The 57671-nt window shown below is 32.4% G+C and carries 47 protein-coding genes and 1 tRNA gene (2 of these 48 only partly in view); 17 read left to right on the top strand and 31 right to left on the bottom strand.

Annotated elements, in window-relative coordinates; genetic code table 11:
• Positions 1-201, top strand: partial view of a carbohydrate-binding protein gene (locus BMY33_RS10135; protein WP_091408003.1) — the 3' portion only. Its footprint begins 654 nt before the window's first position; only the last 201 of its 855 coding nucleotides appear in the window; its start codon lies beyond the left edge, outside the window; the stop codon is at positions 199-201.
• Positions 202-264: 63 nt separating this feature from the next.
• Here BMY33_RS10135 and BMY33_RS10130 read toward each other — a convergent pair whose 3' ends face one another.
• Positions 265-741, bottom strand: coding sequence for a GNAT family N-acetyltransferase (locus tag BMY33_RS10130; protein WP_091408001.1), 477 nt, complete (start codon positions 739-741; stop codon positions 265-267).
• 2 nt (positions 742-743) lie between these two features.
• On the bottom strand, positions 744-1226 hold the full coding sequence (locus BMY33_RS10125; protein ID WP_091408000.1) for a MarR family winged helix-turn-helix transcriptional regulator: 483 nt from the start codon (positions 1224-1226) through the stop codon (positions 744-746).
• A 300-nt stretch (positions 1227-1526) separates the two neighbouring features.
• Between BMY33_RS10125 and BMY33_RS10120 the strand changes: the two genes are divergently transcribed.
• The gene (locus BMY33_RS10120) at positions 1527-4709 is read left to right on the top strand and encodes a DUF5060 domain-containing protein (protein WP_091407998.1); all 3183 of its coding nucleotides are present in this window, start codon (positions 1527-1529) and stop codon (positions 4707-4709) included.
• 64 nt (positions 4710-4773) lie between these two features.
• Here BMY33_RS10120 and BMY33_RS10115 read toward each other — a convergent pair whose 3' ends face one another.
• The 15 genes from BMY33_RS10115 to BMY33_RS10045 form a co-directional block, all read right to left on the bottom strand.
• Positions 4774-5796 (bottom strand): hypothetical protein, encoded by a 1023-nt coding sequence (locus tag BMY33_RS10115; protein WP_091407997.1) that lies wholly within the window; start codon positions 5794-5796, stop codon positions 4774-4776.
• Positions 5786-6418 (bottom strand): hypothetical protein, encoded by a 633-nt coding sequence (locus tag BMY33_RS10110; protein ID WP_091407996.1) that lies wholly within the window; start codon positions 6416-6418, stop codon positions 5786-5788. The genes BMY33_RS10115 and BMY33_RS10110 overlap by 11 nt, the downstream gene beginning before the upstream one ends.
• 28 nt (positions 6419-6446) lie before the next feature.
• Positions 6447-6932, bottom strand: coding sequence for a hypothetical protein (locus BMY33_RS10105; protein ID WP_091407995.1), 486 nt, complete (start codon positions 6930-6932; stop codon positions 6447-6449).
• Between the two features lie 109 nt (positions 6933-7041).
• Positions 7042-8400, bottom strand: a complete 1359-nt coding sequence (locus BMY33_RS10100) for a right-handed parallel beta-helix repeat-containing protein (RefSeq protein WP_170837055.1) — start codon at positions 8398-8400, stop codon at positions 7042-7044.
• A 289-nt stretch (positions 8401-8689) separates the two neighbouring features.
• Positions 8690-13558: a DNA repair ATPase gene (locus tag BMY33_RS10095; RefSeq protein WP_091408190.1), complete on the bottom strand. Its 4869-nt coding sequence runs from the start codon at positions 13556-13558 to the stop codon at positions 8690-8692.
• 31 nt (positions 13559-13589) lie between these two features.
• Positions 13590-14069 (bottom strand): hypothetical protein, encoded by a 480-nt coding sequence (locus BMY33_RS23775; RefSeq protein ID WP_091407993.1) that lies wholly within the window; start codon positions 14067-14069, stop codon positions 13590-13592.
• Between the two features lie 69 nt (positions 14070-14138).
• Positions 14139-14498, bottom strand: coding sequence for a DUF3592 domain-containing protein (locus BMY33_RS10085; protein WP_091407992.1), 360 nt, complete (start codon positions 14496-14498; stop codon positions 14139-14141).
• 12 nt (positions 14499-14510) lie between these two features.
• Positions 14511-14810: a hypothetical protein gene (locus tag BMY33_RS10080; RefSeq protein ID WP_091407991.1), complete on the bottom strand. Its 300-nt coding sequence runs from the start codon at positions 14808-14810 to the stop codon at positions 14511-14513.
• Positions 14811-14847: 37 nt separating this feature from the next.
• Positions 14848-15099 (bottom strand): hypothetical protein, encoded by a 252-nt coding sequence (locus tag BMY33_RS10075; protein ID WP_091407989.1) that lies wholly within the window; start codon positions 15097-15099, stop codon positions 14848-14850.
• A 211-nt stretch (positions 15100-15310) separates the two neighbouring features.
• Entirely contained in the window at positions 15311-17410 is a 2100-nt protein-coding gene (locus tag BMY33_RS10070; RefSeq protein WP_091407988.1) for a flotillin family protein, read from the bottom strand.
• Positions 17411-17426: 16 nt separating this feature from the next.
• The gene (locus tag BMY33_RS10065; protein WP_091407986.1) at positions 17427-18071 is read right to left on the bottom strand and encodes an SPFH domain-containing protein; all 645 of its coding nucleotides are present in this window, start codon (positions 18069-18071) and stop codon (positions 17427-17429) included.
• A gap of 12 nt (positions 18072-18083) precedes the next feature.
• Positions 18084-18755 (bottom strand): hypothetical protein, encoded by a 672-nt coding sequence (locus BMY33_RS10060; RefSeq protein WP_170837054.1) that lies wholly within the window; start codon positions 18753-18755, stop codon positions 18084-18086.
• Positions 18756-18968: 213 nt separating this feature from the next.
• Positions 18969-19283 (bottom strand): YbjQ family protein, encoded by a 315-nt coding sequence (locus BMY33_RS10055; RefSeq protein WP_091407983.1) that lies wholly within the window; start codon positions 19281-19283, stop codon positions 18969-18971.
• Positions 19284-19348: 65 nt separating this feature from the next.
• Positions 19349-20062: a PspA/IM30 family protein gene (locus tag BMY33_RS10050; RefSeq protein ID WP_091407982.1), complete on the bottom strand. Its 714-nt coding sequence runs from the start codon at positions 20060-20062 to the stop codon at positions 19349-19351.
• A gap of 4 nt (positions 20063-20066) precedes the next feature.
• Positions 20067-20462 (bottom strand): type III secretion system chaperone family protein, encoded by a 396-nt coding sequence (locus BMY33_RS10045; RefSeq protein ID WP_027393404.1) that lies wholly within the window; start codon positions 20460-20462, stop codon positions 20067-20069.
• A 326-nt stretch (positions 20463-20788) separates the two neighbouring features.
• Here BMY33_RS10045 and BMY33_RS10040 point away from each other — a divergent pair, with 326 nt between their 5' ends.
• The 7 genes from BMY33_RS10040 (at position 20789) to BMY33_RS10010 (ending at position 28294) form a co-directional block, all read left to right on the top strand.
• Positions 20789-21547: a helix-turn-helix domain-containing protein gene (locus tag BMY33_RS10040; protein WP_091407980.1), complete on the top strand. Its 759-nt coding sequence runs from the start codon at positions 20789-20791 to the stop codon at positions 21545-21547.
• A 179-nt stretch (positions 21548-21726) separates the two neighbouring features.
• Positions 21727-24093 carry an outer membrane beta-barrel protein gene (locus BMY33_RS10035; protein ID WP_091407979.1) on the top strand — a complete coding sequence of 789 codons (2367 nt, stop codon included), beginning with the start codon at positions 21727-21729 and terminating at the stop codon, positions 24091-24093.
• 11 nt (positions 24094-24104) lie between these two features.
• Positions 24105-25316 carry a serine hydrolase domain-containing protein gene (locus BMY33_RS10030; RefSeq protein ID WP_091407977.1) on the top strand — a complete coding sequence of 404 codons (1212 nt, stop codon included), beginning with the start codon at positions 24105-24107 and terminating at the stop codon, positions 25314-25316.
• A 3-nt stretch (positions 25317-25319) separates the two neighbouring features.
• Positions 25320-26333 carry a sensor histidine kinase gene (locus tag BMY33_RS10025; RefSeq protein WP_091407976.1) on the top strand — a complete coding sequence of 338 codons (1014 nt, stop codon included), beginning with the start codon at positions 25320-25322 and terminating at the stop codon, positions 26331-26333.
• Between the two features lie 4 nt (positions 26334-26337).
• A complete protein-coding gene (locus BMY33_RS10020; protein ID WP_170837053.1) occupies positions 26338-27102 on the top strand; it encodes a LytR/AlgR family response regulator transcription factor in 765 nt (254 codons plus the stop codon).
• Between the two features lie 146 nt (positions 27103-27248).
• Complete coding sequence (locus BMY33_RS10015) at positions 27249-27713, top strand: ankyrin repeat domain-containing protein (RefSeq protein WP_091407973.1); 465 nt, start codon at positions 27249-27251, stop codon at positions 27711-27713.
• Between the two features lie 74 nt (positions 27714-27787).
• Complete coding sequence (locus BMY33_RS10010) at positions 27788-28294, top strand: hypothetical protein (protein ID WP_091407971.1); 507 nt, start codon at positions 27788-27790, stop codon at positions 28292-28294.
• 6 nt (positions 28295-28300) lie between these two features.
• Here the strand turns inward: BMY33_RS10010 and asnS are convergent, their stop codons facing one another.
• From asnS to rplM, 9 genes are all read right to left on the bottom strand, one after another.
• Positions 28301-29743, bottom strand: a complete 1443-nt coding sequence (gene asnS / locus BMY33_RS10005; protein WP_091407970.1) for an asparagine--tRNA ligase — start codon at positions 29741-29743, stop codon at positions 28301-28303.
• A gap of 684 nt (positions 29744-30427) precedes the next feature.
• Positions 30428-32845, bottom strand: coding sequence for an efflux RND transporter permease subunit (locus BMY33_RS10000; protein WP_091407968.1), 2418 nt, complete (start codon positions 32843-32845; stop codon positions 30428-30430).
• Between the two features lie 85 nt (positions 32846-32930).
• Entirely contained in the window at positions 32931-35372 is a 2442-nt protein-coding gene (locus BMY33_RS09995; protein ID WP_091407966.1) for a DUF5686 and carboxypeptidase-like regulatory domain-containing protein, read from the bottom strand.
• A gap of 88 nt (positions 35373-35460) precedes the next feature.
• Positions 35461-36024 carry a ribosome recycling factor gene (gene frr, locus BMY33_RS09990; RefSeq protein ID WP_091407965.1) on the bottom strand — a complete coding sequence of 188 codons (564 nt, stop codon included), beginning with the start codon at positions 36022-36024 and terminating at the stop codon, positions 35461-35463.
• A gap of 57 nt (positions 36025-36081) precedes the next feature.
• Complete coding sequence (pyrH, locus tag BMY33_RS09985) at positions 36082-36789, bottom strand: UMP kinase (RefSeq protein ID WP_091407963.1); 708 nt, start codon at positions 36787-36789, stop codon at positions 36082-36084.
• Positions 36790-37243: 454 nt separating this feature from the next.
• Positions 37244-38206, bottom strand: coding sequence for a translation elongation factor Ts (gene tsf, locus BMY33_RS09980; RefSeq protein WP_091407961.1), 963 nt, complete (start codon positions 38204-38206; stop codon positions 37244-37246).
• A 164-nt stretch (positions 38207-38370) separates the two neighbouring features.
• On the bottom strand, positions 38371-39228 hold the full coding sequence (gene rpsB / locus BMY33_RS09975) for a 30S ribosomal protein S2 (RefSeq protein ID WP_091407960.1): 858 nt from the start codon (positions 39226-39228) through the stop codon (positions 38371-38373).
• Between the two features lie 135 nt (positions 39229-39363).
• Positions 39364-39750 carry a 30S ribosomal protein S9 gene (rpsI, locus tag BMY33_RS09970; protein WP_091407958.1) on the bottom strand — a complete coding sequence of 129 codons (387 nt, stop codon included), beginning with the start codon at positions 39748-39750 and terminating at the stop codon, positions 39364-39366.
• Entirely contained in the window at positions 39750-40205 is a 456-nt protein-coding gene (gene rplM, locus BMY33_RS09965; protein ID WP_091407957.1) for a 50S ribosomal protein L13, read from the bottom strand. The genes rpsI and rplM overlap by 1 nt, the downstream gene beginning before the upstream one ends.
• A 273-nt stretch (positions 40206-40478) precedes the next feature.
• On the opposite strand from rplM, the gene BMY33_RS09960 reads away from it, so the two are divergent.
• The 3 genes from BMY33_RS09960 to BMY33_RS09950 all read left to right on the top strand — a co-directional run bounded on the left by BMY33_RS09960 (position 40479) and on the right by BMY33_RS09950 (position 45038).
• A complete protein-coding gene (locus tag BMY33_RS09960; RefSeq protein WP_091407955.1) occupies positions 40479-43175 on the top strand; it encodes a DUF5916 domain-containing protein in 2697 nt (898 codons plus the stop codon).
• Positions 43176-43254: 79 nt separating this feature from the next.
• On the top strand, positions 43255-44457 hold the full coding sequence (locus BMY33_RS09955) for a serine hydrolase domain-containing protein (protein ID WP_091407953.1): 1203 nt from the start codon (positions 43255-43257) through the stop codon (positions 44455-44457).
• A gap of 95 nt (positions 44458-44552) precedes the next feature.
• Positions 44553-45038: a lipocalin family protein gene (locus BMY33_RS09950; protein ID WP_091407952.1), complete on the top strand. Its 486-nt coding sequence runs from the start codon at positions 44553-44555 to the stop codon at positions 45036-45038.
• Positions 45039-45121: 83 nt separating this feature from the next.
• Here BMY33_RS09950 and BMY33_RS09945 read toward each other — a convergent pair whose 3' ends face one another.
• Both BMY33_RS09945 and polA read right to left on the bottom strand, forming a co-directional pair.
• Positions 45122-45952, bottom strand: coding sequence for a TerC family protein (locus tag BMY33_RS09945; RefSeq protein ID WP_091407950.1), 831 nt, complete (start codon positions 45950-45952; stop codon positions 45122-45124).
• Between the two features lie 64 nt (positions 45953-46016).
• Positions 46017-48842: a DNA polymerase I gene (polA, locus tag BMY33_RS09940; protein WP_091407949.1), complete on the bottom strand. Its 2826-nt coding sequence runs from the start codon at positions 48840-48842 to the stop codon at positions 46017-46019.
• Between the two features lie 402 nt (positions 48843-49244).
• Between polA and BMY33_RS09935 the strand changes: the two genes are divergently transcribed.
• The gene (locus BMY33_RS09935) at positions 49245-50483 is read left to right on the top strand and encodes a metallophosphoesterase (RefSeq protein ID WP_091408188.1); all 1239 of its coding nucleotides are present in this window, start codon (positions 49245-49247) and stop codon (positions 50481-50483) included.
• A gap of 82 nt (positions 50484-50565) precedes the next feature.
• The gene (locus BMY33_RS09930) at positions 50566-50862 is read left to right on the top strand and encodes a thioredoxin family protein (RefSeq protein ID WP_091407947.1); all 297 of its coding nucleotides are present in this window, start codon (positions 50566-50568) and stop codon (positions 50860-50862) included.
• Positions 50863-50887: 25 nt separating this feature from the next.
• Here the strand turns inward: BMY33_RS09930 and BMY33_RS09925 are convergent, their stop codons facing one another.
• Together BMY33_RS09925 and BMY33_RS09920 are read right to left on the bottom strand one after the other, a co-directional pair.
• Positions 50888-51526, bottom strand: coding sequence for a polysaccharide deacetylase family protein (locus tag BMY33_RS09925; protein WP_091407945.1), 639 nt, complete (start codon positions 51524-51526; stop codon positions 50888-50890).
• Between the two features lie 47 nt (positions 51527-51573).
• Positions 51574-54876 (bottom strand): glycosyltransferase family 117 protein, encoded by a 3303-nt coding sequence (locus tag BMY33_RS09920; protein WP_091407944.1) that lies wholly within the window; start codon positions 54874-54876, stop codon positions 51574-51576.
• 216 nt (positions 54877-55092) lie between these two features.
• On the opposite strand from BMY33_RS09920, the gene BMY33_RS09915 reads away from it, so the two are divergent.
• Positions 55093-55165: transfer RNA gene (locus tag BMY33_RS09915), tRNA-Gln, on the top strand.
• Positions 55166-55223: 58 nt separating this feature from the next.
• Here the strand turns inward: BMY33_RS09915 and BMY33_RS09910 are convergent.
• Complete coding sequence (locus BMY33_RS09910; protein ID WP_342028425.1) at positions 55224-56057, bottom strand: universal stress protein; 834 nt, start codon at positions 56055-56057, stop codon at positions 55224-55226.
• A 273-nt stretch (positions 56058-56330) separates the two neighbouring features.
• Here BMY33_RS09910 and rimP point away from each other — a divergent pair, with 273 nt between their 5' ends.
• Together rimP and nusA are read left to right on the top strand one after the other, a co-directional pair.
• Complete coding sequence (gene rimP / locus BMY33_RS09905) at positions 56331-56798, top strand: ribosome assembly cofactor RimP (protein WP_091407942.1); 468 nt, start codon at positions 56331-56333, stop codon at positions 56796-56798.
• 12 nt (positions 56799-56810) lie between these two features.
• Positions 56811-57671, top strand: the 5' portion of a protein-coding gene (gene nusA, locus BMY33_RS09900; protein WP_091407940.1) for a transcription termination factor NusA. 372 nt of this gene lie beyond the right edge of the window; only the first 861 of its 1233 coding nucleotides appear in the window; the start codon lies at positions 56811-56813; the stop codon falls past the right edge of the window.

Genomic DNA, 57671 nt, shown 5'->3' with positions numbered 1-57671 from the left:
AGACAGTTTTGGTCAAATGGACCATTCTATACAATTCAAAGCCCTAACAATTTTGGTATAGAAAGATGGCAAGGGTATACATTGCTTAGTGCATCAGACGATCAACTAGAATATGCTATAGTTTATAGAGTAAACGGTAAGGAATATTGGGATAATAATTATGGAGAAAATTATATGGTAAATGTAAATTCTAACAATTAAATAAAGACGTTTATTTAATCAAAGAGTCCGCCTAACATGTGTGTTTGTGAGGCGGACTTTATTTTACTTAAGTATTAGTTCCATTTTTATATTGCTTCGAAGGTATGGTGAATCTTTTTCGAGATCAACTTCAATAAAGCCAAATTTTTTATATATGTGGATCGCATTTACAAGAATAGTATTTGAGTATAAAATTATTTTTGTCCATTGCTGATCTTTTGCAAAATCGATGCAGAATGACATTAATTGTTGCCCTATTCTTTGTCCTTGAAAGTTTGGAGAGACTGCCATTTTTCCTAATTCATATATTCTTTCTTGCTTTTTGATGAGCGAGAATGTACCTGCAATTTCAGGGCCCGATTTGGCAAAGAAAATATGCCCGCCTTTTTTTATAATGGTTTCTTCACATCTTTCTAAAAGTTCTACGTCATGAGGCTCTACTACGAAATACTTTTCTAGCCAAGCAACGTTAAGATCAGCAAAATCTTTTGCATATTTAGGGTTAAATGATATGATTTCTATTGGTTTTTTGGCGGTCATAATTATCTTTTTAGGTTTTCTAGAATACGCTTGCTTAATGCTTTCTCATTAAACTGATTTTCCATATATGTTAAATGGCGGGTTAAACTTGTTGAAGAACCTTCTGTAAGCCATTTGACTTGTTTATCAATAGCATCCCAAACCGGGACCAGTTGGATATGTATTTTCTTGCCTTTAGGAGATAGTTTAAAAAGTTTTTTCCTTTTATCCGTTTTGTCTACTCGAAACTTAATAAGCCCTTTGGTTAAGAGTTTTTTTATTGCCTGTGTAATTGCAGGTTGAGTGTATTGTAGTTGCTCTTGAATCTCAGAAGTAGTACTGGTTTCTTGATCAACTATAATTCTGAAGATAGGAAATAAATACGGGTCAAATTCTATGTTCAATGTATCGTATACTATTTGGGTTTCTTTCATTAAGTATTCACTAAGACGTTTAAATCTAGATCCTAATCCTAATTCTCCTAATTCCTGTAACGAATCTTTCATAAGTAATTATATAAGCACTTATGTAAAAATATTGAATTTATGTTAATTTACCAAAGGTATATCATTGAGTACTTCCTTTTAATAGTGTTTAAATTAATAATCGAATACTAACATTTTGGTTACGAATACTTTGTGACACCCAGCAAATACTATTTTGATATATGGAGTAGTACTATCACATAATTTTTTTCGTTTGCATGCAAATACACTTTTTTTTGAACTGAACTCCTTCAAGGATCTACGAATTAAAATTCTTAGGAGCTGATTAGAAGAAAAACAAACAATTAAAATTAACCACACATGACCAAATTAACTCAATTTAAACACATATTAATACTAATGTTGATTACCTGCTTTGCAGAGGCTCAAACTCCAGAAGGAGAATTACAGAGATGGCACAAGATTACACTTTCTTTTGCAGGGCCTAATACTTCAGAAACAGCAGATCCTAATCCTTTTTCGGATTACAGGTTAGAAGTTACTTTTACTAATGGAAACCTTTCTTATGTAGTTCCTGGGTTTTATGCTGGCTGTAATGATGCTGCAGATTCTAGCTGTGATTCTGGTAATATATGGCAGGTCAATTTTAGTCCTGAACAAATAGGAATTTGGAATTGGTCTGCAGAATTTACGACAGGATCTGATGTGGCAATTAATGGTGGAGGATCTAGTGCAGGATTTATGGATGGAGATTCAGGATCCTTTGATATAGAAGAATCTGATAAGTCAGGAAGAGATTTTAGAAGTAAAAACCTCGGGAGATTAAAATATGTTGGAGAGCATTACTTAAGGCATATAGGAACTAGTCCAGAAAATCCTAATGGCCCTTGGTTTATTAAAGCAGGAGCTGACTCTCCAGAAAATGCATTGAATTATATTGATTTTGATGCTACACCTAGTTATAATAATAATTTAAATAAAATAGGAAGTAAAACTTGGCAACCACACCAACAAGATTACATTGCTGCAGATGCAAGTTCTTATACTTGGAGTAATGGGAAAGGGACTGAGATCTTAGGAATGTTGAACTACTTATCAGAAGAAGGTGCTAATGTAATATCTTTTTTAACTTGGAATTCTAGTGGAGATGGTGGAGCAGTTTTTCCACATACATTAAAAGTATCCTTACAAGAATATGGTGAAACTGCTCGTAATCAGCAATGGAGTAAAGTGAACAAAGATCGTTTTGATGTTTCTAAAATGGCGCAATGGGAAAAAGTAATGGAATATGCAGATAAGAAGGGAGTTTATTTACATTTTAAAACCATGGAAACAGAAAATGACAATTTGATGGATGGAAATGATTTCGGTCGAGAAAGAAAATTATATTATAGAGAATTAATAGCTCGTTTTGGACATCATCTAGCACTTAATTGGAATCTTACAGAAGAAACAACACTTACTGATAATGTTGTAAAAAGTACTGCTAGTTACATAAAAGCATTAGACCCTTATGATCATAATATAGTAATACATACGTATCCAAACCAACAAGATCAACGTTATGATCCATTACTTGGATCTAGCTCTGAGCTTACAGGCGCATCAATTCAAACAAATAAAAGTAATGTTCATAATGATGTAAGAAGATGGCTTGAAAAATCAAAAAATGCCGGTAAAAAGTGGATAGTAGCTAATGATGAACAAGGCAGTGCTGGAGAGGGTATAAGAGTTTCTGATAAAGAAGTAAGAGAAGATGTTTTATGGGCCACTTTAATGGCTGGTGGAACAGGAGTAGAGTATTATAGTGGTTACACGGATGACGATGGAGATATTAATGGAAATGACCACAGAAAACGCGGTAATAAATATAAAGAAGGAGGATATGCTCTTAGTTTCTTTAATAATTATTTACAGTCCTATATGACGGAAATGGTAAGCTCCGATGAAGTTACTTCTGATAATGATGATTATGTTTTTGCCAAGGCTGGAGAAGTATATGCAGTATATCTTCCGGATGGAGGATCTACAAACATTGACTTGCCATCGGGAACTTGGCAAGTGCAATGGTATAATCCACGATCAGGTGGAAATTTAAGTAGTGCAACAGCGGTGTCAAATGTAATATCAGCGCCAGATACTAATGATTGGGTAGCTTTGATAAAAGGAGAATCTGATGGAACAGATTGTAACAATTTACAAAATGTTTCTGTTTCGCAAGATGCATACTTACAGGGAACTACTTCGTTTAATACTTCGGATTTGAGAGTAGAAAGTGGTAATAGAGTTTCCTATTTACAATTTATTGTGCCAACGCCATCAGAAGCAATAGCTGGAGTGAAATTACAAATGTCCGTAAGTACAGATGGAGGTAATGGACTTGTTGAAATTTATAAAGGAACTTCAAATGATTGGACAGAAAGTAATTTGTCTAATACTAATAAACCAGAAGAAGGTGCTCTTCTAGGATCATTAAATACTACATATAGTGAAGGTCAATCATATGAATGGAATTTATCAGGGATTAGTGCAGGAGAAACTGTTTCTTTACTAGTGAAGCAAACAGGCGGGAATGATGTCTCTTTTTCATCTAAAGAAGGCTCGAATGCTCCAAGACTTGTTTTAGAGTTGGATTGTAATGATGATGGCGGAGGAGGAGATGAAAGTAATACTTGTGTTGCATTAGAAGAAAATGGAATTGTTGCTGTTGAAGCTGAGCATTTCGAGAATCAATCAAAAACAGATAAAAGACAATGGTATTTACAGGATGGAACAGTTTCTACTCCAACCCCAGATCCAGATCCGAGTCATCATGCTTCTGCCAGTGGTAATGGATACCTGGAAATATTGCCAGATACGAGAGTTACACACGATGATCCATTGGTAAATGGAGAAAGCTTTTCGAATACACCTGGTGTAGTTGGTATTTTGGATTATAAAGTGAAGTTTACCACTCCTGGAAGGTATTTTGTATGGGTGCGATTATATTCTACAGGATCTGAAGATAATGGAATTCATGTTGGAATTAACGGTACTTGGCCAGCATCAGGACAACGAATGCAATGGTGTGCAGGAAAAAACCAATGGACCTGGGAAAGTAAACAAAGAACTAATGAAAATCATTGCGGAGAAGCAGAGTTAATATATATAGATGTTCCTTCGGCTGGAGTACATACTATTTCTTTTTCTATGAGAGAAGATGGTGTTGAAATGGACAAGTTTGTATTATCTCAATCCTACACTAAGCCAAGTGGAACGGGACCAGGTGAAGTATTGGTAGATTGTGCACTTTCTGTAGGTGATTTTGATATTGAAAAGTCTAGTATATATCCTAATCCTGCACAAAACTTAATCAATGTTCAAGGTGTTACTAAAGGAAAAATTTCTATTTATGATGTTACAGGAAGAAAAGTAATATCTTCTATAGCTATTTCGGAATCCGAGAACAACGCTATTGATATATCTAGAATTCCTTCGGGTGTTTATTTTATGGTTATTCGTGATGGAGGAAATCAAAACACCTTAAAATTTATAAAACAGTAGAAGTAACTAACTACCTAACTATTTTTCTGAAAGGGTTGAGATTATGATTAATTTCAGCCCTTTTTTATGAAATTTTAGTCAAAGGAAAAACTTGTTTTATAACTCCGCTAGTGTTGTTTTTAAATTGAAAACTAACTTCAATCTGGCTATAAAAACGAACATTTGTTCTTGAAAAATCTATAGGGATATTCCTTGAAGGATATCGTAACTCAGTGCTTAAAACTTTAGCTACTGGATGATTGATTGTTTTGGTTTCTGAGTTGTAAATATTTTCCTTATACGTAGTAGATGTAGTTCCTCTGTCATCAATTACTTCTTCTATTGTCTTATAACGAATTTTTGCTGAAGATATCTTCTTTTCATTTTTAAGTATAGCGATTTCTAAATTAAATTTTTCGTTATCAATATGAGTTCCTTTAAATCTAATTTCTTTAAGTAATCCAATGCTGTTTATTTTGTATTGACCATACCCAGCAATACCTATTCCTGCAATTGCTGGTATCCAGAAATATTTTTTAAGGATATCACCAAAATAAAGTACCATTGTAATGATCATTATGAAAATCCCTATAATAAAATATAAGTAGGGATCAATTTTATATACTTTATCAAAATCATTAATAGCATATTCGTAGTTGGGATTAGTAAGAGAGATTACGTTTTTATTTTGATGTTTTCCATCAAACGATTTAATGAGGCTAAAAATGAAAACATCTTTTAAGAGTAAGTTTTGGATTCTAGATTTTGATTCTTCATTAAATTCTACATCCAAATATAACCACCAAATTATTTGCAGATTTCTTCCATCATATGATGGAGGTAGGTCTCCTAATTCAAATTTTCCGGTATAATTATAATTATTCTTTTTTTTCCATGAACCATTTTGATCAATAGTTAAAGACGATATTTTACTTTTATTACTAATTGCTTTACCTACAATTTGATATTGTAAGCTACATATAACACGATTAAATGTCATATCTAGTTGGGGATTGATACTAATATCAAAACTATTCATAGCGTTTATGGAGAAGCCATTATTATTTCCAAATGAATAGAATACATTAATATAATCTTTAATAGCCATAGGATTCTATTTTAAAACGATCGTAAAGAAAATTTAGAATAGCTCTTATATTATCACCAAATTTTTGAATTAATTGATTTAAAATGGTTTGGTTTAATAAGATATCTTGATACTTTATATATGAGAATTGTGAAATTCTTTTTTTGATAATAATTTCTAGTTTCTCAGGAGTTATTCCATTAAAATAAAAAGTCTTGTATTTTCTTTTACAAAAAAGAAACTCTAAATCTCTAGGAATATGGGTAGTTATAACATAAGAAAGACTGTAGTTTCTCCAGAGTTGTAATCGCTTCCTCCAAGAGATATGATGAACACTGTCAATGAATGTGTATTTGTTTGTGTTGTCTACAATCCATTTGTAAGTACTTCTATTCAAAAAATGCATTTCTGCTTCAGGAATTAATTGATGAAGTGCTCTGAGATGCGTAGTCTTACCTCTACCTTTTCTACCTACAAATTGAATGATAATGGGACTATCCTGATTTAATGTTTGGATTAATTTTTCAAAAGAATGTTTAGGGTCAATAATATCTAATAATTCTTCGTCATCAATACCACCAAAAGGATTGTGAGAATATTGAATGTTTTTATTTAACACCAAATCATTATAATTTATCTTCATTTATGATTTGTTTTAATTAACTATTTCTTTAATTCTTGTATTCCTTATATAATGCTATTGCTTTTAAGTAATTTTCAGCACCTGTCTTGGTCTGATCATTTATAAAACCATCTAATTGAGGATGATTTTTTTTGATCCAAGGGACCATTTCATTTTTCTTAGTGTTCCAAAGCTTAAAATCAGAGTCCATTTCTACATTCCTTATTTTGTAAATTTTTTGGTTTTTGATTTCAATTACTTCTTTGGAGATAATAGGTTTTTGATTTAGAAATTTAATCCTAGAGCATATTTTAGAAACTTTAATTTCTACTTTGTTATCAGTTTCTTTAATTGCTAATATTTCATACTTCGGAGTGAATACAGAGTCCCATTGAAAGAATTTATAATAATCGTTTTTAGAATAATTCATTGTATAATCACCTTCGATCATCTTTATACTATCTCCAATAAATTCTGACAATTCAGAATAGTTACTATGGTTTAATTGGTTGTAAAACCCCTCAACTAATTGCAAGTTTTGATTTTTTCTTGAACAACTGCTGAAAGAAAAAATGTAAATAAATAAAATTATGGAACCGACTATTGTTTTTACTTTTATCATATTATTATTTCTTTAATATCCTTTACCAACCATCAATTACGCATTGTAAAGAGTATGGTTCAATATCTGATAAAGGAATTTCTTCTAAAGTATCTTCTAAGTAATTTCCTTCGGCTACTCCCGTAACATTTTCAAAACGGTATGACCAACAAAACCTAAGATTAGGATGAGCTTCAGAATACGTTACTAAATTGTCAATTAATATCGCGTTTTCAAAATCGCTAAAGGCTAAAAAATACCCTAAAAATTTATTACGACGCACATCTGCTTGAGAACTTTTGTACATGTACATACCACAACTATTACATACATTATCATGTACGAAAGTTGCCCTGTTATGTCCTTTATCGCCTCCACCAGAATATTGAATATATCCTAACCTGCCATTAGCAGAACCTGAAAGCATCGTAATAGTGTTTCTGGCAATAATATTATGGGTTTTATGCCAACTAACAATAGGACCATCTAGATATGTACTACCTTCACCTTGCTCCATGATATTGTCAAGAATATATACATTTTCACCACTAGTATTAACTATGTCACCACCTGAATTATGATGAAAATAATTATTCTGAATTAGTATATCTTCATCTATACGACCAGGCCCCTCTATATCAATACCAAACTGCGGAGCAGTTCCGTTAATATGATGTATTTCATTATTTCTTATTTCAATACGTTTACCGCCTACTATCGAAATACCTTGACGTCTATTGTTGTAGATATTGTTATTCACAAAAGTCACATCATTAGAATCCAATATTAAAGAGCCATCACCAGTTAGGTCTTGGATTTCCATGTTTTCGATAAGTACTTTATTATTTGTATTCCAAACGCAGATTCCGTGACCTTCATCATGAGCTGTCTTTCCATCAGAATCACGAGGTGTGAAAATATGCGTATTTCGATCCCCTTTAATTATGCCATCGCGAATGATTATGTTATCTCCATTTAGACTAATTACACAATAATTCCATTTGTTATTAGTAGCCATTTCCAGAATTGCTCCCGGCCTAAATACAAATTCAGTATCTCCGTGTATTTCAATACCTCCTTGATAAATATCATTTATACTTTCGCCTATTAGATAGGTGCCCTCTGGCAGTATCACTCTTCTATATCCTTCTTGATGAGCCCAATCAATTGCAGCCTGTAAATTGGTAGTTGTTTTAATAGCATCAGTGCGATTATTAGGAATGTCCCATTGATCTAAATCAATAATGTATTCTGAATTATCAAGTATTGTAGGTAATTCAATATCAAAAACAATTATAGGTAATCCATTATCATCCAAATCTTCTGGATCCGCTTCATATGCTGAGGGCTGATCATTAGAGTTTAAGCTTTCATTACTACAAGATGTAATAAAAATAAGCATGAAAATAAATGTGCAATTCGAGAGGTGTTTTATTTTTATATTCATCACGATGAATTAATTATAAGTAATTTGTTATTTGTAAATAGCATAAACGATTTATCTAATAACTCTTTTTTTAAACCATTGTTTTGTTCAAATTAAAAAGAACACTCTGTTTTAGAAATTTACAAAAGGTGTTTTGTTTTTGAAAATCTAATTATTTACTAGGTTATATGAACAAGTAATTTTTGAAAAATACTTTTATAACTGTATGTTGAAATTATTACTCGATATTATATCACCTTAATTTTTAACCTTTCTCTAGTCCTTTCTTCAAAACTTCTTGGATTCCAGATAAATGTTCGCTGAATTGCATCATCTGCGCCAACACTTGTGCCATTTCGTTTTTATCACCAAAACCTTTTAGCTTATTATTTTTCATAAAGGTTTCTTTAATAGCTGTCCATCGTACAGCTTCTTCTTGCGCAATAGTATCTGTTAATTCTTTGTATTTAAGAAGGTTTGCTTCTGCGGCACTGGTTAACGTCTGCGACTCATTTTCATAATGAGATAGGAGTAGGGTCTGTAATTCTTTCTCATTCATAATTGGTACCACTTTAGCAACTAATTTACTCATATCCCGATAAGAACCTTGTAGCTTAAACGAAGGTTCAGTTCGATAAGAATCTTCCATTGCTGCGGATTGTATGTACGTGGCGTTCACTCGCATTACGGTATTACGAATCGTAACTACTTTTTCTAATACTGCTAGATAATCCTGTACTTCTTGCTTGGTGTGATTTCCTTTTAGTTCTACACCTTCTTGAGTATTGGTTTCAACCATCTCAATTAATCCATATATATCTTCGAAATACTTGCTGCTCAACTGGTGCAAAACAGGATTGGAGGTCAATGCATTTTCGATCAAGCTTAACTTAAATAAATCTGCCGTATCGCCAATAATATCTCCAAGATTATAAATATCAGCTCTATTGGCTAACATATCTGGAATTTGGAATTTATCTCCGCTTTCTGTGTATGGGTTTCCTGCCATAATTACGCAGAATTTTTTGCTACGTAAGTCGTATGTTTTAGGGTTTCCGTTGTACACACCTTCGATCTTACGAGTACCATCCGCTAATGAAATGAATTTTTGTAAAAACTCGGGATTACAATGCTGAATATCATCTAGATATAGCATAACATTATTTCCCATTTCAAAAGCAAGATTTAATTTTTTGAGTTCTTCTTTTGCTGCAGAATTATTTGCAGCCATTGGATCTACAGAAGTAACTTCATGACCAATTGCGGGTCCATTGATTTTCATAAATACCAGTCCTAATCGATTAGCCATGTATTCCATCAATGTTGTCTTACCATAACCAGGAGGAGAAATTAACAATAGCATTCCCATTCTATCTGTTCGTTTGTTATCCCCTACACTTCCTAACTGTTTAGCAAGATTATCACCAAACAATGGCAGATATACCTGATCAATTAACTTGTTTCTGACAAAAGATGATAAAACTCTAGGTTTAAACTCCTCAAGTTTAAGATCTGATTTTAGGTTTTCGGTTACTGTATGTTTTGCTTCACGATACCTTTCGAATGCAGGAACTTCTATATTAGAAAAGTCTGATAATTGAGTTATAAATTGATGATAATTAAAATTAAAATTACTCTCATTGATAGTAAGATGACTGCCTTTTAACCCTTCTATAGTTTGTGAAGGGTTTACATGCACTACCTCCGAAATGGATTCTTTTTTATATAATAGAACACAAACAACTTCATGTGCATATTCAATTTTCTTAGAATAATTTGTTTTTAGAAAAGCAGTTACCCATTGTAGTGTTAAGCGTATTAGATCTTTCTGATTTTTTTCATTTGTTAATTTTAACGATTTCTTAAACTTAGTCAATACCTTTTTCTTTTCTAATTCAGTTAGAAATGAATCGTGTAATTCATTTGCAGTTTGACTAATGCAGAACATATCATCTCTTTGTAATTCGTCAAAAAGATAACTGCTAATAGCGTTACTATATTTTTTGTCAAACAAATTTTGCTCATCAGAGAAAACGGCAACTTCTTTTTCTAAATCAGAAAGTACAGATTGATACTCGGTAGAGTCAGAAAAAATTTCTAAAACTTCTCCAGAAGCTTTGATGGTACCATTCCAATACGTTTTCTTTTCGTTGTCTAAACTATTCCAAAAATATTGTGCGTAGGATCTGGATAATGAATTGTATCTTAATAATCCAAGATCATGATCTTTGCTTACTAAAGTTTTTAAAATTTTTGCAGCATCTACATCATGAACTCCTTTTACGTATCCTTCTGCATAGTTTTTACTGCTTTCAGATTTGATAAGCTCTAATAATTCTGTTTCTCCTAAACTAGTTAATTCTTCCCTTTTAGTAATAAATAGCTTATAGGCTAAATAAGCAGAACGATATATCTCAGAGTTTTCTGAGATTAGTTCTTGATCCCAGTATTTTTTAGATTGTAATAAAACTTCGTTTCTTATTTCTTGATAGAAATCAGTTCCTGTAAGGTGATATTGTAATGTTTTATCTTTATAAATTATGGTGAGATCCAGCGGTTGTTTGTTAACACCAAACTTGTGTTTTCCTAGCTTGATAATGTTTTCACCATCTTCATAAAGATCTTGTTTGTCTTTTAACTTACGAGTCGCATCTTCTTTGGCTACTTTTAAGGCCGTTTCAATGGTTTCTGCTTTACCGGCATCATCCAACTTCATTAAATCAGTAATGATATCTCGAAGCTTATTAATCATTAAATCTGAAGCAAAGTATCCATTAATGTCAGCATTAGAGTCAAAACTTAATGCTTTTTTGGTAACGCCTTTTAAGATTCTATTGGCAGCATTTTCTAAAGCAACAGCTTTTTTGTTTCTAGCTTCGATTAAACTGTTTTTTCTAGCTTCAAAAGCATTATATACTTCTTCGCGTTTTTCAATGATCTGGGTGATAAACTCTTCGAAATCAGCAAATCTACCTTCTAAATCTTCTAGTTGAACAGATACTTTGTTTAATAACTCATCGGTCTTTTCTGGAGTATTGGCTATATCAAGGTAGTTGATAATACTTTGATCTACTAATTTTAATTGTGCAGCAAATTCTGCATTTGCTTCTTTACTCCCAAGCGATTTTATTTTATTCTTGATACCAGCTTTAAGCTGATTGATAGTTGCAAAAATTAAAGAAATATTATCAATGATTTTTGTAGAGTGCGAAGTGTCTTCAATCTGAAGATTGGAAACAATATCAATTAGCATTTCTAGATCTTTAGCAATTTGATTTACTTCGTCCTCTAGCTTTTTAGCTTCTATTACCTTTTTTATACTATCTAACGCTTGTTGTTTTTCTTCTACTCGATTATGATAGGGTAGTAGTGCTTTATCATCCAATAAAAATTGTACACAACGTTTAGAAATTTTGTCGGTTTGTTCTGCAATTTCAGTTTCAAGATCCGTGATAAATTGTTTGTCAATATATCGTATGTCGTTTAAACCAATAACTTCCCCTCGCAAAGTTCTTAGTTGGGATAAGACTTGTACGAAATCGTCAATAGATCGGAATGAACTACTTTTTATTTTACCAAATATTTCTTCTGCAGCTGCTTTAGTTTCTTTGGTTACAGTAGTAGCTGTTCTTCTAAGTTGTACCACTTTTTCGAATTCATCAATAGCTGCATTTGCGGCATTGGTAATTTCTCCTAATGGAACATCTAATCGACAGGTATCATCTTCTCTTATCCAATAATAACTATCAATAATATCGCTGGATGATTTAGCTAGGTCATCATACAGTCCATCATAATTATCTTCTTTATTAAGTAATGTGATTAATGCATGGCATTCTGCCATTGCCTTTACAATATCTTTATTACCAATTTTATAGAGTAATGTGTCTGTATGTTCTGATGGAATCTCATTTCCTTTTAAGAAAGGTGTCTGCCATATTTGAATAACATGATGTTTTGTCTGGTCATCTTCAGTTTTAAAATAACAAAGTTCACCACCTTCTAGAATTGTAAAACCATTACAAATAATAGGCGTTTTCACTTCTTGTTCTATGACGTTATACGACATTAAGGTGTATAAACCTTTTTCACTTTCATAGAATACATACAAGAAGTCTTCTCCATTAGGAGAGCTAATTTTTTCTTGGAATTGAACATCAGAAATGTCATTAGTGAATAGTTTTACTTCTCCAGATTGAAGATAATACCCATTAGGATAAATTATTCCTTGATCATCCGGTAGTAATACGCACGCATCTTTTATGCATTCGATTTTTTTAACTTCTTGTACTTTATGGTTGTATACAAAATATCTTGGTGATTCTTGAAAGGGCTTTATTTCTAAAGCAATTAGGTTGCCGAGATCTGCATATCGATATTGTCCATCATCAAGCGTTTGATCAACTTGTTCTACGGCTTCATCATATATTCCTTTTCCGTCGTCTGTATTATCTTCTATTTTAATAGTAAGATCACCACCTACAGTTTCTACAAAAACTTTGTCTAGTATGGAAATATGAGGATGTGTTCCATAACGATGCATATCACGAGAGACTTCAGTCCATTCGAACTCATACTGTTTTGGAAATTTAAACTCATGTTCACTACGGTTATCCACATAGGTAAGTGTACCTTCGTTTATGAGCCATTTAAAAGTTTTTATATCAGAAACACTTTCGCTTAATTGAAATACCATATGTAGGTAATTCCCAACGATGGCGAACTTTGAGAAGATAGTGTTTCTGTAATATTTATATAGATTAGTAAAGTCGTCAATAAAAATAGGATCATTGATAAGATCTAACTTTTTATTTATAAAATGATCATCAGCATAGGTGTAAATACTGAATACATCATCTAGTTTTATCTCTGTTCGTAATCCAAAATGAACATTATATCCAAAAAGGCAAAAGTTTCCAATAGTTACAATATCTCGAGCAATGCAGTTGTTTTCTGTATTGATACGGTTATTGGCTATAAGTTTGGTCTCTACACTACCAAAAACTTCTTTCCTCGCATCATTTAATTGGGTAAGACGATTTTGGAGTTCACCCTTTTGTTTTTGCAAGCGATTTTGAATAATCTCATACGTCCCACCGTCTAGTTGTATGTCGTTAGTGTTGGTTTCTTCCATAGTTGTTCCTCTAGTTTTTAGATAGAGTTGATTAAAGTTTGCCAATTTTTTTCAAAGCTTCAGAAAGTTCATCAGGCTTATTAGTTCCTATTAATAATTTCTTATTGTTTCTGAATTCTAATTGTAATCCAGTATTTCCAGAAACATTATATGCTTTCCCTTTTCCTCCAAAGCTCATTCTTATGCCCCATCCACCATATTCATAAATTGGATCATATTTTCTAATAGATAGCTGTTTAACAGTGTCCCAATTATATTGTGTAAATTTAATATGAAACGGAAAAAAACGAATATAGATTCCGTCATTTTTAATTATCGTTTCTAACTTCATTAAAGCAAAAATTAAAATGACTAAAGCAAAAGAACAGATAACAATTATAAGCGTAGTTATTTCAATATCTTTAGAGTTAAAAAGATATAGGATAGGTGCTATTCCGGAAATGAGTATTAATATCCATAGCCAAGATTGACTGAATTTTTGTTTCTCCGAGAAATGGATATTGGGAGTCATTTATTTCTTCTTTTTTATTAAGTTTTTGATTTGATCTTAATTTCTGATTTCAGATTGAACTTGAGAAAACTACTTATGCTGTTTAATTTTCTCAATTATAGAATTTGTAGGTTTTTCTGAGTCATACAGGATTTTTATAGAATCTCCTGTTTTGCCAGTTTTTGCAAAGTATAAATCATGTTCATGTCTTGAAATTTCTTGTGTTTTTGTAAACTCTTTGCTTTTTACTGTATACTTATATTTGATATGAATATTCTCTACTGTGGGCGAGAATTCATTATCAATTTTGTTTGTTGAAATTTTTTCTATTACTGCAGTTGTGCTAGTACCATTTTTTATTAATCCTTCTTTTTTATGGTAGGTGTTAAATGCTAAAACTCCAACAGCTATAAATAATACTGCTATTAATCCTAAAAATTTTTTGTTCATAATTCTTTTTTTTTATCTAAAAGGTCCAAAACTAACTCCAGGATCATTTTGAAAATGGAGTATTATAGCCCAAAAAACAAGAGTTACTAAAAGCAAACTAATAATCGCAATAACGATATTTCTTTTTTTTGTTGCTTTTTGCTGTTGCTTTATTTTCTTTCTAATTTTAATCAGTAGTTCTTCTGAGACCTGTTCTACTTTAATTCCTTTACTTTCAGTATCTGATTCGCCGCTAATATTACTAAAAGCTTTTCTCTTACCTCTTCGATTATTATTCTTCATCGAAATGTTCATTCCCGAAATTGCACTCATACGTTTTCAAGTTTACAATTGATATTTCAATGATTTATTAGAATAACAACCAAGTTGTTGCTATGATGCCAATCACAATAACTACTGTTATTTTTATAGTGGTTATTCGATTTTGTTTCTGAATTTTATTTCTAATTTCTATTAGAACTTCTTCTGAAACAGGTTCTACTTCTATGCCATTACTTTCTTTATCAGAACTAGTCCATCTATCAAAAGCTTCACGTTTGTTCCTTCTGCTATTATTCTTCAAGGAAGTTATCATTCCTTGCGCCGAGCCAAATCCTCCCATATTAAACCGTATTTTAAAAGTTAAACAAATCCCATCTAGTCAATCACTCGCTACCCCAAAGAGAGTTCAAGACTTTCAGGGATTGACTTTTATGGGTCTAATAATGTATTTATGATGGTATTCATAAAGTATTGCAGATTCCTATTATTTTATTTCCACTTCGAGTGGATGGAATTCTCCTCCGGATAATGGAGGAGAATTTTTATGAATGTTATTTCAATTTTTTGTCAGATAACCCTAGTCCTTTAGCTAGATTAAACAGATTACTAAATAAAGTGTTTTCTTCTTCATTGGTAGACTTCTGTTTTAGATCCATCAGAATGTTAGCTATCGTTAGGTTTTTGATGTCTTCTGAAGAGACCCCATATTTAGTAGCAAATTCTTTTACTTTTTCTAAAAGATTTCCTTTTATATCATCGCTTCCTAAAATGGCATCTTTTACATCCTGAATATTATCAGAGTGTTTTACTAATCTATCAAATCCTTTAGCTTTAGTAATTTGACCAACGATTTGATCAAAGAACATAGTCTCTCCACCTACGATATCAATATTAGCAGCTTTTAGGGCTTCTCCGATTACTTCTGCTTGTGCATCTGCGATCTCTTTATGGATATTTATTTCAGCTAAGTCTACTTGTAATTCTTTATCTAATCGTAATTTAAACTCTTCGTGTTCTTTACCAACACCGTCAAGTTTTTTCATTGCTTCTGCTTTCTCTTCTATTCCAGCTGCTTCTGCTAATGCAATTTCTTTATCACCAATTGCTTTGGCAAGTGCTTTTTCTTTGATTACTTCAGCTTCTGCTACACCTTCTTCTTTTAGGGCTTCTGCTTTGGCAGAGATTCCTGCAGCTTCTGCTTTGGCTTTTTTCTCAATAATAGAAGCTTCTACAATACCTTGACGTTCATTTGCATCAGCTTTAGCGTGCATTACTTGAGCTTCAGACATTCCGATTGTTGCTTCTTCTTTAGCAGTTGCTTCCGCTAGTGTTTTACGAGCTTCTGCTTCTTTTTCACTAGCTTCTTTTTGTGCTTGTGCTTCAATGTTTATTTCTTCCGCTTTTTGTTTAGCAGCTTCTTTTTGTGCTTCGGCAGCTTTGATAGTTGTAATTAATGCTTCTTGAGCATTTGCTTCGGCAACAGTAATTTTTACTTGCTTATCACGATCTGCGGTCTTAAATGCCTGAATATCTTTCATATTCTCTTGCTCTTCTACCACACCTTTTTCTAAAGTAACGCGATCACGAATTACATCTTGAATGTTTTTCTTCTCAACTTCTACAACTTTTTCTTTTTCGATCTGAGCCAAGGTTACAATACGCTCACGTTCTGTAGCCTCTAGCATTCTATCTTTTTCTACTCTTTCTGTTTCTACAGCATCAGTACGTTGTTTGTTTTTCTCTGCTACGATGATCTGGCGTTGCATATTTTCTTCTGCAACTTTTACTTTTTCTTGTGTAGCAATACGAGCAGTTTCCGATTTTAGTCTTTCTTCTTCTGCGACTTTAAGTATTTCTGCTTCTTCGCGAGCAGTTATGTTTGCTATTTCTCTTCTTTGTTGTTCTTCTTTTTCTGCTAATTGCTTGTCTAATTCTAAAATAGCTTCACGCGCTTCTACATCTTGTTTACGAATCACTTTTTCTTCATCACGCTTGATTAGGTTAGCTTTCATGTTTTGTGCAGCGGTTAATTCGGTAATTTTTTTGATACCTTCTGCATCTAATATGTTGTCCATTTTTAAGAACGAAACAGGTGTTTGCTCTAAATAGTCAATAGCACAATCTTCTAATGTGTATCCATTAAGATCAGTACCTATAATGTTTACAATCTCATCTCTAAATTCACGTCTTGCCTCATATAATTCAGTAAATTGAAATTTCTTCCCTACTGTTTTTAGAGCTTCTGAAAACTTGGCTTCAAATAGTTCTTCTAAGGTTGATACTTCAGATGCTCTCTCGCAACCAATTGTTTGAGCTACTTTTTTAATGGAATCTACATCGCTATTAACCCTTACGAAAAAGGCTACTTTTATATCTGCCCTCATATTATCTTTACAGACTAATCCATCTCCTCCTAAACGTTCTATTTGAATTTTCTTAACGGATATATCCATAATTTCCACCTTGTGGAATACAGGAACTACGTAAAGCCCTTTGTCAGTAGCTACCTGGGTACCTTTAAATCCTGTTCGAACAAGAGCTTGCCCTTGAGGAATTTTTTTATAAAACATTGCGATGATCGCAAAGTATACAATGATTAAGAATAGAATTAAGCCTATTCCTATGCCAATGAATGGTAAGATGTTTGTCATAATAGTTTAGTGTTTATTAGTTTTTAATTTCGGTTAATTCATTAATTTTTTTAATTCCTTTTGAATCTATTATGTTACTAGGATTTAGAAACACAATCGGTGTTTGTTTTATGTATTCAATAATACAATCATCAAGTATATACCCATTGAGCTCTTTTCCTATTAGAAGTAAAATTTCGTTCTTAAATTCTGCTTTTTTATCATGTAAAACTTCATATTCATATGTAAAAGCAATAGTTTTTATAGCTTCTGAGAATTTTGCTCGGAATATGTCGTTTATTTTCATTTGATCAAAAGTTGTTTTACAGCCAAAAGCATTTGAAACTCGCAAAATATCATCTGGAGTAGTAGAAATTCTTATCCAAAAATTGATTTTTATATCTACCCTTATAAAATCTTTACAAACAACCCCTTCATTTTCTTTGTGTTCAATATTTAATTGTTTAGTAGTAAGATCTACGTATTCTAATGTGTGAAAAAATGGGATTGCATATACTCCTTTATGTATACCAATTTGTACTCCTTTAAGTCCTGATCTAACAATTGCCTGCCCTTGTTTTGGTTTTTTGTAAAACTTTAAAAAAAGCACAAAATAAAACGTAATAAGTAATATTATGAAGCTAATTACTATACCCATAAATGAGAGTAAGCTTTCTTGCATTATTAGTCTATTTTAATCGTTATAAGATTGTACATAATAGAAGTTCTTGTCTCCTGATCGTTTTATTATCAAAATCTCCTGATTATAGTTTATTTGCTCTCCGTTTAAAGATTTAACATATATAGACATTGGATTTCCTTCTACTACTACTTCTGCGGAACCCATTTTGTCTTCTGATATTGTTGATTGAATTACTCCTTTTCTACCTATTAAATCGATTGGAGCATCTCCATCTTTATTTAGGTTTTTAAAAAAACTTTTGAAAGGAGTGGTAAAAACTTTAGTGATTAATAGAGAAGGAATAATTCCTCCGAGGAAGAAAATGAATCCAATATCATTATTATAGCTATGAGTCAAACTTGTTGATATCGTAGTACATAACCACCATATAAATATCCAGCATGTGAATGTGAACATAAATGGTAGACCAACAAAATTGAAGTAAATCAAAAGAATTTGCCACCATTTTAAAGGTTTTCTTCTTTTTCCAACAACATCTTCTTTATTAACTTCTGTATTGGCAATATCTTCAAAATCTAGATTTCCACCTTCGATATTACTATCAGTATCCATATCCAGATCTAAATCTGCATCGACATCGACATCAATGTCTACGTCAACATCTAGATCAAAATCAACTCCTGAAATCATTGTAAATAACCAATACAAGATTAATAAAATCATAAGTATCGTTAATACTATGTTTACTTGCGAAAAAGCTATGTCGACCAATTCTTTCAATGTCTTAGTTATTTAGTTAATTAAAAAAATATTTAGTTATCTCTCTTTTCAAAATCTTCTGTTTTGTAAACTTTAATTCTTCGAATAATTAAGTAGATCAAAGAGGTAATCAGAAATGCCCAAAAAAGTCCTACAAATAAAATTTCCATATCCTCATTATTTAAGTTTTACTGCAGTTCCATATGCTAAAATTTCTGATGCTCCCTGCATCACCATAGAAGTTGTTAATCGCACATTAATAACTGCATCCGCTCCTAATCGTTGCGCATCCTGATTCATTCGGCGCAACGCTTGCTCTCTGGATTGCGCTTGTAGTTTAGTATACTCTTCAATTTCTCCACCAACTATGTTTTTTAGTCCTGCAAAAACATCTCTACCAATATTTCTTGCTCTCACTGTACTTCCTCTTGCTATTCCTAAAATTTGAATTACTTCTTTATTAGGTATCTTTTCTGTCGTAGATGTTACCATGATTTATTAGTTTTTTTGTTAATAATTTGCTGAATGGACTAAAAGTGTCTGGGTATTAGTAGCTTTTATTTCTTTTTGTTATTCAGGCCTAATTGCTCTTTTAGCTTAGCTAAATCATCTTCTGCATTCGTTTTTGTAATATCAACAGCTTTGTCAAGCTCATCATCTATAGATTTTGATGCATTAGCGATATCTCCATAAGCTTCTGCTAAAGCTTCTTCTTGATTGACCTTATCCTTCATTCTTTCTAACATAGATACTGTACTAGAACTATCAATTTCTGCCATTTGTTTATTTACATTTTTAGTAGCTGCAGATACTTTTACTCTTGCTTTTAGAGTTTTTAACTCATTTTCCCACTTGCTTATATTCTGTTTGATTTCTCCTACATTCTTTTCTAACTGAGATACAGAACCTTCGAATTTTTCTGTTTCAACTTTACCACGAGTTACATGCTGTAGGGATTCTTCTTTTTTGATCAATGCTTCTTTTGCTAATCGATCAGCTTCTACGCTCTCTAAATCTCCATTTTGTGCTTTTTTAAGAATAAGCATTGCTTTTTGCTGATAATCTTCAGCTTTTGCAGCAAACTCTTCGGTGTCATTTTTAGAACGGATAGCTAATGCTTTTACTTGAGCTAGAGCTTCTAAGCTTTTTTCGAGATCAATTTTCATATCTCGTATTCCTTGCTCAGTCATTTTGATTGGATCTTCCATCTTATCGATAGCAGAATGTGCTTCTGCTTCACCTATTTTAAATAGTCTTTTGAAAAAGTTCATAATATTAATATTTTGAAAAATTTATAATTTGTTGCGAGTATTCACTTAATAATAGACTTAAAGAGTTTAGAGTTCCTTCTAATTCATTTAAATCAAGATTTTCTAACTGTAAAGTATCTCTAAAGATTACCTTTTCTCCAGTTTCATCCAGAACAAAAGCTCCATGAACGATATCCCTGTTTTTTTGCAGTAAACTGCGATATACCAGTTCGTTTTTGTTTTTAATATTGAAAATATGCTGTTCAATAATTAATATTGGTAATGCTACACCAATAATTAGATTTTTAATTCCTTCATTTTCTTTACTGATCATAATAATTCCATCGCCACTGTTTTCGTGAATGATGTTAAAATTAAGTTTCAATAAGTAATCTTTCACCAGTTGGAAGTGATCTTGCATGTGATGGTTGTTTTGATTGATTATTAGTAATTTATTTCTTGTTTCTGACCTAGTATCAATATTACAAAAAGTAAGATAACTTTTCTACTATATCGACGGCTAAATTGACAATGTACTGTACTAAGGATATCATGGGTATGTTGTTGTTTTAGGATTAATGAATTAGTTGTTTGCTAAAGTTTTTAGTAAATGTTTCGATTTTGCCCAAAATCTATATACTTATAAAAAGTATTTCTACTAAAATTAGCATTTAATAAATATATTAGCTAATATTGTTAGTGTAAAAGTACAATAAATTTTTATAATTGCAAATAAAATTAGCAAAAATGTCATTTTTTGGAAAAAATATTAAAAAAATTAGAAGCGTTAAAAGTTTAAGTCAGCAAGCTTTTGCTGAGCTTTTTGACCTGAAAAGAGGGACTTTAGGCGCTTATGAGGAGGGTAGAAGTGAGCCTAAGATAGATACGATAATTAAAATAGCTAATTATTTTAGCATAGAAATAGATAAGTTGTTAACTAGTGAGTTAACCGTAAATGAGCTTTTAAAATTTAAGGGAGATCTTACAACATATGCAGAAGATGTAAAGCGTGAACAGTTTGCCTTGATTCCTTGTATTACGGAAAGTACATCTAGTGAGTATATATCATTATATGGTAAAGAAAACTTTGTCAAAGAACTCCCTACGATTCAATTACCGGTGAATCCAGCTAAAATTTTTAGAGGTTATACAGTATTAAATTTAGAAATGACTAATCATGATCAAGGATTCTATCCAAAAGATATAGTGATTGGAGAGCAAGTACCATCAGATGTTATTAAGAAACTGAATAATGGAACGCTAGTGGTTGCTTTAACAGATACTAAACTAATCTTTAGAAGGCTGTACATTACCAAAAATAGTGTTGTATTACGTGCGGATCATAAAAATATCGAAGATGATGAATATCCAATTTCTGAAATTAAAGAAATGTGGAGAGTGCGCTATGTGTTTTGTAAACGTATCCCTGAATTTGCAGATGGGATGGAAGGGAAACTACAGATGATAGAACAAGAATTATTTAGAATGAAGGAAAAGTTGGGATAATTATTTTATCCATAATATATAAAAAAAGAGGAGCGAATGCTCCTCTTTTTTTGTTTTATAACCTAGTAGTAAAAATAGACGCATTCAGCTGTTTTTTGACCCGATTGGACAGAATCTACTTTATAATACGATAGTGTGAATCTACATTTGTTCCATCATCAATCAAGAAACGAAAAGTTATGGAAATCAAAAAAACACTATTCTTTATTATGCTTGTCATAGTAAAAACGATAAGTGCTCAAAACTCTATTGCGGGGAGTATCATTGATCAAAATCAAGAGCCCTTAATATTTGCTAATGTTATTCTTTATCAAGATAAAGTAGATCAAGCTATTTCAGCTATGGCCACAGGAGAAAAGGGAGCGTATTTTTTCGAAAACATTAAAGCAGGTGTCTACCGAATCGAAGTATCCCTGTTGGGTTATGAAAGTAAGGTGTCAGAAGCCTTTAGCTTTAGTGATGAAAGGAAAGAATTGTCAATGAATTTTGTATTACAATCAGAACAACTAGATGAGGTATTGATCACTTATAAAAAACCAATTATCAAACAAACTGCGGAAAAATTAATTGTTGATATCGAAAAATCTGAAATGATTAATACAAATCTACAGGATGTGATGAAAAAAATTCCAGGAGTGATTGTAACCAATGGGAGTTTAAATTATGGAGGACAAGGAAATATAAGAATATTGATCAATGGAAAAACAACAGATTATATGGATGTTTCATCTCTCTTAAGAGAAATGCCAGCTGACAATATAGCTAGAGTAGAGCTGATACAACAACCAGGAGCTGAATATGATGCGGAAGGGTCTGGACCATTAATTAATGTTATTTTAAAGAAGAATGTAAAATTAGGTACTCATGGAAATATAAAAAGTACAATCGGATATGTCGATGATTTTACTTATGGGACTAGTGCATCTGTAGCTAGCTATAAAAATAAATTAAATTGGCAGGCTAGTGCAGGTTACAATAAGTCTTCTTGGCGAGAAGATTTAATTATATCAAGGCAGGTATTAGATGAGACTTATAATCAAACATCTATTTCGCCGTATGATCCAGAAACTTTTAGGGTAAGTGGTGGTTTTGATTATTATGTGAATGATAAAAATACAATTGGCTTAAATGCAAATCGAATTCAGTCGTTATCAGATAGAGTTACAAAAAATAATACAACAATTATCAATGGTTTATCATCAACTTCATTATTGACGGATAATAGTTATGACAGAGATAGGGTTACTTATACTGTAAACCCCTATTATGAATATGATAATGAAAAGAATAAAGTAACATTAGATTTTAATTATATTGATTATACTTTTGAAAACGAAAATAATCTGTTTAAAACCGAAGAAAGTATAGTAGATTATGATGATCAGCGATATTTTCAAGATGCTAATTATGAAATATTTACTTATAAAGGAGATTATAAAAGAACACAAAATGATGATTTTAGTTGGGGAGCTGGAGCAAAGTATTCGCAGGTAAATTCTGATAGTGATCTACAGGCTTTTACCGAAAATGACCAAGGAGAATTTATAGATAATGCAAACCAAAGTAATCGATTCTTAATAGATGAAAGTATTTTGGCTGTGTATTCAAAGTTTAATGCAAAATATAATAAATGGTCTTTTTCAGGTGGATTACGTTGGGAAGAAAGTGATACAGAAGGAACTTCGATCACTCAGAGTGAAACAAGATCCAGAAAGATCTCTAAATTATTTCCAAGTGTAAGTTTAGGGAGAGAAATAACTGAAGAACTTGGGGCTAATGTAGCGTATAGTTATCGAATACAAAGACCATCATATAGTTCTTTAAATTCATTTGTGTATTATTATGACCCATTTACTTTTGAAGAAGGGAACCCAAACTTAAAACCGGCCTTTACTAATAGCTTCCGTTTTAATCTTACTTATGAAGACCAGCCTTTTTTTAGTGTTAGCTATGGACAAACAAAAGATGCTTTATTTGAGATTATTACTCAAAATGATACATCGGCAGAAACTTCTCGTTCAGTTATAAACCTTGCGGAAAACAATAATTTTACAGCAAGCTTATTTGGACCATTGGATTTTATAAAGGGATTAGATGGGTATACAGGAATAATTGTAAATTATAATGAATACAAGTCAGAAAGGTTAACACCTGCGTTGGATTTATCAAAATGGAGTTTAACGTGGTATACTAGCGCAGAGTATAAATTACCTTGGGGGATAAATTCTGAAGTATCTGGATATTATTCTACGGGTGGTTTAGAAGGACAAATAGATTATGAATGGATCGCAGGAATAGATGTTGCTATAAGTAAGAAGTTTATGAATGACCGTTTAAAGGTTAGTATAGAATTTGAAGAAATTCTGAATAGAAAATTTTATGGTGCTATTAATTATGACAATGTGAATGCAACTATTGTAAATAATTGGCCAAGACAAAATATATTTTTTCAGCTAAATTATAATTTTGGTTCTAAGTTTAGCAAAAAGAAAAACAGAAGTAATGTGTCTGAAGATGAACAGCAGAGAATAGACGATAAAAATTAAAATAACGTAGTATGATAAAGTTTATAAAACAGTTTAGCGTTATTGTTCTAATTGGTTGTCTTTTTATAAGTTGTGCTTCTAAAGACGGTGATGTAATAGATAGTTACCTAGGTTTTGATATACCAAAAGATTCATTAGATGCTTTTATAAAGGCTAAAATGAATGAATACAAAATTCCGGGGATTTCTATTGCAGTAATAAATAATGGAGCAGTAGTGTATCATAAAGTTGATGGATATGCTAATGTAGAAAAGAATTTACCGGTAACAAAACAAACAATTTTTGAAGGAGCTTCTATGTCAAAACCAGTATTTGGTTTTTTTGTAATGACATTTGTTGAAGAAGGATTACTTGATTTAGATAAACCATTGTATCAATATTTAGAATATCCTGATATCGCTTATGATAAACGGTATAAAAAGATTACGGCACGAATGGCATTAAGTCATCAGGCTGGTTTTCAGAATTGGCGTGAGGATGATGATGATAAGATTCTAAAAATTCAGTTTGAACCAGGTACGGATTATTTTTACTCTGGAGAAGGTTATCAATATGTAACTCAAGTATTAAAACATATTTTAAATACTGATGATGACGGATTGGAAGCGGAGTTTCAGAAGCGAATTGGGAAATCAGTAGGGTTGGAACATTCTGTCTACATTCAGAATAATTATACCAGAAAACATAAAGCAGAACCATATGACGAAAATAATGACTGGGTAGATTGGAAGAATAATTATTGGGTAAAAAAAGAAGATGGAATTTTTTCTTCACCTGCTTCTATTCACTCAGAATCATTAGATTTTTCCAAATGGATGATTGCTGTCATGAATGAGGAAGTGTTATCAGAGAAAAGTTATGAGGAGTTACTCAAACCCCATTCTAAAGTTCCTTATGATGATTTTGATGTTAGATATACACTTGGTTTTACAAATATATTGCTGCCTTTTACTGATATTTACTGTCACGGAGGAAATAATATAGGGTTTACTAGTTGGTTTCTTTTGGATCCCAAAAAGGATTGGGGATATGTTTTATTTACTAATTCTGAATATGGAGAGCAATTAGGACAAGACGTGCTCTTTTATATGGCAGCCGATCCAAGTAGAACTAAATTGTATATAACTTTGATGTTGATTTCAGTTTTTCTCATTCTAATTGTAATACTAGTAATAAGAAAAATGATTAAGCGTATTAGGAAGTATAAAAATCAGAAGGTTTAAACTATGGATACTAGATTAAATAGATCGGACTACTTAGTAATTATCATTGTATATGCTGTCACGATTTTTTTTAATTGTATTGATTATTACCGTTCAGAAAATCTTCTGATAGAGTATCTAATTGATATTCCTTTAGCTGCAATACTATCTTTTGTTATCATTTTGATTTTTATGTACTGGCTTATTCCAAGTTTTATAGTAAAACAAAAAAAATATATTCAATTTGTAGTTCTAGGTCTTGTTATTCTATGCTTTTTTGGTGCTATTGATTTTGTCTCGGGATATTGGACAGGTAATGGAGATTGGGATAAGTTTCCAAAATGGTATGATTTTTTACTTCAAAGTTTTTTTAGATTGTCAGATGATGCCGGTTTCGTTTTTGGGATTCTATTAGCTAAAAAATTCTATGAAGGACAGGCTCAGTTTTTTAATGTACAGAAACAGCAAAAAGAAAATGAATTGAAGCTGCTAAGATCTCAAATAGACCCTCATTTTTTATTCAATAATTTGAATACATTGGATGCTCTAATCGATAGTGATACAACAAAAGCAAAAGAATATATCAATCGTCTATCTCTCATTTATCGGTATTTGATTCAAACTAAAGATGCTGAGGTTATGGAGCTTTCTGAAGAGATTTCTTTTGCAGAAAACTATATTTTTTTAATAGAAACCAGGTTTGGAAATGACTATAATTTTCGAATAAAAAAAGAAGTATTACTTAGAGATAAATTTCTTCCGACTGGAGCTATACAAACATTGCTTGAGAATGTTGTAAAACATAATAGAATTGACAATGATAAAACCATCAATGTATTAGTAACTATAGAGAAAAACTGGTTAACTGTTATTAATACTAAGTCTAAAATTAAATCAGTGGAAGAATCATTTGGAACGGGATTGAAGAATCTAAAAACTCGTTATAAGTTATTATCAGATGTAGAAGTTCAGGTTACTAGTACTGATACCGAATTTAAAGTTTCAATTCCTATAGTTCAATTAAGTAATGAATCATAAAACTATGACTATTTTAATTCTGGAGGATGAAATTCCCGCATATCAAAAACTGGTATCACATTTAGTTACTTTTTTTGGTGAGCCTGTTTTACATGATTGGTCACGCTCTGTTTCGGAAGGAGAAAAATTCCTTGTCGAAAACACATATGATTTCATATTATCTGATATTCAGTTGTTAGATGGTATATCATTTGATCTATTTAATCGAATAAAGGTAGAGAGTCCAATAATTTTTTGTTCAGCTCATGATGATTATTTATTTCAAGCTTTTAACACCAATGGAATAGCTTATATTTTGAAACCATACTCTCGAGAAGATTTTAAAAAAGCTCTAGAAAAATATCAATCATTATTTAAACAAGGAACCTATAATTCTTTAGATAACACGACAATTAATGCGCTAAAATCAGCAATACAACAGGGACAAGATGAATATAAAAAACGTTTTGTTATCAAGCGAAGTAAAGGTATTCAATTGTTAAATGTTGTTGATATAAGTCTGCTAGCAGCTTCTGGGGATTTTTGTGTCGCTACAGATTCATTTGGCAAAACTCATCCAATTTTAGAGAAAATAGGAGTTTTAACTAAGCAAATGAATCCTAAAAAATTCTTTAGAATTAATAGAAGTCAGATTATACATATAGAATACATAGAAACAATTGAGAATCATTTTAAAAACAGATTGTTAATACAACTAAAAGGTGTTAAGGAAAAGGTGATGACTAGTTCTTCTACTACTTCGGATTTTAGAAAATGGATTGAACAATAATACGTGAAAACAGGTTTTTGGATAAGTTCTGGCTGTGAAATTATAAATTTCTCCTAATTAGAATGTTGCTGATTTTTTTTTTGATATCTTCAATCGTTATTAAGCGATTTAAGCTTAGATGTTAAAATTATTGCAACTTTATTTCAATGGATACAATTTTTGATGCGATCAGATCAGGTAATTTAGAAGGTGTTCAAAGCTTTCTTACGAAAGATAGTAGTTTAGTTAATACAAAGGATCAAAGGGGATCTACACCTCTTTTATTATCTACTTATTATGGGTTTCTTGATATTGCCAAACTTATTATTAGTTATAACCCTAATATAAATGAACAAGATGCATCAGGAAATACTGCTCTAATGGGCGTGTGTTTTAAAGGACACTATGAAATCGCAGAATTATTAATTACTTCGGGTGCAGATGTAGATATTAAAAGTTACAATGATGCTACTGCTTTAATATTTGCAGCAACTTTTGGTCAGAAAGAAATTATAAAATTATTGATTAAAAAGGGAGCAGATGTAAATGTAAAAGATAATAAGGGGTATACAGCGGAGATGCATGCTAAGAATCAAGGGATTGATTTCTCAGAATTATTGAACGTAATCTAGTGAGTATTAATTCTATTATACAACATATAAAATCGGTTAATATACGTTCTACGGATATAAAAAGGCGTTTACTAATGTCTTCGTTAACAGTGGTTACTTTTGAATCTTTTCTAAAAGATAGTATAGGAGATGAGGTGCTTATAATAAATACGAATGTGGGCATGGAGATATATTACCATTCTGAAAACGATTATGGTAATTTTATTAAAGAGAGTACTCTTTTATATACATTAAAACATATCGATAATACGAAGCTGAAATTTAGAAGTTCAGTTAACTCGGATGAGGTAAAGAAAAACTTTATTGAGGCGATCATTACTTTTGCTAAATACCCTCAGATGTTTTTAGCATATACTAAAAAGTTTATTCATCTTAGAGATACCAATACTAAGAGTGAGTATGTAATGCCTATTTTGGATGGTTTTTTTGAAGATGCGATGGGGCTATTGGCCGAAACAGGAAAGGTTCCACATTACGAAAAAATACAAAAAGCAAAAAATAAATCTCAGAAACTAGATGCTAATCAAAAAGTGATTTATGATCTAATTTCTGAGATTTTATTAAAGAAACATAGGAATTAACTATGCTTAAAATTCAGCGTTTAATGGAGTTCTTGGATAAGGAATTACATCTCTGATATTACCCATTCCAGTAACAAATAACACTAGTCTTTCAAAACCTAATCCAAAACCACTGTGTTTACAAGTTCCAAAACGACGAGTGTCTAAATACCACCATAACTCTTCTTCAGGAATATTTAAGGCAGCCATTTTTTCTTTAAGGACATCAAGTCTTTCTTCACGTTGTGACCCACCTACGATCTCTCCAATCCCTGGAAATAAAATATCCATAGCACGAACAGTTTTACCATCTTCATTAAGTCTCATATAAAAAGATTTAATGTCAGCAGGATAATCAAATAATATAACAGGACACTTAAAGTGTTTCTCTACTAAAAAGCGTTCATGTTCACTCTGTAAATCTGCACCCCATTCGTTAATTGGAAATTTAAACTTCTTCTTCTTATTTGGCTTAGAGTTTTTCAAAATTTCGATAGCTTCGGTATAACTTACTCGTTTGAAATTATTTTCTAAAACAAACCTTAATTTATCTCTAAGTGGCATTTCTGCTCTTTCAGCTTGAGGTTTTTGCTTATCTTCCTGCGCAAGACGATCTTCTAAAAATGCAAGATCATCCTGGCAATTATCTAAAACAAATTGGATTACATATTTTATAAAATCCTCTGCTAAATCCATGTTACCATCTAAATCACAAAAAGCAACTTCTGGTTCTACCATCCAGAATTCTGCAAGATGACGTGAGGTATTGGAATTCTCCGCTCTAAAAGTAGGTCCAAAAGTATAAACCTGTCCTAATCCCATAGCATACGTTTCGGCTTCTAATTGACCAGATACGGTAAGATTGGTTTCGCCACCAAAGAAGTCTTGTTTGTAATCTACTTTACCGTTTTCATCCTTTGGTACATTATTAAGATCCAGATTGGTTACTTTAAAAGCTTCCCCTGCACCTTCTGCATCACTTTTTGTGATTACCGGAGTGTGAACATAATAAAAATCGTTTTTTTGAAAATATTCATGAATAGCGAACGATAATTTTGATCGCATACGCATAATTGCTCCAAATGTATTAGTACGAACTCTAAGATGGGCTTGCTCTCTTAGTTTTTCTAAACTGTGACGTTTGGGAGAGAGAATAGTTCGTTTCAATTCTTCAGAATCAGCTTCACCCTCAATTTCAATATTTGTAGCTTTTATTTCTACACGTTGGCCTTTACCTTCACTTTCTGTAAGTGTCCCAATAATAGAAAGAGCAGCTCCGATATTTATTTTTTCTGTAACCGAAGCATCTATAGTGTTATCTTCAATTACACATTGAATATTATTAATTGTTGATCCGTCATTTATCGCTATAAAACGATCATTACGAAAAGAACGAACCCATCCTTTTACACAGACAGGCTGCAATAGTTTGTCACTTTGTAGTACGTCTATTACTTTGGTATGTTTCATCAATTTTATTTTATATATTTTACATCTATTTGATGTAATGCACATACGTTATTATTTAACTAATAATAACGTTGCGCCATTTTTTTGTTTCTTCAGCTTATTAGGAACTACTTAAATTTTAATTTCTTCTGTATTGTCAATATAAAAATTCAAGGTAGCAAAGATAAATTTTTAATCGAATTGATGCATAGTCTTGCTCTTCAAAAAAAACTTAAATTCTATTGATGGGTATTTTCATTTTTTAGGGATTACAAAAATTATGTCATTTTAACTGGTTATAGAATCCGACGGTTTTTTCTAGAGTAATTCTATGTAAAAACCGTAAAAGAATACTTTTTCGGGGAAAAAATAGTTTTTTTTAATGCTTTTAATGTGAAAATGAATAAAAATTCCTACATAAAAATATTACATAAAATATTTAAAATCAATGATTTGGTGTTTTTTATTTAAAATTTAGATTACAAAAAAAAAGTTAAACCTTTGTTTATTTTATCGAAAGGGGGAAATCCCCCCCTTGAATGGGTTTCAAAATACAAAAAGGGGATGTATATTGCATATGCAATTATGACGATTGTGTTTACGTTAAGTTTAGTTCGATAGGTTTTGGGGTAATCTATCTTACACGGAGTCTCGCTAGTTTACTAGTGAGACTTCTTTTTTGAAGTAAAAATGTATGGAATAATATTATTGCTGTTGTTCTTTTTCTTCCTCTTCTTCAAGAAGTTCATCATCACTTGCTATGATTTTCAGAGCAGGTTCTTTCAAAGTCTTTTTGTTGGCTATACTTCGTTCTAAAGAAAGTAATAAGGATGGGAGTAGTAGAAGGTTAGCTAACATTGCGAAGAGTAATGTCGCTGATACTAATCCTCCTAATGCTTTGGTTCCACCAAAACTTGAAATCATAAATACAGAGAAACCAAAGAATAAAACCGTAGAGGTGTAAAACATACTGACACCTGTTTCTTTAAGAGCAGCAAAAACTGATTTACGAATCCTCCAGTGATTTGATTTTAATTCTTGCCTGTATTTGGCTAAGAAATGAATAGTATCATCTACAGAGATACCAAAAGCTATACTGAAAACTAATATAGTAGAAGGTTTTATTGGAACGCCTAAAAAGCCCATTAAACCTGCTGTCATAAGGAGAGGTAGAAGGTTTGGAATCAATGAGATAATAATCATTTTAAACGATCTAAACATCCAAGCCATAAAAAGAGCAATCAGTACAATTGCTAATCCTAAAGAGAATATAAGGTTCCAGACTAAATAAGTGGTTCCTTTCTGAAATATTAATGCTTTACCAGTAAATGTAACTTCGTATCTATCTTTTGGGAATAGTTTTTCTAGCTTTGGAGCTAAATTGGCTTCTATTCTTTCCATTTCTTCGGTACCCACATCCTTCATAAATGTAGTGATTCTAGCATATTGCCCTGTTGAATCTACATAACTGTTCATAGCTCCAGCCTCTGATTCGAAGCTTTTGGCATATGGTAGAATGAAATTACGTTCTTGACTTGTTGGTAATTGATAGTACTTTGGGTTTCCATTATAATAAGTCTGCTTAGCGTATTTTACTAAATTGACTATAGATATTGGTTTGGATAATTCTGGTGTTTCTTCAATCAATTCTCCTAGTTGTTCCATTCTACGTAATGTAGGCAGTTTTAGAACTCCTTGTTTGCGCTTGGTATTAATTAATATCTCCAAGGGCATGATGCCATCAAATTCATCTTCAAAAAATTGGATATCTTGGAAAAAACCAGCTGATTTAGGCATGTCTTCTAGTAAACTTCCAGAAACTTTAATTGTATAAATACCTATGATGCTTGCAATTAATATAATTACAGAGGAAGTATATATAGTAATTCTACGGTTTTTAACGGCGTGCTCCATCCAGTTTACAAGTCGCTCAACCCATCTCTTACCTAGATGTTTTAAATGCCTTTCTTTTGGTTGAGGCATGTAGCTGTAGATAATCGTAATTACTAATAAGCATAATATAAATAGCGCAATTATATTTATTGCTGCTACGATACCAAACTCCTTTAGTAGTTTGCTTTCCGTTAAGGCGAAGGTTGCAAAACCGGCGGCAGTAGTAACGTTGGTCATCAAGGTGGCATTCCCGACTTTGGTAATAACACGTTGTAATGATTTAGCTTTATTACCGTGTTTTTTTATTTCTTGTTGGTATTTGTTTATTAAAAAAATACAGTTTGGAATCCCGATAACGATTACTAGCGGAGGAATAATAGCAGTAAGAACTGTAATTTCATATTCTAATAAGCCTAATAGCCCAAATGCCCACATAACACCAATGATTACTGCAGTCATTGAAATGAAAGTCGCTCTGAAAGATCTGAAAAAGAAAAAGAAAATTAGTGAGGTAACTAGTAGTGCTGCTAGAATGAATATTTGAATCTCATCCATTATGTTTTGAGAATTCATAGTTCTGATATACGGCATTCCAGAAACCTTTACATCCATACCGAATTTTTCCTCAAACTCTTTAATCCTGGGATTTAGGGTGTTTTCAATGAACTTTTTTCTAACAATCGTATTAACAATATCCTTATTTAAATAAATTGCACTTTGTATTGTGTTCGATTTATTACTGTAGATTAGACCTTCATAAAAAGGAAGTTTGTTAAACAGTTCTTCTTTGTACTCTAAAACTTTTTTATCAGTATATATACTATCTTTTATAAAAGATACCAGCTCAAATCTGGCAGGTTTATCCTTTTTTTCAAGTGTTTTTAGATCACTTATAGAGATTACTAGGTCAATCTCACTATATTGTTTGAACGAATTATTAAAGTCATTCCAAGCCTTTAATTTTGTTGGTGTAAATAGAGAGCTATCATTTACAGCCATGACAATAAGGTTACCTTCATCTCCAAATTTCTCTAGAAATTCCTGATACTTAATATTTACTTCATGATCATCCGGAAGAAGGTTTGCTTCGGTAAAAGAAAACCGCATGTTTTTCCATTGAAAACCGAGAAAAACGGTTATTCCAATAATAATGATAAATATAGCTGCTCTATTACGGAGTATAATTCCAGCTAATGTATTCCAAAACCCGAAAGTTAATAACTTTGCCATTCTCTATTTTCCTTGTGCAAATGTAAGAATTTGAGGTTTTAATACTTAAAAAATATTCAAAAGAAAATGAATAAATAATAATGTATTAAAGCTTTAAGTAAAATGTAAATTTGAAAGCAATGTTGTCTTCTAGTTTTGGTAGATGATACGCACCATATCTATAAGCAAAACTTAATCCAAAACCAGCAAAAAGTTTATTGATTTCAAATCCAGATTCCTGATATCCTTGTTGTAAAGAATTGAAATCAACACCTTGGTGCTTGTCTCGATTACTTACATCTCCAATAGCGTACCTGGTGATTAAAACCATTTCCGGCTTAAACCAACTAGATATTTTAAATGGCCTTAGTCTGTGTCTTATTTGTAGAGTAGCTAATCTATCGCTAAAAAACTCACTAAAATACATGGTTTCAAAACTTCTACGACCAGCAACAGAAAATCTCTGAAAAACAGTTTCTTTTGTTGGAGCATTTGGATATGCGTGATATAAATGTGTTAATGGGACATCACCACTAGCAATGTCTGCTTCTAAGAGTAGGCTAGTACTAGATTGGTTAAGACGATTAATAATGTACTCCGCTTTGACCCCGATCTTGCTATAATTAAAATCACTGTCAAATATTCCTTTGTACCCTTGAGTGTATTGAGCTGTTATTTTTGGATACCCGTCTTGTATTTCTTTAAAACCGTTTGGTGTTTTTAAGAACTTACTAAAAGGACTCCATCTAAGTGCAATTGTGGACTCTGCTGTTTTGTAACGGGAGAAAGAATTACCATTGTCAAGATACGTATAGCCTCCTGTTTGATCAATATTGCTTACAGAAAATTGAGTTTCAGATAATAATTTAGGTAAAATTCTATGTTGTAAGCTTGTACTCCAAGTCCTATGCTTGTAATAAAAATCAATATTCACTAGACGTGGTTCGAATAAGGAATAAACACGCCTATCTGTTAGATAAAAGAAACTTCCTACTTCCTTAAGATCGTCTGTGTAATTCACGTTTAGCCAGGACCCAGAATCTTTATTGAGTAAAACACCTCCGCCAAGTCCAAACTTAAACCTACCATCTCTAAACCCATAAACTAAATAACCTTCGGTACGAAATCGTTTAGAAAACTTTTTATTCGTTAAACCTCCAATTCCCAGACGTAGACCCTCGAAATTATTATATTTTATAGGATAGGTCAGGTCAAAGTCAAAAAAACCAACAGGATAATATCCAATATTGAAACTTTGAATTACATCAATTCTTCGTTCTATGTTTTGTGCCTGAACGATACTGTCTATTATAGGGAAGGATTTTAAGTCCTTTGCGGTAATTGCGCTTGTGCGATATTGGTTCCAATAATCTTCATCCCTGGTAGTGGCTTCGGGATCTATTTCTATAGCAGATTGTTGTAGTTTAATTTTGATATCTTTTGTTGTATTGTAATCAAAGAAGTCTGTTTTGGAAATTAGAAAATCATTATTGCCAGTAAAACTTTTCTTGTCATTCCCTAATCTACCAACTGATATTTGTCCTCCAAACAAAGTTACTTTTTGTTTTCCAATGCCAGGTCTTATTGTAACTTCTTGATTCAGTGGAAACCATAATTTTTCTTCAGAATTATATTTGAAATTATGTTTCACTAAAACATTAAGTTCGCCTCTTAATTCTGCAATTGCTTTTTGGATAGCAAGTGTCTCCATATCTAAATATAAAACACCCTCTAAACCAGCAATTTTTTTAGATCTTCTAGGTTGAAACAAAATTACATATGCAGGCCTTTTTCCTTGTGTAGTATCTAAAACTTTATAGTAATAATTTTTAAGAGCGCGGTTAGATAGTGGGCCTGCGTACCTATTATTAAATATTACATAATTTTCTTTGTACAGCGAGTTAGACTGAATTTTGATGCCTAAAACATTGTAAACGGGCTTGTTAAAACCTGTCATTCTTGAAGCAAGAACGGTTTCTTTTTCATCACGGCCCTTGTTGAACTCGTGTAAACTTACTTTTTCTGAGAGAAAAGAATGTGCATCATTAAAAATCTTTTCCATATCTACTCCTGTGGTATCAGGAGTTTCAAATCTAGCTTGGTTGTCTTCTGTAATTTTAAATTTGTTATAAGTTCTGTAGCTATAACTCTTTAAAGCCTTGTTTGGATTATTTTTTATTTTATTGTTAATAGCTTCTTTGATGATGTTAGAAGCAACGCTTCCTGGGATGTCAATTTTTACCGTTTCTAGATTCTCTGATTTAGGGGAAAGCTGTATTTCTACTTTAACGATATCTTCCGATTTAATAGAGAAATTCTTGGTGTTATACCCTATGTAGCTAACAGTTAGCTTTATTGGATAGCTCTCACATCGTATTACAAATTCTCCAGTTGATGAAGTTAATGCATACGTATTATGATCAGTTTTTACAGTAGCAAATGGTAAGGGTTGGTTGGTGCTTTGGTCAATTACTTTTCCGGTAATGCTAATTTGAGATAGTACAACAAAGTGAGTAAAAAATAATAAACAGAAGAGTTTGTTTTGCATTATCCGATTTGATTCATAGTAATTGAAGTTATACAAAAGTGTTTCGTCAACAAAACACTTTTGTATAATATTGTTTTTCGAAAAAGTATTATACAGTCATAATTTCTTTTTCTTTAACAGATAACATTTCATCAATTTTTTTGATATAACTATCTGTCAATTGTTGAATATCTGATTCAGTGTTTTTGGCCATATCTTCCGATAGACCATCTTTTTCTAATTTTTTTATTTCATTATTAGCGTTCTTCCGATCATTACGTACACCAACTTTTGAATCTTCAGCTTCAGCTTTTGCTTGTCTTACTAGTTCTCTACGACGTTCTTCTGTCAAGGGAGGTACGCTAATGATAACACTCTCTCCATTGTTCATAGGATTGAAACCAAGATTCGCTACCTGAATAGCTTTTTCGATTTCCTGAATTAGAGATTTTTCGAATGGTTGGATGGTAATTGTTCTAGCATCTGGCGTATTTACGTTTCCTACCTGATTTAATGGTGTAGGGTTTCCGTAATATTCAACCATTACACCGCTAAGCATAGCTGGAGAAGCTTTTCCAGCTCTTATAACAATTAATTGTTTTTCTAAATGGGCTATTGCACCCTGCATAGATTCTTTAGTTGAATCCAGAATAAAATCTACTTCTTCGTTCATCTTAATATAATTCTTTTCTTAATTAGTTGATCAAAAAACGAGCCACCTTTTGTTTTGTTAGAGATTTACCTTTGTTCCGATAGACTCACCAGAAATAACCTTTAATAGGTTTCCAGTTTTATTCATATCAAAAACTATAATAGGTAATTCATTTTCTTGACTTAATGTAAAGGCAGTTGTATCCATAACCTTAAGTCCTTTTCTTAAAACATCATCAAATGTAATAAAATCAAATTTAGTAGCTTGAGAATCCTTTTCGGGATCTGCTGTGTAGATTCCATCTACTCTTGTTCCCTTAAGAATAACATCTGCATTAATTTCTATTGCTCTTAATACAGCTGCAGAGTCCGTTGTGAAATATGGGTTACCTGTTCCTCCTCCAAAAATTACAACTCTTCCTTTTTCTAAGTGTCGTATTGCTCTTCTTTTAATGAATGGCTCTGCTACTTCATTAATTTTTATTGCTGATTGCAGTCTAGTAGGAATTTCAGCATCTTCTAGGGCACTTTGTAAAGCTAGTCCATTAATTACTGTAGCAAGCATTCCCATATGATCTGCTTGTACTCTGTCCATACCTTTACTGGCTCCTGCGACACCTCTAAAAATATTACCACCTCCTATAACAATAGCAACTTCTACACCTTTGTTTGTTATTTGCTTAATTTCGTTAGCATATTCTGCTAGTCTTTTAGGATCGATACCGTATTGACGATCTCCCATCAGGGCTTCTCCTGATAATTTTAGTAATATTCTATTGTATTTCATCATTTGCTTGAACTGTGGTGCAAATATAATGATATTCTTAATTTAGAAAATACTTTAATAAGTAAAGGTAAATCTTAAAATAAAGAGTTGAAAATATCGTATGACGAATAAAAAAGGGTTCTTTTCCCCTGATGTCCCTATTGATTGGTTCTAGAGAATGTTATAGGTTTGTCACAGGAAAACAAAATAGAGGGAGATGAGGGATATTTTTGAAATAGTGAAGAAACATTTTTTGAACTTACAAATTCACAATAGTGTAATTTGTATTCTAGACTGATTGGGGAGTTAGTCTTTTTTGGGGTAGCATTTTGGAGGGGTCCAAAATGTTAAAGAAAATGTTTCGAAAACTAATTAGGAAGTATTTCGAAAAATGACGAAAAAAACCGCTTCAATCGAAGCGGTTTTTGATATTTGAAGAAGAAAATTAAATCTCTCTCTTTTCTGTAATTTTATATTATAAAGAAACTCTTTCGAAACTTACCACAGAAACATCTCCTAATGTCTTCACATAATCTCCAACAGTTTTCTTTTCGTCTTTAATAAAGTTTTGATCAAGAAGACATTGTTCTTGGTCAAGAGTAGTGTTGTCGGAAATAAATCTTTCCAACTTACCAGGAAGAATTCTGTCCCAAATTTGCTCAGGCTTACCTTCAGCTTTAAGTTCCGCTTTAAGTTTTTCTTCTGCTTCAGCTATTACTTGGTCAGATAATTGTGATCTTGAAATAAATTGAGGAACATTTTTTAATGTTTTACCTAGTCTTCCAAGTTCTACGTTTTCTTTTTCGATAGCTGCAATTCTAGCCTGAGTTTCTGAGGCTACATATTCTGCATCAAAATCTTTGTAGGATAGTGTAGTTGCTCCCATAGATGCTACTTGCATAGAAATGTCTTTAGCAAGAGTTTCTGCAGTTTCTATGCTGCTAGATAATCCTGTAAGAGCACCAATTTTGTTACCGTGGATATAAGATCCTACAAAAGGAGCTTCTAATACTTTGAAATCACCAATTTCTATCTTCTCTCCAATAACTCCAGTTTGCTCAATAAGCTTATCTTGAACAGACATTCCATTGAAATCAGCATTTAAGAATTCTTCTTTAGAAGAAGAGTTAAGTGCTAATTCAGCTAATTCTTTTGCTAATGAAACGAAAGATTCATTCTTTCCTACGAAATCAGTTTCGCAATTAAGAGAAACGATTACACCTTTATTCTTAGCGTCATTAACTTTTGCGATAACAGCTCCTTCAGAAGATTCTCTGTCGGCTCTTTTATCTGCTATTTTTTGTCCTTTTTCTCTAAGGATTTTTATTGCTTTGTCAAAATCTCCTTCAGCTTCAACAAGTGCTTTTTTACAATCCATCATTCCGGCACCTGTAGCTTTACGTAATTTACTTACTTCTGCGGCTGTAATCTTTGCCATATCTTTTAAATATTTAATGTGTTTGTGTAAAAAATAAGTCGCTTAGTTATTATTACTATAAAAGTAAAGAACTAAACGACTCATTAATTTTATCTTAAAGTTAAGTTTTAAAACTTAGACTTTAATTTTGTAATTTTTAATGATTGAAAGCAATCAATGAATGTTTATTCTTCTTCTTGCTTGGTAGCTTCAGCTACTGCTGGTGCTTCCTCTGCTTTAGCCGGAGCTTCTACAGCGGGTGCAGGTGCTTCGGTTTTAGCCGGAGCTTTTTCAGCTGCTGCTGGTGCTTCAGTTTTAGCAGCTGCTGCTGCTTTTGGAGCTTCTTTAGAAGCTTTTCTTTCACTTAATCCTTCAATAATGGCATCACTTACGTAAGTCATTACTTTGTCGATAGATTTAGAAGCATCATCATTTGCAGGGATTACATACTGAACCTGGCGTGGATCAGAGTTAGTATCTACCATTGCAAAAATTGGAATGTTTAATTTCTGAGCTTCTTTTACTGCGATGTGCTCGCGAGTAATATCTACTACAAATAGAGCCCCAGGTAGACGAGTCATATCAGAAATAGAACCTAAATTCTTTTCTAATTTAGCTCTTAAACGATCTACTTGTAAACGCTCTTTTTTAGATAAAGTGTTGAAAGTACCATCTTTCTTCATTCTATCGATAGCAGCCATTTTCTTTACTGCTTTACGGATAGTAACAAAGTTGGTAAGCATACCACCAGGCCATCTTTCTGTAATGTACGGTTGGTTCGCTTTTGCTGCTTTTTCAGCAACGATTTCTTTAGCTTGTTTTTTGGTAGCAACAAAAAGAATTTTTCTACCAGATGCTGCGATTTTCTTTAAAGCTTCACTCGCTTCGTCAATCTTTGCAGCTGTTTTGTATAAATTGATGATGTGAATTCCATTGCGCTCCATATAAATATATGGTGCCATATTAGGATCCCATCTTCTTGTCAGGTGACCAAAATGTACACCTGCATCAAGTAAGTCTTTTACTTCGATATTGTTTGCCATTTTTGTAATAGTTTACGTTCTGTTGAATTAGCAATACTCAAGTGGCTTATCGTTCATTTTGATATGGCCTTGAGTATTTAGATGCTAAACTAACTCCCTAAATAAGGGGATAACAACAAATACTGTTTTAATAAATTAACGTTTAGAGAACTGGAATTTCTTACGAGCTTTCTTCTGTCCGAATTTCTTACGCTCTACCATTCTAGGATCTCTAGTCAATAAACCTTCTGGTTTAAGGACTGCTCTGTTTTCCTGATCTAACTCGCACATCGCTCTAGATATTGCTAGACGAATTGCTTCAGCTTGTCCAGTAATACCACCTCCGTATACATTTACATTTACATCAAACTTCTCCTCATTCTCTGTAAGAGCAAAAGGTTGGTTCACTTTGTACTGTAATGTAGCAGTAGGAAAGTAGTCGTTAAGATCTTTTTTGTTGATCGTAACTTTTCCAGAACCTTCTTTGAGGTAAACTCGAGCTACAGCCGTTTTTCTACGACCAATTTTGTGAATAACTTCCATTACTTAAATTCTTTTAAGTTAATAGTTTTTGGCTTCTGAGCATCTTGATTGTGATCTGCTCCTGCATAAACCTTTAGATTACGGAATAAAACTGCTCCTAATTTGTTTTTAGGTAACATTCCTTTTACCGCTTTTTCGATTAAACGCTCTGGGTTTTTGTCAAATAACTCCTGAGCAGTAAGACTTCTTTGCCCTCCAGGGTATCCAGTGTGACGGATATATGATTTATCTGTCCACTTTTTTCCTGTTAAGTTGATTTTTTCGGCGTTTGTAATAACTACATTATCACCGCAATCAACATGTGGGGTAAAGTTTGGCTTATGCTTTCCTCTTAATAGTATTGCTACTACAGAAGATAGACGTCCTAAAGTCTGTCCTTCAGCATCTATATGTAACCATTCCTTAGAAACGGTTGCCTTATTGGCAGATACTGTCTTGTAACTTAATGTGTCCACACTAACTAATTTTACTAATTAAACATTCCTTTCCTATATAAAATAGGGGTGCAAATGTACAATTATATATTTATATAGCAAACAGGTAATTGATATTATTTTGTATGTATGATGCATTGGTTTTCAGATAGATCAATTCTCTGATGATTTTTTACTCGTTTTAGGCCTAAAATATCTTTTTCGTGTTAATTTTTTACTAAATAAGCGGTGTAACTGTGACAAAGATTCATAATTTGAGTCCTGTATAAAACATCAATCAACAAACTAATCATCATGAAGTACACGATCCAAGTGTTAGGGTTACTTCTTTTTACACTATGCCTGAATGCTCAGGATTCAACAGTCGTAAAAAAAAGAATCTATACTACAAAACCTATTAACGGGTCAGAAGGGCCGACAATTAATGGATTAATTGAAGAATCTAGCTGGGATCTGGTAGAATGGTCTGGAGATTTTATTGAAAATGAACCGGACGAGAATACTCCACCAAGCGAACAAACTAAATTTAAAATATTATATGATCAGAAATATTTATACATAGCATATAGGTGCTATGATTCTGAGCCTAGTAAAATAGAAAAAAGATTATCTAGAAGAGATGGTTTTGCTGGAGATTGGGTAGAAATTAATTTAGATAGTTATCATGATAAACGAACAGGTTTTTCTTTTACGATTACAGCTGCGGGTGTCAAAGGTGACGAATTTATATCTGACAATGGTAACAATTGGGATGGTAGTTGGAATCCGATCTGGTATACAGCTACTAATATAGATGATGAAGGGTGGACTGCAGAAGTTAAAATTCCTTTAAGTCAATTAAAATTTGGTAAAAGTAAAGAGCAAATATGGGGATTACAGGTAAACCGAAGATTTTTTAGAAAAGAAGAGAGGTCGGTATGGCAACGAGTTCCTCAGGATGCCCCAGGATGGGTTAGCGAGTTTGGAGAATTACATGGGTTGATTAATATAGAGCCTCAGAAACAATTAGAGATTCAGCCTTTTGTGGTTACGCAATATGATACTTTTCCTGAAGAAGATGGGAATCCCTTTAGAGATGGAGATGATTTTAAATTGAATGGAGGATTAGATGCTAAAATTGGTATTACTAATGATCTTACGATGGATTTAACTGTAAATCCTGATTTTGGGCAGGTGGAAGCGGATCCTGCAGCTATTGCTTTAGATGGTTTTCAGATATTTTTTAGAGAACAAAGACCATTTTTTGTAGAGAATAAGAATATTTTTGACTATCGTTTTGCTAATGGTCAAGATAATGTGTTTTATTCAAGAAGGATCGGAAGAAGCCCACAAGGTTCTATTGGATCTAGTCCTGTTAATACAGAGTTTATTGATAGACCTACTAATACCACCATTTTAGGAGCTGCTAAATTTAGCGGAAAGACGAAAAACGGTTGGTCAATTGGTGTTTTAGAAAGTGTAACTCAACGAGAAATAGCTAAGGTAGAAGATGCTGATGGTAACAGACGAGAAACTATTGTAGAACCTTTAACAAATTATTTTGTAGGTAGAGTTCAGAAAGATTTTAATAATCGTAATACGTATTTAGGAGGTATTTTTACGGCTACAAATCGTAATTTTGGTGATATCCTAAATATTGATTTTGATGATCCCGAAACTGATGAAACTTCTGAATTGGTTGGATTAAGGGAGAATAATTTGAATTTCTTAAGAAAATCAGCATATACCGCTGGTTTAGATTTTAGACATAATTGGAAAGATAGAAATTATTTTATCGAGGGAAATTTAGTGACGAGTCATGTAGAAGGGTCTAAAGAAGCTATCGAAGCGACCCAAAATGAGTTGACACATCTTTTTCAAAGAGTAGATGCAGATCATGTAGAGGTAGATCCTAATAGAACTTCACTTACTGGTACAGGTGGTAAGTTGACTGGAGGTAAATCTGGAGGTGGAAATTGGAGATACACAGCAGGAGTTTTTTGGAGATCTCCAGAGTTGGAATTAAACGATGTTGGGTTTTTAAGACAAGCTGATGATATTCGACAATTTGCTAATATTAGATATCTATTTTTGAAACCTACTAAGTTTTATAGAAGAGCAAACCTGAACTTTGAACAAACTTCTGCCTTTGATTTTGAAGGGAATTTTAATAGAATCCAATACGAATTTAATGGATTTATTAATTATAAAAATAATTGGTGGACAGAAGTAGGGGCGGCTCATAAGCCTAGAATTTATACAAACACTGTATTAAGAGGAGGTCCGAGATGGAGGTTTTCTGAAGAGAATTTTGCGTTCTTGTTTTTTGGCTCAGATAGCAGGAAGAAATTTAACTTTACAATGGGATATGTTAATTCTGGTGCGCGACAAAATAATTTCACCTTTCATAGATATGTGTTAAGAATGAGATATCAACCTTTTAATGCATTAAGTATTTCCTTAAACCCAGAATTTGAAAGAAACCCTAATAAAACTCAATATGTAACCGAAGTAGATTTTGCAGGAACACCAAGATACATTACAGCTAGAATTGATCAGCAAACATTAAGCGCTAGTATACGTCTTAATTATAATATCAACCCTAACCTAACTATTCAGTATTATGGACAGCCTTTTATTTCTAGAGGGACCTACACGGATTTTAATTATGTAAATAACCCTATTGCTTCTGATTTAAATGAGAGAGTGACCCTGTATGATGATAATCAGATTTCTTTTGCTGATGATTTATATTCGGTAGATGAAAATCTCGATGGAAATGTTGATTACACAATTGATAATCCAGATTTTGCATTTGTTCAGTTTAGGTCCAATTTGGTGTTGCGTTGGGAGTATATACCTGGTTCGGAGATTTTTCTAGTGTGGTCTCAAGGGGTTAACGGATTAGGCGATCCTGGAGATCATCTGTTTAGAAGCTTGGATAATCAAATTTTTGGTCAGCAACCTGAAAACACTTTTTTGATTAAGGCTACTTATAGGTTTGTCCTATAAAATTTTAAAAAAGGTTTTAAGAAAATTTTTACATCAAGGTTTTTTACGTGTATTTTGCAATACTTAAGGCAATTTTGATATGAAGAAAATTTTAGGACTTTTTGTTTCTATATGTATTATTGGATGTACTACTACTACTACTAAAACAGAAGAGAAAAAGGTTGTTGTCACCGATCCAGAGCCTGTATTACAGAAAATAGACTCCCTGTCTTTTTTTCTAAATCACTATGAGAAGTTTTTTACGACTAATTTTAATATTTCAGAATGTCCTGGTGCTGCTATTGTAATTGTTAAGGATTCTACAGTTATATATAAAAAGGGTTTCGGGGTAAAGGAAATTAATACAACTGATTCTGTAGATGTGAATACAGTTTTTAGAATAGCAAGTCTGTCTAAAGGAGTAACATCAGTTCTTGCAGGAAATCTTGTGGATAATAATGAACTTAGATGGAAACAAAATGTCAAAAAATCGGTTAATATTTTTAGTTTAAGAGATAAGGCACAGGCAGAAAGACTTACTGTTAATCACTTGCTTTCTCATACATCAGGGCTTTATAAGTATACAAATTCTAAATTGATCCATAAAGGAATGTCTTTACAGAATATTGTAGCAAACTTTAAGAGAAATGGTGTAGTGGCTAAAGAAGGTACGGAGTATGAATATCAGAATGCTGTTTTTTCCATAGTAGAAAAGATAATGGAAAATAATACAAGGAAGTCGTTTGAGGAATTATTGAAGGAGCGATTATTTATGCCTGCAGGAATGAAAAATGCATCTAGTAGTTATACGGATATTAAGAAAAATTCAAATGTTGCATTACCACATAAATGGAATCATTATTCTAAAAAATATTATTTAACAGATCTTCATAAAAACTATTACAACGTTGCTGCGGCAGGTGGGATTAATGCTTCTATTTCTGATATGGCGGAATATCTAAAGGTTTTATTGGGAAATCGTCCTGATATTATTTCGAAAGAAAGCTTAACGGAGATTTTTAACCCTGTGATCTGCACTAGTGATAAAGATACTTACGTTAATTTATGGGATGGTGTTACGGACTCTTATTATGCTAAAGGTTGGAGAATTTTAGATTATAGAAACAGGAAAGTTGTTTATCATGGAGGGAACGTAAATCAATACAAAACGCAACTAATGATAGATCCGGAAAATAAGATAGGTATTTGTGTGTTGTTTAATGGGCCTAATACTTTTAATGGACCTGTAATTCCAACTTTTTTAAATTACTATGATTTTTTTACTGCAACTAAGAAAAGTTAATTCTAATTTGCTGAAGTTTGGAGTGAATAAGCACTTATTTTGTGCGTAATAAGAATGAACAATAAATTGTTATTAATATTTAAAACTCAAAAATCATGAAAACTAATTTTTTCCTTTTTGCTATTTCTTTTGCGCTATTTTTTACCTCTTGTAGTTCAGATGACGACAATGTTGGGAATCCTGATATGACTTCTCTTGTTGGAACCTGGGAGCTTACATCTGCTTCTGGTGCTTTGCCAGTTGATCTAAATATGGATGGGAGTGCTTCTACTAATTTACTGGAAGAATTACCTTGCTTTGAAGATACAATTGTAGTAAGTGATGATAATACATATAATCAAAATGTCACACAGATTGATGTGAATATCAGTACAGATTTACCTCCAGTAGTTACTGCTGATTGTACAGGTCTTATTCTTGAGGTAACTGGGGAATGGAGTCTAGAAAGCGGAGAATTAACATTTACTCCAACTGGAATGGATCCTAAAACAGTGATGATTACGCTAACACAGACAACACTTTCTTTTACGGATGAAGTAGAAGATTTAGGGGCAGTAGATTTGGTTTTTACTAGACAGTAAACTCTTTTATTGTGGTTAAAATTAAAAAGCGGTTTCTGTAAGGAAACCGCTTTTTAATTTTTCTTATTCTAAGAAGAAAAAAATTAGCTTTCTTCTTCTTTTTTTACAACTGCTTCTTGATGTTGCTTTTCTGCTAATAGTTTTTTCTGATAACGTCCTTGCACAATATCTACAATTACAAGTACTACAATAACAAAATAGAATGTAGTTTTACTCATCTGCGTAACTTCGTTATTAAGAATATGTAGATGTGCCAGATGGCCTCCTTCTGACAGTAGCATAATACCTACTATAAATAATATGAAAAGTCCTAATACTTCATACATTCTATTTTTCTGAAGAAAATTGGAAACTTTATCAGCTAAAACTATCATTAAAACACCTCCTAGTATAATAGCTATTGACATTAAAACAAGTTGAGGAACATATTCCATGTCGCTAGTTAGAGCCATTGCGCTCAAAATAGAATCAAAGGAAAAAACCAGATTCATAATTACTATCCATAAAATAACCTTTTTGATAGAACCTTTTTTCTCATTTTTTTCTATTTCTTCGTGTTCATTAAGTAACATCATGTGCCAAATTTCTTTGATAGCGGTGTATATAATAAACACACCTCCTGCGAGTACAATGATACTATGCACATTAAATTCGAATTCAAGGATATTATTGTCATGAAGGCTAAAGAATGGTTCTTGGAAAAATTGTATCACTGACATGAGTACAAAAAGCAAAATAATACGAAGTATAATTGCTAGGCCAACTCCCATTTTTCTAACAAAACTTTGTTTTTCTGGAGGTGCTTTTTTTGATTCTAAAGAAATGTAGAGAAGGTTGTCAAATCCTAAAACTGCTTGAAGCAGCACTAGCATTAATAGGGTAATAAGGCTTTCAACGGTAAAAAGTTGTTCCATAAAATAAGTGTTGATTAGTTATGTTGTTATAGATAATTATAAAATTACTAAATGTAGTTTTAAGTTAGTGCGCTTCTAGCCAATTTTCTCCTAACCCCATGTCTACATCCAAAGGAACTGCTAGTGTATAGGCAGTCTCCATTTCTGATTTTATTAATGATTGTACTTTTTCTAATTCAGGTTTATAGACATCAAAAACTAATTCATCATGTACCTGAAGTAGCATTTTAGTTTTATAATCATCCTCTTTTAATTTTGTATGGATGTTGATCATCGCAATTTTGATGATGTCTGCAGCACTACCTTGTATAGGGGCATTTACTGCATTTCGTTCCGCAGCTCCTCGCACAACAGCATTGGCAGAATTAATATCTTTAAGATAACGACGCCTTCCTAGAACGGTCTGTACATATCCATTTTCTCTCGCAAAATCTACCTGCTCGCTCATATAATTACGTAGCTTAGGGTAGGTTTTATAATAGGTGTCAATTAATTCTTTAGCTTCTTTACGAGATAAGTCCGTCTGATTACTTAGTCCAAAAGCAGAAACACCATAAATGATTCCAAAGTTTACTGTTTTGGCATTACTACGTTGCTCTCTTGTGACTTCATCTATAGCGACATTGAAAACTTTGGCAGCAGTAGATGCATGAATATCTTCTCCGCTTTTAAAAGCGTTAATCATAGTTTCTTCTTCGCTTAGGGCAGCTATAATTCTTAATTCTATCTGAGAATAATCTGCCGCTAGTAGTGTATGATCTTTATCTCTTGGTACAAAAGCTTTTCTAACCTGTCTCCCTCTTTCTGTTCTAATAGGTATATTTTGTAAATTAGGATTATTGGAACTTAGTCTACCAGTTGCTGCTACTGTTTGCATATAATCGGTATGGACACGACCTGTGGATTCATTGATTTGACTTGGTAGTGCGTCTACATATGTGCTTTTTAGTTTGGATAAACCACGATAGTCTAATATGTTTTGGATAATTTTATGATCCTTAGCAAGATAGGATAAGACATCCTCTGCGGTGGAATATTGGCCTGTTTTGGTTTTTTTTGGTTTTTCAACCAATTTCATTTTTTCAAAAAGAATGATTCCTAACTGTTTAGGGGATGCAATATTAAATTCTTCTCCTGCTTCCTTATATATGTCGGATTCTAAAGTTTTAATATCATTGTTTAGCTCTTCTGATAGGGACTGTAAAAATTCTTTGTCTAAATTAATTCCTTCTATTTCCATTTCCGAAAGAACTCTTAACAATGGAACTTCAATATCTTCAAATAGCGATAATATATTTGCTTCATTAAGTTCAGGAGTAAAATGTTCTTTAAGCTGATACGTGATATCTGCATCTTCTACTGCATATTCGGTCTGTTGTTCTTGAGGAACTTGTCTAAAAGATAGTTGATTTTTACCTTTTTTTCCTATTAGTTCAGTTATTGAAACGGGTGTGTAATTAAGGTAGGTTTCAGAAAGTACATCCATATTATGCCTCATATCTGGATTGATAAGGTAATGAGCTAGCATTGTATCAAAAAGTTTCCCTTTTACCTCTATGTCATATTTAGCTAATACTTTGATGTCATATTTTAAATTCTGACCAATTTTGGAAATATTATCATCTTCGAAAAACGGTCTTAGTTGTTCAATTAATTCCTGAGCCTCATTTTTGTTTTCTGGAAAAGGAATATAGAATCCTTTCCCAGCTTCCCAAGAAAAGGCAATACCTACCAATTCTGCAATAAGTGGGTTTAGTCCAGTGGTTTCCGTGTCAAAACATACATTTTTTTGTTTGAGTAGATTTTGCATGAATAATTTCATAGCCATGCCTGGCGAAATACTTTGGTAAAAATGTTCTGTATTTGCAATCGTTTTTCTGCTGGAAAATGAATCGGAAGTAGCACTTGCGTCTTGGTTATTTCCAAACAAAGAAAACTGGCCTGCACCTGCTTGTTCCGATTGTTTTTTAGAAGAAGAGGTTATTTCTTGAGGTGCTGTAGGATCTGAAGGGAAAAAGATTTTAGTGAATTGATCAGTTAATCTTCTAAATTCTAACTCTTCAAAAATTTCTTTTACTTTTTTTACGTCTGGTTCAGAAATCTCATAATCGTTCGCATCAAAATTGACATCACAATCCAAGATAATAGTTGCCAATTTTTTAGAAAGGAGTCCTAGCTCTTGATTGGCTTCTACTTTTTCTTTCATCTTACCTTTTAATTGGTCTATATTTTGAAAAAGCCCTTCCATAGATCCATATGCGGCAATAAATTTTTTAGCTGTTTTATCTCCAACTCCTGGTAGACCAGGAATGTTATCTACAGCATCTCCCATCATCCCTAAATAATCAATCACCTGTTCTGGTCGCTCAACTTCAAATCTTTTTTGTACCTCAGGAATACCCCAAATTTCAATACCATTTCCCATTCGAGCTGGGCGATACATAAAAATATTTTCAGATACTAATTGAGCATAATCTTTATCAGGTGTAACCATATATGTTTGGTACCCTTCTTTTTCAGCTTGTTTTGCAATAGTTCCGATCAAATCATCTGCTTCTACACCAGCTCTTTCAATAATTGGAATATGCATAGCTTTTAGTATTTCCTGTATAATGGGAACGGCAATTTTTATGGCTTCTGGAGTTTCGTCTCTGTTCGCTTTGTATTCTGGAAATATTTCCAAGCGGTCTTTGCTTCCTTGTTTGTCAAATGCAACTGCTAAGTGATCTGGATTTTCTCTTTTGATTACATCAAAAAGTGAATTTACAAATCCCATGATTGCAGATGTATCTTGCCCTTTAGAGTTGATTCTTGGATTTTTAATTAGAGCGTAGTATCCACGAAAAATAAGTGCGAATGCATCCAGAAGAAAAAGACGTTTTTGTGACATAGTGTGTGTTCAGTTTTTTAGAAATGCAATATAAAAAGAAGATTGGTCAAATGGTTTCAAAATTATACTAAATAAGAAATGCCGTCAATAAATGACGGCATTTCGCCCCAAAATAAAATTGATAACAATGTTATCAATTGCTATAAATACGATAGTAATATTTTATGAATAAAGTAGATTTTTTTTGTACATCCCTACGGTTAAATAGTAGAACGAAGGTACGAATAAAAATTATACATATGAAAGAAAATTCTAAGATTTATAGTGTTTAGTCTCTTTGTATCTTAGTAATTACGGTGTTTTGTTATGGTTCAATCGTAAACAGTTAATTTTTACTTAAATATACTTATGGTTGACAAAAGGTGGGATAGTTTTGTTTTATTAATAAAATTTAGAATTAATATGCGTTGGATTATTCCTATAGTGCTTTATGTTTTAATAGAATTATATGCTTTTCAAGTAATTCGAACTATTTCAAAAAATCAATGGGTTCAAGTATTGTATTTGATTTTTTCGTTGTTAGTTATTGGGTATGTGATTTATGTTTTTGCAAATTATGATAGAAGTGTAGGTCCTTCAAAATATTCGTTAAGAGCGAGTGGCTTGTTATTGGTTACGCTAGTTCCTAAATTGATTTTAGTGTTGTTTATGTTTGGAGAAGATATTATACGAATCTGTGTTGCGGGGTATACGTATCTTACCAATACTTTTTTTGATGGGAATGCTACGCAATATTTACCAAATAGAAGAAAGTTTATTAGCCAATTAGCTTTAGGTGTGGCTGCTATTCCGTTTGCAGGATTAGTACATGGTATATTTAGGGGTAAATATAATTTTAAGGTCATTAATCATGTTCTTTATTATGAAGACTTACCAAATGCTTTTGATGGTTTTCGCTTGACTCAGATATCTGATATTCACTCGGGTAGTTTTGAAGAGGTAGAAAAGATAGAATATGCGGTAGATTTAATTAATCAGCAAGAAACAGATTTGTTGGTTTTTACAGGGGATATTGTAAATACTATGGCGAGCGAAATGGATGATTGGATTGAAATTTTTAAAGGCCTAAAAACACCTTCCTTTGGTAAGTATTCTATATTAGGTAATCATGATTATGGGGAATACGTTACTTGGGATACGGAAGAAGAAAAAGAAGCTAATTTTGAGGCTATAAAAGAGGTGCATTCTAAAATTGACTTTAGATTATTGCTTAATGAAAATGCTTTTATAGAAAAGGATAATGAACGTATAGCTATTGTGGGAGTAGAGAATTGGGGTCATAATTTCAAAAAGGCTGGAGATTTGACTAAAGCCTCAAAAGGTGTTGTTAAAGAAGATTTTAAAATATTATTAAGTCATGATCCTTCCCATTGGGAATATGAGGTTAAAAAACATGATGATCATTACCACTTAACGCTTAGTGGGCATACTCACGGGTTTCAATTTGGAATAGAAATTCCTGGATTTTTGAAATGGAGTCCAGTTCAATATGTCTACAAGCAATGGGCTGGTATGTATAATGAAATGGGTCGTTATCTTAATGTGAATAGAGGATTTGGTTTTCATGCGTTTCCTGGAAGAGTTGGTATTTGGCCAGAAATTACTGTAATAGAATTGAGAAAAGGTTCTAAACCCGCATAATTCGAAGAAAGTGTTATATTTACAATTATATATCAACTTTGTTCGTTAGTATAGCAGAGTTAGATGATAAAATTTTTAGAACATGTCAAAGTTTGGAGAGTTAATAGGTATTGAAGTTCCAGTTTTGCTGGATTTTTATACTGAATGGAATGAACCTTCTGTGTCCATGCATCCTGTGTTGCGGGATGTGGCAGCTGCTCTTGGAGATAAAGCTAAAGTGATAAAGATAGATGTGGATAAAAATGAAGAGTTGGCTACAGCACTTCGTATTAAAGGTCTTCCTACCTTAATGATTTATAAAGAAGGAGAAATGGTTTGGAGACAAAGTGGAGAACAAGATGCTAATACTCTTATTGGTCTTATGAAGGAATATGTTTAAAACAATTTTTTTAAGTTGTTTTAAATCATATTTTCTCAAAAACAAACCCTTTTTGGGAAAAATGTTTTAACACTTTTGGTAAAGCTATCTTTAAGTTTCTAAATGCTTTAATACTATCGTGAAAAACGATGATACTTCCCTTTTTAGAATTATTAATTACGATGTCAGTGCATTGTTCAGGTGACGTGCTTTTATCCCAGTCTTTGGATAAGACATCCCATAATATAATTTGATATTTTAATTTTCTTAATTCAGATAATTTAGGTTTGCTTAATTGTCCATATGGAGGTCTAAAGAATTTATTATTAATTTTAGTGTGTTCTAAAATTTCATTTTCACATTTTAAAACATTATCAACATATTCGGTAAGGCTGTTTTTTCTAGCTTTTAGATGGTTCATAGTATGATTGCCAATACTATGATCTTCTAGGACAATTCTATTGAAAATTTCAGGATTTTTCTGAATGTTTTCACCAATACAAAAAAAAGTAGCTTTTGCATCATAAAGATTTAGTTGATCTAGTACAAAATCTGTAACTTCAGGTATAGGGCCATCATCAAAGGTTAGGTAGATCTTTTTTTCTTTTCTATCATAAAAATCCCAAGTATAATTTGGGAAAAGTAACTTAATGCTATTCGGTGTCTTGTTAGGTATTAAATCCAAATTGATATAAAAAAAGAGCCTTATTTTTGTAAGGCTCTGTTATTAGGTTATGAGTTTGATAAATCTTCTAAAGTGTCAAGTGGTTTTTGGCTATCTAAAAGTTCTTTTCGTAAATCCTGTTCTTGATCTTCCAAAACATCTTCATTGTCATATTCTTCATCTTCAGAATAGAGTCTTGTGAATAGCCTTAGATATCTATTGAATTCTTCGGCCTTCTCTTCGATCATCTCTTTATCTTGGTTGATTATCAATAAATCTACTACACTTCTGTAACGTTCTACGTTGCTTACTATTTCGCTAGCATATTCATATTGATTTTCCAAAGTAAGGCTTCCAAAATAGGTTAGCTGTTCTTGATATTTTTTGGCAATTTTATTCCATAAATCACGAGCTTTTTCTTTTTCTCCTACTTCATAATATCCACTTACGTATGGTTCCAATAGGGTATAATATTCATAGTATTCTATTGGCATTTTCTCCATCCCAAGATCTAGGATTGTTTTAGCTTTATCTTTTTTGCCTTCATTAATCAATGCTTCTACTAATCTTGCTAAGTTACTTCTGTAAGTGATGGCATTTTTACGAGTTTCTGGATCATGATAAATGTTAGGGTTTTCGCTATTTCCCCAATCCCAACTTGTAACATTGTTATACATTAGGTCTGTGTCAATGCGTCCCATATCATAAGGATTGCGTTTGTCTATTGGAGTTCTTATAGGGACTAATTTGTAGGTAACACCATCTAATTGTAAATAGTCTTTCATCCATAAGTAATCATCATCTCCAAAACTTCCACCAGTAAAGTAAACAGGTCTTTCCCAATTGTTATTGGCTATCATGTCCAGCATTAATAATCTATTTTTAAATAGCAAGTCGCCTTTTAGATGTATGTCTATATAAGGAACGATAAGATCAGCATCTTTTTGAGATACTATTCCATTTCTAAGAACTGCTTCTTTGTCTACAGGGATTCTTATGTGCTTAGTAGGAAAAGTATTTACTTGTTTTCCATTTTGTAAATCACCTTTAGTTCTTGGGTCATCTGTCTCAATCCATCGCATCCAGTTTTTGATGAGCATAGTGTCATTTGTAACTGGTTTGTAATAAATGGCATCATTGTTTCCAAATCTATAGAAATCATGAGTCAACTGGGAAGGGATTGGTTTACCGTCATACGCTGCTTTTTTCATTTGATCAATGTACCAATCCGTAGCAAATAAACTTGTATTTACTGTTCGTACATCGGTTCTGTATTCTTCTATATCTTGAGCATACCACAACGCAAAAGTGTCATTGTCTCCTATGGTAAAAAGAATTGCATCTTTTTGACACGACTGCAAGTACATTTTTGCCATTGCTTGAGCTGTGTATCTATTTGAGCGATCATGATCATCCCAATTTTGCGCGGCTAATAAGACAGGTACTGCTAATAAGCATATACCAGTTATTATAGGAGCTAGTAGTTTTGGTTTTAATGAGTTTTTTAGAAGGTCGAATAAGGCGTATACTCCAAAACCTATCCAGATTGCAAAAACATAAAAAGATCCAACTAATGCATAATCTCTTTCTCGAGGTTCGAAAGGTCTTTCGTTAAGATATATTTTTAGAGCTAATCCCGTGAATAAGAAAAACGCTAATAATACCCAGAAATTCTTCTTGTCTTTTTGTAATTGGAATACAAATCCAATAAGTCCAAGTAATAAAGGTAAAAAATAATATGTATTACGAGCTTTATTTTTTAATACATCGTTAGGTAAATTATCTTGGGACCCTAAATGCATTTCATCAATAAATTTAATACCACTTAGCCAATTTCCTTCAAGGTTATTGTATTTCCCTTGATTATCATCTTGTCTACCAACAAAATTCCACATAAAATACCTCCAATACATATATCCTATTTGATATTCTATAAGATAAAGTACGTTAGACGCAAAGGATGGTTTTTCAACATTTAAATAATCACCAAAAGAGCGTAAGAATTTATTATAGTCATCATTATCTAATTTGCCGACAGCATATTCTCTTCGGAACTGTGTGACAGCTTCTAGTAATTCTGATTCGTCTTGGTATTCCGGTTTTATTGTAAATCTAATAGGTCCGGTGAAGTCCATGTAATTAGAAATATGCTCAGTACTCCACATTCTTGGTAAAAATGCTTTGTGATCATCGTCAATGTTTTGTCTTGCATTTTTCCAGTCATTTACAATATCGTATTTTCCGGTTTTTAGATTTTTTTCATATTTAGGTTTATCATCTTCATATGGTTCGTCTTCGTCAAGCCCAGCATATATTTCGGTAAACTGTGGACCATAAAATAGATGAGTTTCCGGGTATTGTTCTAGATTGTAATAGGCTAGTAATTCCCTAGCGTTGTTTGGATTATTTTCGTTAATTACAGTACCAGCATTTGCTCTTATAGGAAGCATAACCCAGGAAGAGAATCCAATGAATATAAATAATACGCACAATACCGCAGAGTTTATCAAAGGGAACCCCTTTTTTCGAGTGTATTTAAGAATGAAATAAAACGCAGTAGCTATAATGAGTCCTAAAAAGATAGTTCCGGAATTAAAAGGCATTCCAAAACTATTCACAAAAGTAACTTCAAACCATCCAAATAATTTTAAAGTAGAAGGCAGGAGAAGTTTAAAAATAAATAAAAGTATTGCAACAACTACGATGTTAGCAATAATAAAGTTCTTTACAGTAACCTTGTAATTTTTAAAATAATATAGTAATCCGATAGCAGGTATAGAAAGTAGCCCCATAAAGTGAACTCCAAAAGAAAGTCCAGCAACAAAAGCAATTAGAATTAACCAACGATTACCTCTTGATTTATGCATGTCTCTTTCCCATAGTAGTCCTAGGTAAAATAGTACAGATAAAATGCAAGTAGCCATTGCGTAAACTTCCGCTTCTACTGCATTGAACCAAAAACTATCAGTAAAAGCAAATGCTAATGATCCGACTAATCCGCTTCCTAAGGTTGCTAGAGCCTTACCATCTGTGAATTTCTCATCTCTTGTAATTAATTTTTTAACAAGAATAGTGATTGACCAAAACATAAAAAGAATAGCAAAAGCACTAGCGAAAGCTGAAGTCATGTTAACAGCGAGAGCAATTTGGGTTGGGTCTGATACAAATGTGGATGCGAAAGCACCTATCATTTGAAATAGAGGTGCTCCTGGTGGGTGTCCAACTTGTAATTTAGATGATGTAGCGATATACTCACCAGCGTCCCAAAAACTAGCCGTTGGCTCAACGGTTAAGGAGTAGACACAAAGGGCGATTCCAAAAACTACCCATCCTAATATTTTATTCCACTTTTTAAAGTTGAATGTGCTCATAAGATATAACTGTTATATAACGTGTGGCGAATTTAGTAATAAAAATACTTCTCTATTGTTTTTTTTAGCAAACGCTTAACAGAAGTTTATATTATTGGTGAATATGTATTTAAAATTATGCCGATTATTAATTTTAAAAATTAATATGATATTTTTTTCAAAAAAATGTTTGGATACTTAAAAGAAAATTTTAAATTTGCATCCGCATTACGGAATTGGCCCATGGTGTAACTGGCAACACGTCTGTTTTTGGTACAGAAGAGTCTAGGTTCGAGCCCTAGTGGGCCAACAAAAAAGGAGTAACATTTAAGTTGCTCCTTTTTTTATTTGGATGTTGTTCGATTGTATTAAATCTTAAAGGTTAACACAGGTCTTTTTGCATGATTTACTACATCTTCCCCAAGACTTCCGTTGATAAAATGGGATAATCCCTTTCTTCCATGCGTGCTGATTCCAATGAGACCAGCGTTAACTGAGTTAGCAAAATTTAAAATTCCTTTTTCTACATTAACGTCGTTATAAATATTTAATGTGTAGTTGTTGATAGGTAAATCGGCAATCATTAAATTCATTTTTTCTTCTGTTTCTCTTGTTGTTTTAAAACTATTTGCCGTATTTATCCAAACTAAATGAAGTTTTGCTTCTAATTGTTTAGCAAACTCGTGTGCAGATATTAATGATGGTTTGTCTTCGTCATCAAAATTCGTAGCGTAAACAAGATCATTTACGTTAAATATGTTACAGTCTTCTTTAATAACAAGAACTGGTTTTTCAGAGGTTCTAACAACCTTCTCGGCATTCGATCCTATAAATAATTCTTCAAAACCAGATGAACCATGAGATCCCATTATAATCATGTCTATGTCATTTTTCTTGCAGGAATCCATAATTCCATGAAGAATATCTTCGAAACTTACTGTTTCAATGACTTCTAGATCTTCTAAATAATCACTTGCTAGAATTTCTTCAAACTTTTTATGAGTCTGTTTCATGAAAAATATAGCTTCTGGAGCTTGTGAAGAAGCTCCAGACGACATTAAGTCAACTAAATGCACGGGCATTTCTAAAATATGAAGAAGATAAATTTGGCAGTCGTATTTTTTTGCTATTTGAGCAGCTACTTTTAAAGCGCTTTCTGCTTGTGAAGAAAAGTCAGTAGGTACTAGAATTTTTTTGATCATGGTTAAGTGTGTTTAAGAGAAGTTTTATTAATATCTAAATTAGGACTTGTTTTGGGTTAGTGGTTTTAATAGGACTAACCTTTGGTTAAAAATGTGTTTTAATTATGATTCTCAAAATAATCAATAAAAGGTAATGTGCTAATAGTCATTTAAATTTACGAATAAATTCATTCTTAAGTAGATTTTGAATCTAAGATATTATTACTATCTTTGCACCGTTGAAATTAAAAAACCAGATTGAGGGGACGAAAAGTCCCCTCTTTTTATCTGCCTATGTTATTAAAAGATAAAGTTCAGAGTTTGTTGACGGAAGCCCTTGAAGAAAGGCCCGCTCTTTTCTTGATTAGTCAAAAAATACACCCAGGAAATATAATAGAGATTATTGTAGATGGTGATGGAGGTGTGACAGTAGAGGATTGTATTGCTGTAAGTAGAGCTATTGAGCATAATTTGGACCGAGAAGAAGAAGATTTTTCTTTGCAAGTGATGTCTGCAGGTATCTCTGAGGGATTAGTGCATCGACGTCAATATAAAAACAATATAGGTAGAAAACTAAAGGTTAAAACCGAAGGTGGTGATACTATAGAAGGAGAGTTGGTTTCTGTGTCGGATGATAGTATAGATTTGGTTTGGAAGGCAAGAGAGCCTAAGCCGATAGGAAAAGGAAAAATAACAGTAACAAAGGAAGCTTCTCTTTCTTACGAGGAAATAAAGGAAGCTAAAGTTATGATAACATTTTAATTATAAATTGATATGGAAAATATCGCATTAATAGAGTCATTTTCAGAATTTAAGGATGATAAGTTAATCGATCGTGTTACGCTAATGGCGATCTTAGAAGATGTATTTAGAAATGCATTAAAAAAGAAATTTGGTAGTGATGATAATTTCGATATCATTATAAACCCTGATAAAGGGGATTTAGAGATTTGGAGAAATCGTGTGGTTGTTGCAGATGGTGAGGTTGAAGATGGGAATCAGGAAATATCAATTTCTGAAGCACAAAAAATAGAACCGGATTTTGAAATTGGAGAAGATGTTTCCCAAGAAGTAAAGTTGATAGATTTAGGGAGACGTTCAATTTTGGCTTTGCGTCAGAATTTAATTTCGAAAATTCATGAGCACGATAACACTAATATATATAAGCAATTTAAAGAATTAGAAGGAGAGATATATACGGCAGAAGTACATCATATTCGTCACAGAGCTATTATTTTATTAGATGACGAGGGGAATGAGATAATTTTGCCAAAGGATAGACAAATACCTTCGGACTTTTTTAGAAAAGGAGAAAACGTAAGAGGAGTAATAGAGTCTGTAGAATTAAAGGGGAACAAGCCTGCAATTATTATGTCTAGAACATCTCCGTTATTCTTGGAGAAATTGTTTGAGTCGGAAATTCCGGAAGTTTTTGATGGTTTAATTACTGTTAAGAAAGTGGTAAGAATACCGGGAGAGAAGGCGAAAGTTGCTGTAGATTCTTATGATGATAGAATTGATCCAGTTGGAGCTTGTGTTGGTATGAAAGGTTCTCGTATTCATGGTATCGTGAGAGAGTTGGGGAATGAAAATATTGATGTGATTAATTATACGAATAACCTTCAGTTGTTTATT

The sequence above is a fragment of the Aquimarina amphilecti genome (assembly GCF_900109375.1).
Lineage (GTDB): Bacteria > Bacteroidota > Bacteroidia > Flavobacteriales > Flavobacteriaceae > Aquimarina > Aquimarina amphilecti.
Note: the sequence above shows the minus strand (reverse complement) of the source record. Positions and strands in the feature narration are given on the sequence as shown.

What these genes read in the sequence shown, in the direction of transcription:
- frr (WP_091407965.1), bottom strand. Translation starts at nt 36,024, where the DNA reads ATGAACGAAGAAGTAGATTTTATTCTGGATTCAACTAAAGAATCTATG.
- pyrH (WP_091407963.1), bottom strand. Translation starts at nt 36,789, where the DNA reads ATGAAATACAATAGAATATTACTAAAATTATCAGGAGAAGCCCTGATG.
- BMY33_RS10120 (WP_091407998.1), top strand. Translation starts at nt 1,527, where the DNA reads ATGACCAAATTAACTCAATTTAAACACATATTAATACTAATGTTGATT.
- BMY33_RS23775 (WP_091407993.1), bottom strand. Translation starts at nt 14,069, where the DNA reads ATGACTCCCAATATCCATTTCTCGGAGAAACAAAAATTCAGTCAATCT.
- BMY33_RS09935 (WP_091408188.1), top strand. Translation starts at nt 49,245, where the DNA reads ATGCGTTGGATTATTCCTATAGTGCTTTATGTTTTAATAGAATTATAT.
- BMY33_RS10095 (WP_091408190.1), bottom strand. Translation starts at nt 13,558, where the DNA reads ATGGAAGAAACCAACACTAACGACATACAACTAGACGGTGGGACGTAT.
- BMY33_RS09945 (WP_091407950.1), bottom strand. Translation starts at nt 45,952, where the DNA reads ATGGAACAACTTTTTACCGTTGAAAGCCTTATTACCCTATTAATGCTA.
- BMY33_RS10010 (WP_091407971.1), top strand. Translation starts at nt 27,788, where the DNA reads ATGTCTTCGTTAACAGTGGTTACTTTTGAATCTTTTCTAAAAGATAGT.
- BMY33_RS10130 (WP_091408001.1), bottom strand. Translation starts at nt 741, where the DNA reads ATGACCGCCAAAAAACCAATAGAAATCATATCATTTAACCCTAAATAT.
- BMY33_RS09950 (WP_091407952.1), top strand. Translation starts at nt 44,553, where the DNA reads ATGAAAACTAATTTTTTCCTTTTTGCTATTTCTTTTGCGCTATTTTTT.
- BMY33_RS09910 (WP_342028425.1), bottom strand. Translation starts at nt 56,057, where the DNA reads ATGATCAAAAAAATTCTAGTACCTACTGACTTTTCTTCACAAGCAGAA.
- rpsB (WP_091407960.1), bottom strand. Translation starts at nt 39,228, where the DNA reads ATGGCAAACAATATCGAAGTAAAAGACTTACTTGATGCAGGTGTACAT.
- BMY33_RS10125 (WP_091408000.1), bottom strand. Translation starts at nt 1,226, where the DNA reads ATGAAAGATTCGTTACAGGAATTAGGAGAATTAGGATTAGGATCTAGA.
- BMY33_RS10100 (WP_170837055.1), bottom strand. Translation starts at nt 8,400, where the DNA reads ATGCTTATTTTTATTACATCTTGTAGTAATGAAAGCTTAAACTCTAAT.
- BMY33_RS09955 (WP_091407953.1), top strand. Translation starts at nt 43,255, where the DNA reads ATGAAGAAAATTTTAGGACTTTTTGTTTCTATATGTATTATTGGATGT.
- BMY33_RS10060 (WP_170837054.1), bottom strand. Translation starts at nt 18,755, where the DNA reads ATGATTTTATTAATCTTGTATTGGTTATTTACAATGATTTCAGGAGTT.
- BMY33_RS10075 (WP_091407989.1), bottom strand. Translation starts at nt 15,099, where the DNA reads ATGGGAGGATTTGGCTCGGCGCAAGGAATGATAACTTCCTTGAAGAAT.
- BMY33_RS10025 (WP_091407976.1), top strand. Translation starts at nt 25,320, where the DNA reads ATGGATACTAGATTAAATAGATCGGACTACTTAGTAATTATCATTGTA.
- BMY33_RS09960 (WP_091407955.1), top strand. Translation starts at nt 40,479, where the DNA reads ATGAAGTACACGATCCAAGTGTTAGGGTTACTTCTTTTTACACTATGC.
- BMY33_RS10050 (WP_091407982.1), bottom strand. Translation starts at nt 20,062, where the DNA reads ATGAACTTTTTCAAAAGACTATTTAAAATAGGTGAAGCAGAAGCACAT.
- BMY33_RS10020 (WP_170837053.1), top strand. Translation starts at nt 26,338, where the DNA reads ATGACTATTTTAATTCTGGAGGATGAAATTCCCGCATATCAAAAACTG.
- asnS (WP_091407970.1), bottom strand. Translation starts at nt 29,743, where the DNA reads ATGAAACATACCAAAGTAATAGACGTACTACAAAGTGACAAACTATTG.
- BMY33_RS10115 (WP_091407997.1), bottom strand. Translation starts at nt 5,796, where the DNA reads ATGGCTATTAAAGATTATATTAATGTATTCTATTCATTTGGAAATAAT.
- BMY33_RS10110 (WP_091407996.1), bottom strand. Translation starts at nt 6,418, where the DNA reads ATGAAGATAAATTATAATGATTTGGTGTTAAATAAAAACATTCAATAT.
- BMY33_RS10045 (WP_027393404.1), bottom strand. Translation starts at nt 20,462, where the DNA reads ATGCAAGATCACTTCCAACTGGTGAAAGATTACTTATTGAAACTTAAT.
- BMY33_RS10085 (WP_091407992.1), bottom strand. Translation starts at nt 14,498, where the DNA reads ATGAACAAAAAATTTTTAGGATTAATAGCAGTATTATTTATAGCTGTT.
- BMY33_RS10000 (WP_091407968.1), bottom strand. Translation starts at nt 32,845, where the DNA reads ATGGCAAAGTTATTAACTTTCGGGTTTTGGAATACATTAGCTGGAATT.
- BMY33_RS10080 (WP_091407991.1), bottom strand. Translation starts at nt 14,810, where the DNA reads ATGAGTGCAATTTCGGGAATGAACATTTCGATGAAGAATAATAATCGA.
- BMY33_RS10065 (WP_091407986.1), bottom strand. Translation starts at nt 18,071, where the DNA reads ATGCAAGAAAGCTTACTCTCATTTATGGGTATAGTAATTAGCTTCATA.
- BMY33_RS10070 (WP_091407988.1), bottom strand. Translation starts at nt 17,410, where the DNA reads ATGACAAACATCTTACCATTCATTGGCATAGGAATAGGCTTAATTCTA.
- BMY33_RS10015 (WP_091407973.1), top strand. Translation starts at nt 27,249, where the DNA reads ATGGATACAATTTTTGATGCGATCAGATCAGGTAATTTAGAAGGTGTT.
- BMY33_RS10055 (WP_091407983.1), bottom strand. Translation starts at nt 19,283, where the DNA reads ATGGTAACATCTACGACAGAAAAGATACCTAATAAAGAAGTAATTCAA.
- BMY33_RS10040 (WP_091407980.1), top strand. Translation starts at nt 20,789, where the DNA reads ATGTCATTTTTTGGAAAAAATATTAAAAAAATTAGAAGCGTTAAAAGT.
- BMY33_RS09995 (WP_091407966.1), bottom strand. Translation starts at nt 35,372, where the DNA reads ATGCAAAACAAACTCTTCTGTTTATTATTTTTTACTCACTTTGTTGTA.
- BMY33_RS09920 (WP_091407944.1), bottom strand. Translation starts at nt 54,876, where the DNA reads ATGAGCACATTCAACTTTAAAAAGTGGAATAAAATATTAGGATGGGTA.
- polA (WP_091407949.1), bottom strand. Translation starts at nt 48,842, where the DNA reads ATGTCACAAAAACGTCTTTTTCTTCTGGATGCATTCGCACTTATTTTT.
- rimP (WP_091407942.1), top strand. Translation starts at nt 56,331, where the DNA reads ATGTTATTAAAAGATAAAGTTCAGAGTTTGTTGACGGAAGCCCTTGAA.
- BMY33_RS09930 (WP_091407947.1), top strand. Translation starts at nt 50,566, where the DNA reads ATGTCAAAGTTTGGAGAGTTAATAGGTATTGAAGTTCCAGTTTTGCTG.
- BMY33_RS10035 (WP_091407979.1), top strand. Translation starts at nt 21,727, where the DNA reads ATGGAAATCAAAAAAACACTATTCTTTATTATGCTTGTCATAGTAAAA.
- tsf (WP_091407961.1), bottom strand. Translation starts at nt 38,206, where the DNA reads ATGGCAAAGATTACAGCCGCAGAAGTAAGTAAATTACGTAAAGCTACA.
- rpsI (WP_091407958.1), bottom strand. Translation starts at nt 39,750, where the DNA reads ATGGAAGTTATTCACAAAATTGGTCGTAGAAAAACGGCTGTAGCTCGA.
- BMY33_RS10030 (WP_091407977.1), top strand. Translation starts at nt 24,105, where the DNA reads ATGATAAAGTTTATAAAACAGTTTAGCGTTATTGTTCTAATTGGTTGT.